The organism is Pseudoalteromonas sp. NZS127_1, from assembly GCF_015864295.1.
In the GTDB taxonomy this organism is placed as follows: domain Bacteria; phylum Pseudomonadota; class Gammaproteobacteria; order Enterobacterales; family Alteromonadaceae; genus Pseudoalteromonas; species Pseudoalteromonas arctica.
The window spans coordinates 1-57,671 of record NZ_JADYXO010000024.1 but is presented as its reverse complement, the minus strand read 5'-3'; the positions used below and the strand labels follow the sequence as shown (position 1 = coordinate 57,671).

General features: G+C 37.9%; 49 protein-coding genes and 1 pseudogene (1 of these 50 running past the window's edge). 30 read left to right on the top strand and 20 right to left on the bottom strand.

Going from position 1 to position 57,671, the window contains the following annotated elements; all coding sequences use genetic code 11:
• Positions 1–1,114: the 5' portion of an FMN-binding glutamate synthase family protein gene (locus I6F50_RS17510; protein ID WP_007579865.1), read on the bottom strand. Its footprint begins 353 nt before the window's first position; only the first 1,114 of its 1,467 coding nucleotides appear in the window; it begins with the start codon at positions 1,112–1,114; its stop codon lies off the left edge, out of view.
• Positions 1,115–1,226: 112 nt separating this feature from the next.
• Positions 1,227–3,005, bottom strand: coding sequence for a DUF885 family protein (locus I6F50_RS17505; RefSeq protein WP_197176881.1), 1,779 nt, complete (start codon positions 3,003–3,005; stop codon positions 1,227–1,229).
• 358 nt (positions 3,006–3,363) lie between these two features.
• On the opposite strand from I6F50_RS17505, the gene I6F50_RS17500 reads away from it, so the two are divergent.
• The 14 genes from I6F50_RS17500 to mdoH all read left to right on the top strand — a co-directional run bounded on the left by I6F50_RS17500 (position 3,364) and on the right by mdoH (position 19,875).
• A complete protein-coding gene (locus tag I6F50_RS17500) occupies positions 3,364–4,350 on the top strand; it encodes a GGDEF domain-containing protein (RefSeq protein WP_007579862.1) in 987 nt (328 codons plus the stop codon).
• A gap of 83 nt (positions 4,351–4,433) precedes the next feature.
• On the top strand, positions 4,434–5,189 hold the full coding sequence (ubiE, locus tag I6F50_RS17495; protein ID WP_024589468.1) for a bifunctional demethylmenaquinone methyltransferase/2-methoxy-6-polyprenyl-1,4-benzoquinol methylase UbiE: 756 nt from the start codon (positions 4,434–4,436) through the stop codon (positions 5,187–5,189).
• Positions 5,190–5,200: 11 nt separating this feature from the next.
• Positions 5,201–5,884 carry an SCP2 domain-containing protein gene (locus tag I6F50_RS17490; RefSeq protein ID WP_197176879.1) on the top strand — a complete coding sequence of 228 codons (684 nt, stop codon included), beginning with the start codon at positions 5,201–5,203 and terminating at the stop codon, positions 5,882–5,884.
• A 9-nt stretch (positions 5,885–5,893) separates the two neighbouring features.
• Entirely contained in the window at positions 5,894–7,498 is a 1,605-nt protein-coding gene (gene ubiB / locus I6F50_RS17485) for a ubiquinone biosynthesis regulatory protein kinase UbiB (protein WP_197176875.1), read from the top strand.
• Between the two features lie 80 nt (positions 7,499–7,578).
• On the top strand, positions 7,579–7,827 hold the full coding sequence (gene tatA / locus I6F50_RS17480) for a Sec-independent protein translocase subunit TatA (protein ID WP_165729103.1): 249 nt from the start codon (positions 7,579–7,581) through the stop codon (positions 7,825–7,827).
• A 5-nt stretch (positions 7,828–7,832) separates the two neighbouring features.
• Entirely contained in the window at positions 7,833–8,165 is a 333-nt protein-coding gene (gene tatB / locus I6F50_RS17475) for a Sec-independent protein translocase protein TatB (RefSeq protein ID WP_197176869.1), read from the top strand.
• A 48-nt stretch (positions 8,166–8,213) separates the two neighbouring features.
• Complete coding sequence (tatC, locus tag I6F50_RS17470; protein ID WP_165729105.1) at positions 8,214–8,954, top strand: twin-arginine translocase subunit TatC; 741 nt, start codon at positions 8,214–8,216, stop codon at positions 8,952–8,954.
• A 1-nt stretch (position 8,955) separates the two neighbouring features.
• The gene (locus I6F50_RS17465) at positions 8,956–9,471 is read left to right on the top strand and encodes a hypothetical protein (protein WP_197176867.1); all 516 of its coding nucleotides are present in this window, start codon (positions 8,956–8,958) and stop codon (positions 9,469–9,471) included.
• A complete protein-coding gene (locus tag I6F50_RS17460; RefSeq protein ID WP_165740311.1) occupies positions 9,471–10,256 on the top strand; it encodes a TatD family hydrolase in 786 nt (261 codons plus the stop codon). The genes I6F50_RS17465 and I6F50_RS17460 overlap by 1 nt, the downstream gene beginning before the upstream one ends.
• Positions 10,256–12,109 carry a diguanylate cyclase gene (locus I6F50_RS17455; protein WP_165740309.1) on the top strand — a complete coding sequence of 618 codons (1,854 nt, stop codon included), beginning with the start codon at positions 10,256–10,258 and terminating at the stop codon, positions 12,107–12,109. The genes I6F50_RS17460 and I6F50_RS17455 overlap by 1 nt, the downstream gene beginning before the upstream one ends.
• A gap of 12 nt (positions 12,110–12,121) precedes the next feature.
• Positions 12,122–13,132: a porphobilinogen synthase gene (gene hemB, locus I6F50_RS17450; RefSeq protein ID WP_197176866.1), complete on the top strand. Its 1,011-nt coding sequence runs from the start codon at positions 12,122–12,124 to the stop codon at positions 13,130–13,132.
• A 128-nt stretch (positions 13,133–13,260) separates the two neighbouring features.
• Entirely contained in the window at positions 13,261–15,993 is a 2,733-nt protein-coding gene (locus I6F50_RS17445; RefSeq protein WP_197176865.1) for an ExeM/NucH family extracellular endonuclease, read from the top strand.
• A gap of 329 nt (positions 15,994–16,322) precedes the next feature.
• Positions 16,323–17,942, top strand: coding sequence for a glucan biosynthesis protein G (locus I6F50_RS17440; protein ID WP_165726630.1), 1,620 nt, complete (start codon positions 16,323–16,325; stop codon positions 17,940–17,942).
• Positions 17,914–19,875 carry a glucans biosynthesis glucosyltransferase MdoH gene (mdoH, locus tag I6F50_RS17435; protein WP_197176862.1) on the top strand — a complete coding sequence of 654 codons (1,962 nt, stop codon included), beginning with the start codon at positions 17,914–17,916 and terminating at the stop codon, positions 19,873–19,875. The genes I6F50_RS17440 and mdoH overlap by 29 nt, the downstream gene beginning before the upstream one ends.
• A gap of 854 nt (positions 19,876–20,729) precedes the next feature.
• Here mdoH and fusA read toward each other — a convergent pair.
• From fusA to I6F50_RS17400, 7 genes are all read right to left on the bottom strand, one after another.
• Positions 20,730–22,814 carry an elongation factor G gene (fusA, locus tag I6F50_RS17430; protein ID WP_024593825.1) on the bottom strand — a complete coding sequence of 695 codons (2,085 nt, stop codon included), beginning with the start codon at positions 22,812–22,814 and terminating at the stop codon, positions 20,730–20,732.
• A gap of 206 nt (positions 22,815–23,020) precedes the next feature.
• Entirely contained in the window at positions 23,021–23,746 is a 726-nt protein-coding gene (locus I6F50_RS17425; RefSeq protein WP_024589479.1) for a response regulator, read from the bottom strand.
• 14 nt (positions 23,747–23,760) lie between these two features.
• On the bottom strand, positions 23,761–25,383 hold the full coding sequence (locus tag I6F50_RS17420) for a sensor histidine kinase (protein ID WP_121953979.1): 1,623 nt from the start codon (positions 25,381–25,383) through the stop codon (positions 23,761–23,763).
• A gap of 11 nt (positions 25,384–25,394) precedes the next feature.
• On the bottom strand, positions 25,395–26,915 hold the full coding sequence (locus I6F50_RS17415) for a tripartite tricarboxylate transporter permease (RefSeq protein WP_008136529.1): 1,521 nt from the start codon (positions 26,913–26,915) through the stop codon (positions 25,395–25,397).
• A gap of 3 nt (positions 26,916–26,918) precedes the next feature.
• A complete protein-coding gene (locus I6F50_RS17410; protein ID WP_008136528.1) occupies positions 26,919–27,386 on the bottom strand; it encodes a tripartite tricarboxylate transporter TctB family protein in 468 nt (155 codons plus the stop codon).
• 13 nt (positions 27,387–27,399) lie between these two features.
• Complete coding sequence (locus I6F50_RS17405; RefSeq protein ID WP_197176861.1) at positions 27,400–28,371, bottom strand: tripartite tricarboxylate transporter substrate binding protein; 972 nt, start codon at positions 28,369–28,371, stop codon at positions 27,400–27,402.
• Between the two features lie 11 nt (positions 28,372–28,382).
• Positions 28,383–29,624, bottom strand: a complete 1,242-nt coding sequence (locus I6F50_RS17400) for an OprO/OprP family phosphate-selective porin (protein ID WP_197176860.1) — start codon at positions 29,622–29,624, stop codon at positions 28,383–28,385.
• Positions 29,625–30,123: 499 nt separating this feature from the next.
• Between I6F50_RS17400 and I6F50_RS17395 the strand changes: the two genes are divergently transcribed.
• The gene (locus I6F50_RS17395; protein WP_231613033.1) at positions 30,124–30,810 is read left to right on the top strand and encodes a DUF3857 domain-containing protein; all 687 of its coding nucleotides are present in this window, start codon (positions 30,124–30,126) and stop codon (positions 30,808–30,810) included.
• 508 nt (positions 30,811–31,318) lie between these two features.
• Here I6F50_RS17395 and ylqF read toward each other — a convergent pair.
• Positions 31,319–32,272 carry a ribosome biogenesis GTPase YlqF gene (ylqF, locus tag I6F50_RS17390; protein WP_149613480.1) on the bottom strand — a complete coding sequence of 318 codons (954 nt, stop codon included), beginning with the start codon at positions 32,270–32,272 and terminating at the stop codon, positions 31,319–31,321.
• Between the two features lie 435 nt (positions 32,273–32,707).
• On the opposite strand from ylqF, the gene I6F50_RS20510 reads away from it, so the two are divergent.
• From I6F50_RS20510 to I6F50_RS17380, 3 genes are all read left to right on the top strand, one after another.
• On the top strand, positions 32,708–33,304 hold the full coding sequence (locus I6F50_RS20510; protein ID WP_331458732.1) for a transposase: 597 nt from the start codon (positions 32,708–32,710) through the stop codon (positions 33,302–33,304).
• A 26-nt stretch (positions 33,305–33,330) separates the two neighbouring features.
• Positions 33,331–33,690, top strand: a complete 360-nt coding sequence (locus tag I6F50_RS20505; protein WP_331458733.1) for a transposase — start codon at positions 33,331–33,333, stop codon at positions 33,688–33,690.
• Positions 33,691–33,994: 304 nt separating this feature from the next.
• Positions 33,995–34,414, top strand: coding sequence for a hypothetical protein (locus I6F50_RS17380; protein ID WP_197176859.1), 420 nt, complete (start codon positions 33,995–33,997; stop codon positions 34,412–34,414).
• Between the two features lie 59 nt (positions 34,415–34,473).
• Here the strand turns inward: I6F50_RS17380 and I6F50_RS17375 are convergent, their stop codons facing one another.
• Positions 34,474–34,854 (bottom strand): hypothetical protein, encoded by a 381-nt coding sequence (locus tag I6F50_RS17375; protein ID WP_197176858.1) that lies wholly within the window; start codon positions 34,852–34,854, stop codon positions 34,474–34,476.
• A 1,012-nt stretch (positions 34,855–35,866) separates the two neighbouring features.
• Here I6F50_RS17375 and I6F50_RS17370 point away from each other — a divergent pair.
• Positions 35,867–36,184, top strand: coding sequence for a hypothetical protein (locus I6F50_RS17370; protein ID WP_197176857.1), 318 nt, complete (start codon positions 35,867–35,869; stop codon positions 36,182–36,184).
• 113 nt (positions 36,185–36,297) lie between these two features.
• Positions 36,298–37,505, top strand: a pseudogene (locus I6F50_RS17365) (IS256 family transposase).
• 49 nt (positions 37,506–37,554) lie between these two features.
• On the opposite strand, the gene rfaH reads toward I6F50_RS17365, so the two are convergent.
• From rfaH to I6F50_RS17350, 3 genes are read right to left on the bottom strand one after another with little or no spacing between them, the layout of a single operon-like run.
• Positions 37,555–38,043 (bottom strand): transcription/translation regulatory transformer protein RfaH, encoded by a 489-nt coding sequence (rfaH, locus tag I6F50_RS17360; protein ID WP_197176855.1) that lies wholly within the window; start codon positions 38,041–38,043, stop codon positions 37,555–37,557.
• A 36-nt stretch (positions 38,044–38,079) separates the two neighbouring features.
• A complete protein-coding gene (locus tag I6F50_RS17355; RefSeq protein WP_197176851.1) occupies positions 38,080–39,600 on the bottom strand; it encodes a nuclease domain-containing protein in 1,521 nt (506 codons plus the stop codon).
• 2 nt (positions 39,601–39,602) lie between these two features.
• Entirely contained in the window at positions 39,603–41,105 is a 1,503-nt protein-coding gene (locus I6F50_RS17350; protein WP_197176849.1) for an McrB family protein, read from the bottom strand.
• 126 nt (positions 41,106–41,231) lie between these two features.
• Between I6F50_RS17350 and dcm the strand changes: the two genes are divergently transcribed.
• Entirely contained in the window at positions 41,232–44,135 is a 2,904-nt protein-coding gene (dcm, locus tag I6F50_RS17345) for a DNA (cytosine-5-)-methyltransferase (protein ID WP_197176847.1), read from the top strand.
• 17 nt (positions 44,136–44,152) lie between these two features.
• On the opposite strand, the gene nadC is transcribed toward dcm, so the two are convergent.
• Together nadC and I6F50_RS17335 are read right to left on the bottom strand one after the other, a co-directional pair.
• Entirely contained in the window at positions 44,153–44,998 is an 846-nt protein-coding gene (gene nadC, locus I6F50_RS17340; RefSeq protein WP_197176845.1) for a carboxylating nicotinate-nucleotide diphosphorylase, read from the bottom strand.
• A 214-nt stretch (positions 44,999–45,212) separates the two neighbouring features.
• Entirely contained in the window at positions 45,213–45,398 is a 186-nt protein-coding gene (locus I6F50_RS17335; RefSeq protein ID WP_197176843.1) for an AlpA family transcriptional regulator, read from the bottom strand.
• A gap of 125 nt (positions 45,399–45,523) precedes the next feature.
• On the opposite strand from I6F50_RS17335, the gene radC reads away from it, so the two are divergent.
• From radC to I6F50_RS17315, 4 genes are read left to right on the top strand one after another with little or no spacing between them, the layout of a single operon-like run.
• A complete protein-coding gene (gene radC / locus I6F50_RS17330) occupies positions 45,524–45,997 on the top strand; it encodes a DNA repair protein RadC (RefSeq protein ID WP_024595466.1) in 474 nt (157 codons plus the stop codon).
• Positions 45,998–46,009: 12 nt separating this feature from the next.
• Positions 46,010–46,429, top strand: coding sequence for a DUF2787 domain-containing protein (locus tag I6F50_RS17325; RefSeq protein WP_197176841.1), 420 nt, complete (start codon positions 46,010–46,012; stop codon positions 46,427–46,429).
• 11 nt (positions 46,430–46,440) lie between these two features.
• Positions 46,441–47,001: a tyrosine-type recombinase/integrase gene (locus tag I6F50_RS17320; RefSeq protein ID WP_197176839.1), complete on the top strand. Its 561-nt coding sequence runs from the start codon at positions 46,441–46,443 to the stop codon at positions 46,999–47,001.
• 53 nt (positions 47,002–47,054) lie between these two features.
• Entirely contained in the window at positions 47,055–47,294 is a 240-nt protein-coding gene (locus tag I6F50_RS17315; RefSeq protein WP_197176835.1) for a hypothetical protein, read from the top strand.
• Positions 47,295–47,484: 190 nt separating this feature from the next.
• Here I6F50_RS17315 and I6F50_RS17310 read toward each other — a convergent pair whose 3' ends face one another.
• Positions 47,485–48,141 (bottom strand): inovirus Gp2 family protein, encoded by a 657-nt coding sequence (locus I6F50_RS17310; protein ID WP_197176833.1) that lies wholly within the window; start codon positions 48,139–48,141, stop codon positions 47,485–47,487.
• A gap of 387 nt (positions 48,142–48,528) precedes the next feature.
• On the opposite strand from I6F50_RS17310, the gene I6F50_RS17305 reads away from it, so the two are divergent.
• The gene (locus I6F50_RS17305; protein WP_197176831.1) at positions 48,529–49,509 is read left to right on the top strand and encodes a hypothetical protein; all 981 of its coding nucleotides are present in this window, start codon (positions 48,529–48,531) and stop codon (positions 49,507–49,509) included.
• Between the two features lie 6 nt (positions 49,510–49,515).
• Here I6F50_RS17305 and I6F50_RS17300 read toward each other — a convergent pair whose 3' ends face one another.
• Positions 49,516–50,724 carry a tyrosine-type recombinase/integrase gene (locus tag I6F50_RS17300; protein ID WP_197176829.1) on the bottom strand — a complete coding sequence of 403 codons (1,209 nt, stop codon included), beginning with the start codon at positions 50,722–50,724 and terminating at the stop codon, positions 49,516–49,518.
• A gap of 304 nt (positions 50,725–51,028) precedes the next feature.
• Here I6F50_RS17300 and I6F50_RS17295 point away from each other — a divergent pair, with 304 nt between their 5' ends.
• Positions 51,029–51,565, top strand: coding sequence for a YaeQ family protein (locus I6F50_RS17295; protein ID WP_165729128.1), 537 nt, complete (start codon positions 51,029–51,031; stop codon positions 51,563–51,565).
• Positions 51,566–51,749: 184 nt separating this feature from the next.
• Positions 51,750–52,355 (top strand): alpha/beta fold hydrolase, encoded by a 606-nt coding sequence (locus tag I6F50_RS17290; RefSeq protein ID WP_197176821.1) that lies wholly within the window; start codon positions 51,750–51,752, stop codon positions 52,353–52,355.
• On the opposite strand, the gene I6F50_RS17285 is transcribed toward I6F50_RS17290, so the two are convergent.
• The gene (locus tag I6F50_RS17285; protein ID WP_197176820.1) at positions 52,352–52,561 is read right to left on the bottom strand and encodes a hypothetical protein; all 210 of its coding nucleotides are present in this window, start codon (positions 52,559–52,561) and stop codon (positions 52,352–52,354) included. The two genes, I6F50_RS17290 and I6F50_RS17285, sit on opposite strands and share 4 nt — an antisense overlap.
• 334 nt (positions 52,562–52,895) lie before the next feature.
• Here I6F50_RS17285 and I6F50_RS17280 point away from each other — a divergent pair, with 334 nt between their 5' ends.
• Positions 52,896–53,369, top strand: coding sequence for a Dps family protein (locus I6F50_RS17280; protein WP_004334993.1), 474 nt, complete (start codon positions 52,896–52,898; stop codon positions 53,367–53,369).
• Positions 53,370–53,665: 296 nt separating this feature from the next.
• Here I6F50_RS17280 and I6F50_RS17275 read toward each other — a convergent pair whose 3' ends face one another.
• Positions 53,666–56,608: a TonB-dependent siderophore receptor gene (locus I6F50_RS17275; RefSeq protein ID WP_197176819.1), complete on the bottom strand. Its 2,943-nt coding sequence runs from the start codon at positions 56,606–56,608 to the stop codon at positions 53,666–53,668.
• 238 nt (positions 56,609–56,846) lie between these two features.
• On the opposite strand from I6F50_RS17275, the gene I6F50_RS17270 reads away from it, so the two are divergent.
• Complete coding sequence (locus I6F50_RS17270; RefSeq protein ID WP_197176814.1) at positions 56,847–57,599, top strand: LytTR family DNA-binding domain-containing protein; 753 nt, start codon at positions 56,847–56,849, stop codon at positions 57,597–57,599.
• Positions 57,600–57,671: the final 72 nt, after the last annotated feature.

Sequence of the window (57,671 nt, the reverse complement as noted above, 5' to 3'; positions counted from 1 at the left end):
TACCAGACGCGATTATTTTAATACGATCTCGCAGTCCATGTTTTTCAAGCATATTAACTACAAGCGGTAAACTTTCGCGCAGTGGTAAACCCACTGAATCCATAAGCGGTTGTGGTGCTGCGCCCGTACCACCATCAGCACTATCTATGGTAATAAAGTCAGGCGCGGACTCTATACCACGGTGGTTTATTTCAGCGAACAACGTTTCTAACCATCCGTAAGCACCAATAACGGCTTTAAACCCTGTAGGTTTACCTGTCGCGTTACGCACAGTGGCAATCATATCGAGAATATCGGCTGGGTTTTTAATTTCAGGATGACCATTGGGGCTAATAGAATCTTGCCCTTCTGGTATGCCCCTAATTTTAGCTATTTCGGCGTTAACTTTGCGCCCTGGTAACATACCGCCTTTACCTGGTTTTGCACCTTGGCTCATTTTAAGTTCAAACATTTTTACTTGTTCATGAGCCGCTATTTCTTTTAGCTTTTCGGTACTTAAATTTCCATGCTCGTCTCGTGCACCATATTTAGCTGTACCAATCTGAAACACTAAATCGGCACCACCTTCTAAGTGATAAGGACTTAACCCCCCTTCACCGGTGTTCATCCAACAACCCGCTAGTTTTGCCCCTTTTGATAAGGCTCGTACAGCTGGCTTTGAAAGCGCACCAAAACTCATACCAGACACATTGAATAACGAGTTGGTCGTGTAAGGTGTTTTACAGTATGGACCCAAAGTAACATTACTCGGGTCGAGCGCTTCTTCGTCTAAAGTAGGAAATGCACAGTTCATAAACATAACCGTACCTGTTACTTCTAAGCTTTGCGTGGAGCCAAATGCAGCCGTACGGTCAACATCTTTTGCTGCACGATAAACCCAACTACGCTCTGCGCGGTTAAACGGCATTTCTTCTCGATCTTGAGCAAAAAAGTACTGTCTAAAAAACTCACCTTGGCGTTCAAAAAAATATCGAAAGCGACCAATAACAGGGTAATTACGTCTAATTGCATGCTTGGTTTGTGTTACATCTCGAATATAAAAAACGACAACGATTAAAACCAATAACCCTAAAACAACAATAAACATACTTGCAAATACATCAATACTAAACATTATAAAATTACTCACCCAAGGCCCCTTGATGACTGTTTTTAAAATAAAAAAGTGCTATATCACCAAAATGACATAACACTTTTATTTGTTCAAGGCTTTAACTGCCTTATATCTAATTCTGTTGTTTAGCTAACTCTGCTTTTATATATAAACGCACTTGCGTTTCAAGTACCGATAAAGGCACTGAACCATGGCGTAATATTTGATGATGAAATTCACGAATATCAAAGCTTTTTCCTAGCGCTTGCTCTGCTTCAATGCGTAAACGCTTAATAGTAAGCTCACCTATTTTGTACGAAAGCGCCTGTGCAGGCCATGTAATATAACGATCGGTTTCGGTTTTAACGTTATGCAACGAAAGCGCTGTATTTTCGCTCATAAAGTTCATGGCACGCTCGCGACTCCAGCCATACATATGCATACCTGTATCAACAACTAAACGCGCTGCTCGCCACATTTCATACGTTAAACGACCAAAACGGCTATATGGGTCTTGATAAAAGCCGGCTTCTAAACCTAAATATTCAGAGTAAAGCCCCCAACCTTCGCCAAATGCCGAGAGGTAAGCATCACGACGATAACTAGGCAGATTTTCAAGCTCTGCATTAAGTGATATTTGTAAATGATGGCCAGGCACGGCTTCGTGCAGCGTTAATGCTTCTAAAACATACAAAGGGCGCTTATCTAAAGCGTAAGTATTTACCCAATAATACCCTGCTTCATCATCTCGATTAGAGCCTGAATAGCGACCGGTTGTGTATTTAGGTGCAATACTAGCAGGTACAGGTGCTACACCATAAGGTTTGCGCGGTAAGGTATGAAATAATTTAGGCAGTTGTGCATCCATTTTTTTAGCAATATAAGATGCTTCTTTTAAAAGTTGCTCTGGTGTTGTGGCGTAAAATTGTGGATCAGTGCGTAAAAAGTGAATAAATTCGGCAAACGTGCCTTTAAAACCTACTTCTGCTATTACGTTTTCCATTTCACTACGAATTCGCTCAACTTCTTTTAAGCCAAGTTCGTGAATCTCTTTAGGTGTCATATCGGTAGTGGTGTAGTACTTAGCTCTATTTTTATAAAACGCTTCGCCATTAGGTGTATCTGATATACCAATACTTGTACGTGCACCAGGTCGATATTGCTGCGTAAAAAACGCTAAATAATCTTTATAAGATTTTATAACCTCTTCTTTTATAATATTTTTAGCTTTTTGTTGTAGTGCTTTAAATTCACTGTCGCTCAAACCCGCTGTATTAGTTAAAAATGGTTTATAAAATTCAGACGTAGTTACATCGTCAACAATGTAAGCATTAATTGAATCTTCATAACCTTCTAATACAGCTCTAGGTTGAGTAAGCCCTGCCTCAAGCCCTTTTTTCATCCAATACATGTTTTGCTCAAAAAAGCGTGGAACTTGCGCCAATCGTGCAAGATACACTTGGTAATCTTCCGGGTTTTTATATTTAGAGCTATTTATTATGTACGACAAACCAGAATGAAACCCATATTCAGAGGTGAGCGGCATATAGTACGCATTAAATACATATTCATCGACACTGTTTTGTACTTGAGCTCGAATAATATCGAAGTTAATTTGATTTTCATCGCTTAGCTTTTCAATATTAATAGTGTCTAATTCAGCAAGTAATCGCGTTTTATTTTTATATTCTTGCGCTAAAAATTCAGGGGATAAATTTGGTAATAAATAACCTTCAACACCACCTACACTATCGTAAGGGTTAATACTTTCTCTATAATCAACAATACTTTGCGCTACTTGAGTAAATTGTTGATCTGAATTTTGCATGGTCATTTGGCATGCACTTAATGAGCACAAAACCGTGATACCAAATAAAGATTGGCGAAGGGGCTTAATTAAAAAATGATTCATTATAATGTAACTTAGCAGTGTTATTAATTTCATAAAGCTATCGTAGGGTAAATAAATAGCAAGTAAATGAGACCAACCTCATAGTAATAATCCCTACTTATACCAAGTGTATTAATACGTTACATACATTAAATGAAGTAAAAACCAGCCTAATTGATGAGAAAAACAGCGATTAAGCTGCTAAAGCAAAATTTAAGTTCCCTAACTATCGTTTTTGCTTTTAAATAGCTCGGATAATGATTACTGTATAAAAAAATAATAAAAAGCTCGGACGCATAACCGCCTCATGGAATGAGATATTTTAAAATTTGCACTTATGCGTACTTAGTTGGTATTTAAAATGATGTTCCATGATTCCATGGCTATTGCACAAGAAAAAATGACCAAAGTGTGTGTTTTTTTAGAGCGCTATACGCTCCCACCTACGCCGCTGAATTATCAAGTTATTTATGCTTATACCAGTCAAACTAATCTCAAGCTAAATAAAGCTTTAGACCGTGCTATCGCTGTTGAAGACAATATAGATAGCGTTTTAATTGAACAACTACATTCTGAGTTTTTAAATACTGGCCACAAAGCGCAAGTCAACATGATTCAAAATGTTGATGGTGTTATAAACTCACTTTCTCAAAATTCTCAAGCTACTGAAAAGCAAATAATTCGCTTTGCGGGTCAAGTGAGCGAATGCGTACATTCGCTAGATGAGAACAACATAGAACAAAGCCGTCAAGCGCTTGAAGTTCTTCATAATCAAACCGCCGAATTACTCAACCAACATAAGCAATTTAAGCAAGAACTAAGCAAAGCCAAACAACTACACGAAAAAACACAAAAGCAGCTAACTCAACTTCGTAAACAGCATATTATTGATAGCCAAACAGGGCTTTATAAGCGCCATTATTTAACGCAACAAACCCAAGTGTGGACTAATCAACAAAAATCTATTTGCGCAATAGCGATTCAAATAGACAACCTTGATCACTTTACTAAAAATTATGGTGATATTATTGGTGAAGTCATTTTGAGTAAAGTCGCTAAGCAAGTGCAAAAATATGTTTTTCAAAGTGGCTTACCTGGTCGCACAGCAAAAGATCAATTTACTGTTCTCCTCGCCGACATAGACCCAGATACAGCTAATGTTATTGCCGAAAAAGTACGAAATGGGGTCGAAAAGCTACGCTTTGTTAGTTCAAAAACAGGTATCAAGCTACCAAGTATTGGCTTATCACTAGGAATTGCTCAGCATCAACAAGAAGATGATTTTAATCAGTTAGCAAAAAAAGCATCTCATGCGGCTTTTAAAGCACGTTCATTAGGTCAAAGTAGTTACACTGCAGGGCAATAAATTACCTGATAAATCATATTCAAATTGCACCTACTGTGTACAATAAAGTACACTAACCTCTATTGTCACGATAGAGATTAATCATGAACGAAACCGAACAAAAGACCACGCATTTTGGTTATAAAACAGTAGCCGAGAACGATAAAGCTTCTATGGTTGCTGATGTATTTCACTCAGTAGCTGCAAAATACGATGTAATGAATGATTTAATGTCTTTTGGGGTGCATCGTTTATGGAAACGTCAAACTATTGCAAGCTCAGGTGTTCGTAAAGGCCATCATGTACTCGATTTAGCCGGCGGCACTGGCGACTTAACGGCAAAGTTTAGCCAATTAGTGGGCGAAACGGGTCAAGTTGTTTTGGGTGATATAAACTCATCTATGCTTAAAGTTGGTCGTGAAAAACTGCATAATCTTGGATTAGTGGGCAATATCGACTACGTACAAATGAATGCAGAAATGCTACCGTTCCCAGATAATAGCTTTGATGTGATCACTATTGCCTTTGGCTTACGTAACGTCACCGATAAAGACAAAGCATTACGCTCTATGTACCGCATTTTAAAGCCAGGTGGTCGTTTACTTGTTTTAGAGTTTTCAAAACCAGAACATGACGTACTTAGTAAAGCTTACGATTTTTACTCATTTAATTTATTGCCTACAATGGGTAAGCTAGTTGCTAACGACAGTGAATCGTATAAGTATTTAGCTGAATCTATTCGTATGCATCCAGATCAAGACACGCTAAAAGCGATGATGGAAGATGCAGGCTTTGAGCAAACAACATACCAAAACCTCACAGGCGGAATTGTTGCGCTGCACCGTGGTTTTAAATATTAAGGCTAGCAGTTATGGCGCTTGAGAAAATAACAAAAAATAATAATGATGCAATACCATCTGAATTTTTTATGTTACCTAATTTTGTACTTTCGCTTATTGAGCGTGTACTAAATCAAGCGCTTAGCCTTGACCCACAATTATCTCAAAAGCTAAGCGCCGTTAAACATCAGCGCTTAGTGGTTGAAGTAAGAGATTGGCAACAAAGCATCCAACTTGTTTATAGCGCTGAGCAATTACACTTATACAGTGCTCAAAATAATGAAAACGCAGATTGTATGATCAGCGCAGACATAGACACGCTTTTAGCGCTTAAAAACCCAGCTATGCTTACCCAGTTAATTCGCCAAGATAAGCTCGACTTACAAGGCGATTTAAATATTGCGCAAACTTATAGCAATGCGTTTTCAGGCATTGATATTGATTGGCCTGAACAGCTCTCTAGATACATTGGTGATACCCCCGCTCAGCAGTTATATCTGCACTTAAAAAAACTAAAACAAAAGAGCAGCAAAACCAACACTAAAATAAGTACAATGCTTACAAGTTTATGCCAAGATGAGCTCGCAATTACTATTCACCCATTAGAACTTGAGCAATTTAAACAAAAAAATAGAGAACTCAAAGGCCAAGTCGCTGCTGTTGAGCAGCGTATAAATACCTTGTTAAACTCTTTTTCACCTTCAAACACCCGCTAAGGATTTTTTGTGTCGACTGCACGTTTGTATAACATCACCAAAACATTACTTAGCTATGGGTTAGACGAGCTAATTCCAAAACATAAGATCCCTTGGTTTGGTAAAGTAGCTCGTGGCAGTTTGTTTTGGCTGCGTAATCAGCACAAAGAAAAACCTGCAGGGCTACGCTTACGTTTGGCACTACAAGAGCTTGGTCCTGTTTGGATTAAGTTTGGCCAAATGCTCTCAACTCGTCGTGACTTACTCCCTCATGATATCGCTTTAGAGCTTGCGTTTTTACAAGATCAAGTTCAGCCATTTGAAGGCGCACTTGCACAAAAAATTATAGAAAAAGCGCTAGAAATTAACGACATAAGCGAATTGTTTAGTGAGTTTTCACAAACACCATTAGCGTCAGCATCAATAGCACAAGTACATACAGCAAAGCTGATTGATGAACACAGCATTGAGCAAGATGTCGTAATTAAAGTCATTCGACCAAATATTCACGAGCAAATTAATGCAGACTTGGCGTTAATGGAAAAACTTGCCAAAGTCCTCGCTAAGGTACACAACGAATCAAAACGTCTTCGTCCTGTCGAAGTTGTTAAGGACTATAAAAAAACACTTCTTGATGAACTTGATTTAATGCGTGAAGGTGCCAATGGCATTCAACTTAAACGTAATTTTGAAGGTTCTGAGTCATTGTATATACCTGCAGTGTATAGTGACTACAGCCGCAGTAATATCCTCGTAATGGAGCGTATTTACGGTATACCCGTATCTGATAAAGATGCGCTTATGGCGCAAAACACCAATATGAAGTTATTGGCTGAGCGTGGCGTAGAGGTATTTTTTACGCAGGTGTTTAGGGACAGCTTTTTTCATGCCGATATGCACCCTGGCAATATATTTGTTTCTCGCGAGCATCCTGAAAATCCAATGTATATCGGTATTGATTGCGGTATTGTTGGTACTTTAAGTAAAGAAGACAAACGCTACTTAGCCGAAAACTTCATTGCCTTTTTTAATCGCGATTACCGCCAAGTAGCACAGTTGCATGTTGATTCTGGCTGGGTACCACACGATACCAGTATTGAAGAGTTTGAATTTGCGATTCGCACTGTATGCGAGCCTATATTTAATAAGCCCCTTGCTGAAATTTCATTTGGTCACGTGCTCGTAAATTTATTTAATACCGCACGTCGTTTTAACATGCAGGTACAACCGCAATTAGTATTGCTACAAAAAACCTTATTATACGTTGAGGGATTAGGGCGTCAGCTGTATCCGCAACTCGACTTATGGAAAACAGCCAAACCCTTTTTAGAAGATTGGGTAAAGCAACAAGTCGGCCCGTTATCTATATTGAAACAAATGTATGCTAACTTACCATTTTGGGCTGAAAAAATGCCCGAGCTACCCGATCTAATTTACCAAAATTTAAAGCGTGCACCACACGCTCATCAACCTCAAGAACAAAAGGTATCTCATAAACCTTTAATTTTAGGTTTATTTGGTAGTGCTACAATGATCATGGCAACACTTTGTTATTTACAGTACGATTTAGTAGCTGCAAGTATTGCAATAGGCTTATCTGTTATTAGCTTTATAGCAGCATGGCGCAGCGCATAAACTGAGTGCTATTTACGCTATTTGGCGTATAATTAGTATTTAAAATAGACATTTAACCATTTTATATATTGGAGAAAACCATGGGTTTTGGTGGTATTAGTATTTGGCAATTATTAATTGTTTTGGCAATCATAGTTTTGCTTTTCGGCACAAAAAAGCTACGCGGTATGGGTGGAGACATTGGCGGCGCTGTTAAAGGCTTCAAAAAAGCAATGTCGGATGATCAAGCTAACGAGCAAGAAAAATCAGAGCAAATTCAACAATCAGAAAAAAGCACCGTTGGCGACTCAATCAATACTGAAAAAACCAAAGATAACAATAAGGTTTAATAAGTATGGGTATGTGGGAACTTGTTGTAGTTTTTATTGTTGGCTTAGTGGTACTCGGCCCTGAGCGCTTACCTGTTGCTATTAGAACAGTGAGTAAATGGGTTAAAACCGCTAAGTCGGTTGCCAACTCGGTAAAAGCAGAAGTAAGTGAAGAACTGCGCATTCATGAACTTCACGAAAACCTTAAAAAAGCAGAACAACAAGAACTAAAAGATTTAAGCCCTGAGCTACAAAGCTCATTAACAGAGCTACAAAAAGCGGCTGAGTCAGTTACTCACAGCTACAAAAAAACACAACCGGATACATCAAATAGCCAACAACTTGATGAAAAAAAGTGAAGTTTATCTCTCACTTTGTGGTCAACTTACTACATGGTATAAAAAATAATGGTTGAGGAAGTAAAATCGGGGTTTGTATCTCATTTAATTGAGTTACGTGATCGACTAATAAAAGCACTATTGAGCATTTTATTATTTTTTATCGCACTGTTTTATTTTAAAGATGATATTTACGAACTTATAGCTGCACCATTAGTGGTTCATTTACCTAATGGCGCGACCATGATAGCTATAAATGTGAGTGACCCTTTTATAGTCCCTATGATGCTTACTTTTTTTGTTGCAGCTTTATTATCTACTCCATGGATACTTCATCAAATTTGGGGGTTTATAGCTCCTGGCTTGTACCAAAATGAAAAAAAAATGCTAATACCTATACTAATCTCAAGCGTTGTCTTGTTTTATGGGGGTATCGCTTTTTGCTACTTTGCAGTACTACCAATTATATTAGGTTTTTTTACAAGTACAGGTCCCGAAATGATGACTCTAGCACCCGATATCGCTAGCTATTTAGGATTCGTATTAAAACTATTTTTTGCATTCGGTGTCGCTTTCGAAATTCCAGTAGCTATTATGCTGCTATGCTGGAGTGGCGCAACAACAACAAAAAGCTTAAAAGAAAAGCGCCCTTATATCGTGGTGGGTGTATTTGTAGTGGCAATGTTTTTAACACCGCCTGATGTTTTATCACAAACATTATTAGCATTTCCGATGCTTCTTTTGTTTGAACTAGGTTTAATTTTAGCAAAATTTTATACCGCCAAACCACAAAAAGAATCTGAGGAATAAAATGAAAAAACAACTACTCTCACTATTGGTTTTATTAAGTGCGCCTACTTTTGCTGCGCAAACTGAATTTAATACTCAGGCCCTGCAAGCATGTAGCTTTATTGAAAATGACTTTAACCGATTACTTTGCTATGACAATACAATTGCTGGTAAATCACTAACAAAGCCAACAATAACAAAAACACTCACTCCACCAACGGCTAACAATGTACCTCAAGCCGTAGCTGCTGCACCAATGCAAGCAAAGGCAAAAGCTGACGATTTTGGCTTAGAGCACAAAGAATCACAGGTAGAAAAAGAGACTGAAATTAAAGCTATGGTTACTTCAGTGAAAGAAGCAGCTTATGGCGAGTTAATTATTTCGCTAGATAACGGCCAACAATGGCGTCAAATTGGCTCTGACAGCATGCGTTTAAAAGAAAACGATACAATTGTAATCAGCCGTGGTGCATTCAACTCCTTTTTACTGAAACAAGACGGTAAAAACCGCTCTATTCGCGTTAAACGTACTAAGTAATGTCATATACGTTAATTGATGCTGGAGTTAACTTAACTAATCATCAATTTGATGACCAGCATTATGATGTAATTACCCGTGCAAGCGAAGCCGGTGTTACAAATATGCTTATTATAGGTTGTGATATTGCGAGTAGTCAGCAATCACTTGAACTTGCGATAAAACATCTCCAATATTCTACGGCGGGTGTCCACCCACATGATGCTAAATCGGCGACGAATGAATTAGAAGCACAATTAACTGCACTTGCAAACAATAAGCAAGTCATAGCGATTGGTGAATGCGGCCTTGATTATAACCGTGACTTTTCGCCTCGCGATGTACAGCGTAGTGTTTTTAGACGCCACCTAGCACTTGCCGAAAAATTAGATTTACCTGTTTACTTACATGAACGTGATGCAAGTGACGACATGCTAAGTATTTTAAAAGAGTTTAATATTCGCGGTGTACTCCACTGCTTTACGGGTAACTCAGCAGCTCTAAAGCAATATTTAGATTTAGGTCTGTATATTGGTATAACGGGTTGGGTATGTGATGAAAGGCGTGGTAAAGATTTACAACAACTAGTGCCTAGCATTCCTCTAGATCGATTATTAATAGAAACTGATGCACCATTTTTAATTCCACGAACAGTTAAGCCAAAACCTAAATCGCGTAAAAATGAACCCGCTCTGCTTCCTTATATCTGTCAAACGGTTGCACAACTTTATCAAATAGATGAAGAAGTTGTGGCCCACAAAACTACAGAAAACTTTTACAATGTTTTTGGTTTAAAGAGCTGCTAATGGCGTGCGCAAAAGCATTACTAAGTTTATTGATGCTTCTTTGCACTTTTTGCTCTTTCGCAAGCCCTGTAATAATAAAACATGATTTTAACTCCCAAGACATTAATAACCTGCATTACTCTTTTGAACCAACTTCGCTATTAGATGCACAACAAAGTAGCCATATACAGTGGCAAAAAAACACAGGTAAACCTCTTAACCTAGGTCTTGAGCAGCGTTCTGTATGGATGAAATTTAAAATAAAAAACACGCTTAGTTATGATACCGAACAACTGTTGTCACTAAACAACCCTCTGCTAAACGACGTTCAAGTATATCAGTTACATAACTCGCAATTAATTTCTCACACCCAAATTGGCGATGGATACCCCCTTAATAAACGTGCGATTAAGAGTGAATCTTTATTAGTTAAACTAATTAGCCCTGCAAATAGCGAAACCATTATTATTATGAGAGTGACGAATAGCTCCGGCTTGCGAGTCCCTTTAACGCTGTGGCAACCAGAAGCTTATTTGGCACATAAAGGTAAACTTAATTTACTCTATGGCTTATTGATTGGTTTTATATTTTCTTTAGGCGTGAGCTGCTTAGTTTTATATAGTTTTTCACGTAAACGTTATTTTGTTTATGCTGGTTTAATTACCCTCACATTAGGTAGCTTATTAGCCTACATTTGTGGCTTTGGCCTGAAATATATTCACCCTAATTTGCCAGTGTTACAGCAAGTTATGATCCCTATATTACTTATGCTTATTGCTTTAATGTTTTTGCCTTTACAAAAGCAAATTTGCCATCCAAAGCCCTCTTTTTTACTAACGGTTCAAAAAGTGATAGTTAATGCATTAGGTGTCTCGTTATTGTTTATTTGGCTATTTCCAACCCATATAGTGACACTATTTTGCTTAACTACTATCCCAATCGTTTTAGGCTTTTATATTGCAACTACACTTATGTGCATACGTTTATCACCTTCTAAACCTAATAAAGCGCTACTGCTCGTATTAGTTTTTTTCTTGGTGGTGATGCTTTATTTTATTGTTGCAGTAATAGGGTTATACGCCTTTGACAGAAGTACATTAGCATTTGTATTTACATGCTTTTTTAGCTGCACATTTTGTCTATGCTACAGTGTAATGAAGTTATTTATTTTGCAACGTGATGAAGAAGTAATTGCTCAGCAAACCTTGATTGCTGAAAATGCAGCTCAAGATACGCTACTTAAAGAACGCTTAAAGTTACAAGAAAAAACACGCCAAGAACTCGAATCACAAGTCGACGAACGCACCTTTGAATTACAAGTTACACTCAGAGAACTTGAAGAAAAAAACCGCTCACTTGAGTTACTCAATACCGAAGACGCTTTAACCGGAATAAAAAACAGACGCTTTTTTGATAAAAAGCTAATAATGGAGATTCGTCGGTCTCGCCGAGAACAAACGCCGCTTAGTATTGTTATGCTTGATATAGACCGATTCAAAAGCATTAACGATACATACGGACACATAATTGGCGATCAAGTTATTAAAGCTGTATCTGACCTTATAAAAGATCATTTAAAGCGACCACTCGATGAAGTTGCTCGTTATGGCGGTGAAGAGTTTGTGGTGCTATTACCTAATACCCCCAGCGAAGGTGCACAAGACATAGCTGAAAAAATACGAGCAGCTATCTCAGCCAGTACAGTAACGGTTGCCAATAATGATATTCAATTTACAATTAGCGCTGGTGTATACACCAGCATTGCTGATGATGTTAGCAGCCCTCAAATTTTTACTGAGTGCGCCGACAAAGCACTTTATTACGCAAAGCAACATGGCCGTAATCAAGTAATCACTTTTCCATTACCACAGTAGGAGCATATTAATATGGCCCAATCAGGATTAGACCTTTTCCCGTATACTCGCATGCGCAGAATGCGCCGCAGCGACTTTTCTCGCCGCTTAATGGCCGAAAACCAACTTAGCGTAAACGATTTAATTTACCCTGTATTTGTACTAGAAGGTAAAAATCGTCGCGAAGCAATTGAATCAATGCCTGGTATTGAACGTCTATCGATAGATTTACTATTACTTGAGGCAAAAGAACTTGTTGATCTTGGCGTACCTGCCGTTGCTATTTTTCCGGTAACCCCTGCGGACAAAAAATCACTATTTGCCGAAGAAGCATATAATGACGATGGCTTAGTGCAACGCACTGTTCGCGCTTTAAAAGAAGCCTTTCCTGAGTTGGGTGTAATTACTGATGGTGCACTTGATCCATTCACGACGCACGGTCAAGACGGCATTATTGATAACACAGGCTATGTAATAAACGACGTAACCACCGAAATTTTAGTTAAACAAGCACTCTCGCATGCAGAAGCGGGCGCTGATGTAATTGCCCCTTCGGACATGATGGATGGCCGTATTGCTGCAATTCGTGAAGCACTTGAAGCTGATGGGTTTGTACATACCCGTATTATGGCCTACTCAGCTAAATATGCATCTAGCTACTATGGCCCATTTAGAGACGCAATAGGTTCTGCTGGGAACTTAAAAGGTGCCGATAAAAAAACCTACCAAATGGACCCAGCAAACTCTGATGAAGCAATACGTGAAGTCGCATTAGACTTACAAGAAGGCGCTGATATGGTCATGGTTAAGCCTGGCATGCCTTATTTAGATATTGTACGTCGTGTTAAAGACGAGTTTGGTGTACCTACTTTCGCATATCAGGTAAGTGGCGAGTATGCAATGCACAAAGCAGCTATTGATAACGGTTGGTTAAGTGAGGAAGCTACTATAATGGAGTCTTTACTTGCATTTAAGCGTGCAGGCGCTGATGGAATATTGACCTATTTTGCTAAGCAAGCCGCACAATACCTAGCTAAAAAGTAAGGTTTTTATAAAAAGGCGGCTAAACCGCCTTTTATTTACATTTATTTACATTTTTGTATTATTTTCGTCATATTTATTCTCTAAACTGGTGTCCCATTTTGGGATTAATACACGGGAATAATAAAAAAATGTTTAAAACAAAAATAACACCACTCGCACTTGTTATAGCAAGTCTCAGTGCACCAGCCTCTGCAGATCTAATCATTTCAGAATACATAGAGGGAAGCAGTAATAATAAAGCAATTGAGCTTTATAATAATGCACCTACCTCAATAGTACTTGATGGATACACATTAGGACTGTATTCAAACGGTAGCGATACTGTAGGAAATTCTATTGCTTTAACAGGTGAATTAGCTGCAAATACAACATACGTAATTGCCAACTCCGGCGCAATTGAAGACATACTAAGTATTTCCGATACTACTAGCACTGTTACATTTTACAACGGTGACGATGCTCTTGTGTTAACAAAAGATGGTATTGTAGTCGATAGCTTTGGTCAAGTGGGTGTAGATCCAGGGTCATTTTGGTCTGATGCCTCAGCACAAACGCAAAACAAAACACTCCGTAGAAAAGACAGTATTACAACAGGCCGCACTGATTCAACATCAGCGTTTAGCCCTAGCGATGAATGGGTTCAATTTGATATAGATACATTCGATGGATTAGGTTCTCATTCTGGTTCTGAAGGCAGTGCTCCTGAACCAATTCCAGAACCAGAACCACTTGAACCACTTGTTTGTGGCGCAGAAAAAGTACTAATTAACGCTATACAAGGCGATAGCTCTGCAAGCCCGCTTGTTAATACTTTAGTAGAGTTTGAGGGTATTGTAACCGCAGACTTCCAAGATGATGATCAATTAAAAGGCTTTTTCGTTAGCTCACTTGCTGCTGACATAGATGCAAATCCTCTCACCTCTGAAGGTGTATTTGTTTATTTTGCAGATATTGACGTAAACGTAGGCGACCATGTACGTGTACAAGGTACTGTAGAAGAATATTTTGATGCAACACAAATCGGCAGTGTTAGCCAAGTTGCCGTATGTGGCACTGGTTTAGCTGCAGCAGCTACAAAAATCACTTTACCTTTAGCTGATACAACTGATTTAGAAGCTTTTGAAGGTATGTTAGTTACATTAGAACAACCATTAGTAGTAACTAATAACTTTGGCCTTGGTCGATATGGTGAAGTTGAATTAGCAACAGAACGCTTGTATCAAGGTACCCAAGTTGCATTACCTGGAGATGCAGCTAATGCAGTTGAAACTGAAAATCTACTTAAAAAGATTTTACTAGATGATGGCTCTACAGTACAAAACTTAGACCCTACAGCCTACCCAACTCCAGGCTTATCAGCAGAAAATACATTACGTACTGGCGATACAGTTAATACGGTTACGGGGGCACTTGCTTATAGCTTTAGCCTTTACAGAATCCACCCAACTGTAGCACCTTCGTTTATTGCAACAAATGCACGTGAAAATGCGCCTGAACTTAAAGCTGAAGCAGATTTACGTGTAGCTAGCTTTAACGTACTTAATTACTTTAATGGTGATGGCCAAGGCGGAGGGTTCCCGACAGCCCGAGGTGCAGATTCAGAAGCTGAATTTACTCGCCAAGAAGCTAAAATTGTAAGTGCCATTAGCGCTATCCAGGCCGATGTTGTTGGTTTAATGGAAATTGAAAATGATGGTTTTGGCGAATTTAGTGCAATTGCAAGCTTAGTAGATGCGTTAAATGACGCTGATAGTGCTAACAACTATGCATTTGTTGATTTTAACGTAGATCAAATTGGTACCGATGCAATTACTACCGCACTTATCTATCGTACTAACAAAGTAGAAGAAGTAGGTACTGCTGCTATTACGACTGAGGCTCCATTTGATTTTAGTAACCGTGCTCCAATTGCACAAAGCTTTAAATCATTAGAAACTGATGAAGTATTTACTGTTGCTGTGTCACACCTTAAATCTAAAAGCTGTGGTAGTGCTTCTGGAAACAATGCAGATTCAGGTGATGGACAAGGCTGTTGGAATGAAATACGCACAGAAGGTGCTAATGCATTCGCAAATTGGCTTGATAGCAAACCAACCGGTGTTGACGACGAAGATACTATTTTAGTCGGCGATATGAATGCTTACGCAATGGAAGATCCTATACGTGCATTTGCTGATAAAGGCTACAAAAATGTAGTTGCAGAAATTGATGGTGATACGCTTGGTTATTCTTACAGTTTTTCTGGTCGCGCAGGTAGTTTAGATCATGCAGTAGCTACCCAATCACTACTTAGCAAAATTGTCGCAGCAACAGATTGGCACATCAACGCAGATGAACCTATTTCTCTTGATTACAATGTAGAGTTTAAAAGCGAAGGTCAACAATCTAGTTTGTACTCTGAAAGTGCATACCGCGCATCAGATCACGACCCTGTAATTATTGATATTAAATCTGAAATCACTTTAACACCTGAAGAACAAACGCCAGTTATTAAAGCTGATCAAGTTTTTGCAGTCGATGAAAACAGCGCAATTGGAACAATTATCGGCACACTCGATTTTAGTGATCCAAATGCCGATGAATCACCAGTTGTTAAATTTATTACATCAGATAATGACAGCGTTTCTATTAACAATCAGGGGCAGCTAATTGTTGCTGGAGAGATTGATTACGAATTTGAAAATCGTATTACTTTAACAGTGCAAGCTCAGGATAGCGTGGGTAACTTATCTAACGTTGAAAAAGTAGCCGTGAAAGTAAATAACTTACGCTCAGATGATGATAATGATGCAGGTTCATTATTATGGTTATCACTTCTTTTAGCACCACTATCAATAGTGCGTCGATTTAAAAAGAAATAACTAAGTTAGATCTAAACATTTAAAAGCCGCTCTTGCGGCTTTTTTATTTTATACAAATGTAATTCAGACAAGCTTCATTAAACCCCCCGTAATATGTTCAGACGATCTGTGAATCTTCTAGTAATTAATCAGTAACAACTACATACATTTGAGTGAATTTTACACAACAAAACCTCAGTGAATTATGTATATAAATATTACCTATTGAAAAATATGAACTTTTATTTAGGTTTAAATTTTGCTCTAAGTTATTTAGAAGATACTTACAAAATAAAATCAATATTTACCCTAAACGTAAAAATAAGTCGTGTTTTTATAAAGGAATGAGAATGAAACAACTAACCCAAAATCTGCCTAAATGGCAAAAGAAGTCAGCACCACTACTGGGTCTACTTATTATTTTTTCGACTTGGGGCAATAGCAACCAAGCGATTGCTGCAACCGTTGATGTAGCAATCCCACAAAGTAGCTTATTTGACGTAATTAGCGCCCGCGCTAAAAAGTTAGCAAGCGAAGAATACGTGGCGCCTAAAAACATTGAGCTTGAAGCACTTAACAATATTGATTATCAAGATTACCGTTCAATTCGATTTAAAAAAGACAAAGCAGTATGGAAAGATGAAGGCCTGTACGAGCTGCAATTATTCCATCCTGGTTTTTTATATAAAACACCTGTGACAATAAATACCGTTGATAGCGACTCTAAACGCAGTCGCTTACCTTTCAGTACTGACTTTTACCAATACGATGGCACTGCTGCACCACTACAAGAAGAAATAGCTAAAAGTGTTGCGGATACTCAACTAGGCCATGCTGGATTTCGCTTACATTACCCGTTAAATACTAACGAGTATAAAGACGAAGTAATGGTATTTCAGGGAGCATCGTATTTTAGAGTTGTTGGCCCTCAGCAAGTTTATGGATTATCAGCTAGAGGCCTTGCCATTGATACTGCAGAAAATTCAGGTGAAGAATTTCCAATGTTCAAAGAGTTTTGGTTAGTTAAACCAAAGGCCGACCAAACACAAATTACCATTTTTGCATTATTAGATAGCCCATCTATATCGGGTGCATACAAGTTTAGTGTTGACCCTACAACTAATATGCTAGTTGATGTTGATATGCAGATATTTGCACGTAAAGACATTAAAAAGCTCGGCGTAGCTCCATTAACGAGTATGTTTTACCACGGTGAAAACAGTACCAAATTTTTTGATGACTATCGCCCTGAAGTTCATGACTCGGATGGCCTATTAACTCAATCTGCTGATGATAAATGGGTATGGCGCCCTCTTAACAACCCTTCACAGCTAAGTGTAACTTCGTTTTCATACAATAATCCAAAAGGTTTTGGGTTAGCTCAACGAGATCGAGATTTTAATAACTATCTGGACACAGAAGCACATTACCACAACCGCCCTAGTCTATGGATTGAACCACAAGGTGAATGGGGAAATGGCCGTGTAGAGCTTGTAGAGATACCTACTGACACAGAAACTAACGACAATATCGTCAGTTACTGGGTACCAGAAAAGCCAATGAAAGCCGGTGATTCGTTAAAGCTAAGCTACAAAATGACGACCTTTAATGCAGCTTTAACTCAGCACGAAAAAGCGAGAGTACTGCGCACAAGGATCGGTAGCGCCGCTTTACCAGGTGAAGACAATCCACCACCAAAAAGCCACCGCCAATTTACTGTTGATTTTACTGGGTCAGAAATAAATCAACTCTCTGAACAGTTAAAGCTAGATGCCGACATTCAACTTACAACAGGCGAAGTAACCGACGTGAATGTACAAAAACTGCCTGATTCACGCGGATGGCGTGTCGCCTTTAAAATTGCACCACAGGACGATCAACCCGTTGATATGCGTTTATCGTTAAAACTACGTGATAAAGAAATTAGCGAGGTATGGAGTTATGTTTGGTACCCAAATGACATCAAGTAATAAAGGTAAGGGCACTCCAATGCCATTCAAAACATTAAGAGTTTGGCTATTTTCTATTGCAGCGCTTGGCACATCTGGCTACGGCATATCTATTATGTTTGAGATTTTAAGCTCAAACGGTATGACATTACTTGAGTATGCTCTTTTAGTATTATTCTCAATCACTTTTGCCTGGATTGTAACGGCATTTTGTAGTGGAACAATCGGCTTTGTATTACAGCTGTTTCGAATTGACCCACTTACGCTAAAGCGTATTAAACCAATTGAGTTCAATAGTGAAGCAATTAACGCCCAAAAAACCGCCGTTGTAATGCCTATTTACAACGAAGACACCCACCGTGTTATCGCGGGCTTTGAAGTTAGTCTGCAATCGTTAAAAGAAACAGGTCAACTTGCAAACTTCGATTTTTATCTATTAAGCGACACGCAAGACCCAGAAATAGCTAAAAACGAGCTAAGTGCATGGCATGCATTGTGTGAACGTTTAGGTGATACGGCTAAAAACGTTTTTTATCGTCGTCGCGAAGATAACAAACACCGTAAAGTAGGTAACCTAACCGACTTTTGTGAGCGCTGGGGCAGCCAGTACGACCATATGATTGTGCTTGATGCAGATAGCGTAATGACCGGGAAATGTATGTTAGAGCTTACTACAAGTATGCTCAACAACCCACAAGCAGGCCTGATCCAAACTATTCCGATCCCTGTTCGTCAAGATACCTTTTTTGGCCGCTTTTTACAGTTTGCGTCAGTGCTATATAGCCCAATGCTCGCTACTGGCTCAGCTTTTTGGCAAACTGATAAAGCCAACTACTGGGGTCATAATGCAATCATTAGAGTTGAAGCATTTATAACGTGCTGTGGCTTGCCAACACTAAAAGGTAATGCACCTTTTGGCGGCGAAATTTTAAGTCATGACTTTGTAGAAGCTTCACTACTTCACAGTGCTGGTTGGGATGTATTGTTGCTATCAGATATTGAAGGTAGCTATGAAGAAGTACCAAGTAACATTCTAGACTACGCTGTACGCGATAGACGCTGGGTGCAAGGTAATATTCAGCACTTAGGTTTACTATCATCATCAAAATTAAAATTAATGAGTAAGCTACACTTTTTACTCGGTGCGACAGCCTATATTTCATCACTAATTTGGCTCTCAATGCTAGCGCTAAGTACTATTGATGCAGTAACGCGCGCATTAAATAGTGATGTGTACTTTAACCGTGTTTATCAATTATTCCCTACATGGCAAATAGCTAAAACCGATCTGATTGATTCACTCTTGTATTTAACTATTGTTATTTTATTAATGCCTAAACTAATGGGCATAATAGTAACCTTAATACATAGAAACAAACGCTTTGGTGGTTCATTTAAGCTCATACTAGGTTCAATCATTGAAACCGTATTCGCTATTATTGTTGCCCCATTAATGATGGTATTTCATGCTTACTTTGTACTTTGTGTGTTTTTAGGTAAAAAAGTGAAGTGGGATGCACAACCGCGCGAAGGTCGTATGGTTCCGTGGAAAGAGGCGTTTGGTTATACGTTATTCTCAACTATTGTGGCTATTGCATGGGGTTGTACGGCTTACTACTTCACGCCAGTATTCTTTTGGTGGTTATCACCTATATTGCTGGGCTTAGTATTAGGCGCTCCGATTATCCGTTATACCAGTAGCATTAAACTCGGTGTACAACTAAGAAAGTTAGGTATATTTATTTGCCCTAGTGAAGTTGATAACGACTCAACTCTAGAAGCACTTAAAATACATCTAAAAGAAATTTCGGTACCAAAGGAAGGTGCTTATCCACAAACAATACCGGCACTACCACAAGAGCAGTTGGTAACAATGCCTATCCAGTCTTTTAAGAAGCCACGCAGGCTAAAGATGAAAGCGCTAAAAGCTAAGGCTATAAAAAAGTTTAATTAGCGCGTTATAAAATACAAAAACAAAAAAGGAGCGATTAATCGCTCCTTTTTGCTATCTAAATTAAAGATCAAGCATTGCATTTATCGCTAATATTTTCAATTTTGTTAGCTAACTTATTGCAGTACATTTTAGAAATAGCTGATTGCGTTTCATCATCAAGTTGCCAGTTATAAAAATGGAACGTTTTACCATTATCTAACTCCACCTTAAAAATGGTGAAAAGAAAAAACGAACTAAATGATACGCAACTAATTTCCTCGCTATTGATATAACGCTTTGTGCATAAACGCGTATAACAAATGCCTGCTTTATAACAATGTAAAAAACGAAGATGAAGAATATTAAAAGTAGTAATAATCAGTAGAGCTGGCATTACAGTGAGAAAAACAATTTTTAGGTTCACAGAAAATATAATATGAATTAAAAATATTAAGCTGAATGCTAAAACGCATTTTGTAAATTGTAGCCACCAGTTTGGTGCTAATTTAATAGATTTCATGATTGTTACGTCTTATATAGAATTAATAGCAAACGTCTCTGCTGCGGAGACTTCCTTATCTGACTTTAGAGCTCTAGTCTAAAAGTACTAGTATTCTACATTACGTATATAGATGCATCAATAGAAGTTCTTAAAATTCATACAGTTACATTTACTTTACAATTAACCTCTTATAAACCAACCAATTAAGTAATTGAGGTAAATAAATTGCTTTCTAGTACCTTTTTATTAATTAGTAACATAGGACTAATTAATAATAAAAAGTAGTTATAAACAACTAAAAAAATAAAACCAAATTATAGGCAATAAAAAACCCGCAACATGTGCGGGTTTTTTTAAAGAGTTAAAGAGCTAATTACTTAGCAGCTTTTTTCTCTTTTTCTGCAGCGATTACTGTATCAGCAACGTTTTGCGGACATGCAGCGTAGTGTGAGAACTCCATAGAGAACTGACCACGACCAGATGTCATTGTACGTAGTGTACCGATGTAACCGAACATTTCTGATAACGGTACGTCAGCTTTAATACGGCTGCCTGTTAAACCAGCTTCTTGGTCTTTCATCATACCACGACGACGGTTAAGGTCACCGATTACGTCACCAACGTGATCTTCTGGAGTGAACACGTCAACATTCATGATTGGCTCAAGAAGTTGTGCGCCCGCTTTAGGGATCGATTGACGGAAAGCGCCTTTAGCAGCGATTTCGAACGCGATTGCAGATGAATCCACGGCATGGAAACCACCGTCGAAAAGTTCAATTTCAACGTCAAGTACAGGGAAGCCAGCTAGAACACCAGTACCCATCATTGACTTAAAGCCTTTCTCAACTGCAGGCCAGAATTCTTTAGGTACGTTACCACCAACAACTGATGATTTAAACGTGAAACCTGAAGCAACTTCGCCTGGCTTGATGCGGTAGTCGATTTTACCGAACTGACCAGAACCACCAGATTGTTTCTTATGCGTGTAGCTATCTTCAATTTCTTTAGTGATAGTTTCACGGTAAGCAACTTGTGGTTGACCAACAATAAGGTCTACGCCGTAAGTACGCTTAAGAATATCTACTTTGATATCTAAGTGAAGCTCACCCATACCTTTAAGGATAGTCTCGCCTGAATCTTCATCAGTCTCAACTTGGAAAGATGGATCTTCTGCAACCATTTTACCGATAGCAACACCCATTTTCTCATTACCGCCTTTATCTTTAGGCTGTACAGCAATCGAGATTACTGGAGTTGGGAATACCATTGGCTCAAGTGTTACTGGGTGCTTAGGATCACATAATGTGTGACCAGTTTGCACGTTTTTCATGCCTACGATAGCAATGATGTCACCAGCTTGTGCGCTAGTTAATTCGTTACGATCATCTGCTTGCATCTCAACCATACGGCCAACACGCTCAGTTTTACCAGTAAACGAGTTAAGGATAGTGTCACCCTTGTTTAGTTTACCTGAGTAAATACGTACGAATGTTAATGCACCAAAACGGTCATCCATTATTTTGAATGCTAACGCTTTGAAAGGCTCGTCAGTAGATACTACTGCGAACTCGCCATTTTCGTTACCTTCTTCATCCATAAGAGGTTGAGGATCAACTTCTGTAGGACATGGTAAGTAATCAACAACAGCGTCAAGAATAAGCTGCATACCTTTGTTCTTAAACGCAGAACCACAGTATGTTGGGAAGAAAGCAAGGTCACGAGTACCTTTACGGATACAACGTTTGATGTCTTCTAAAGAAGGTGCTTCACCTTCCATGTAAGCTTCAAGTAGTGCATCGTCTTGCTCAAGGGCAGTTTCAACAAGCATTTCATAATACTCGTCAGTTTTATCTACCATGTCTGCAGGAACGTCTGTGATTTCGTAGTTTTCAGGAAGACCAGTGTCATCCCAAACGTATGCTTTTTTAGTTAAAACATCTACAACACCAACAAACTCATCTTCAATACCAATTGGTAAAGTCATGATTAGTGGAGTTGCGCCAAGTACTTTACGTACTTGCTCAGTTACACGGTAAAAATCAGCACCCATACGGTCTAATTTATTTACGAAGATAATACGTGCAACTTCTGAATCATTAGCATAACGCCAGTTAGTTTCTGATTGTGGTTCAACACCACCAGAACCACAGAACACACCGATGCCGCCATCTAGTACTTTAAGTGAACGGTAAACTTCAACTGTGAAGTCAACGTGTCCAGGAGTATCGATAACGTTAAAGCGGTGATCTTTCCAGAAACAGCTTACAGCCGCAGACTGAATAGTAATACCGCGCTCAGCTTCTTGTTCCATGAAGTCAGTAGTAGATTCACCATCATGAACCTCACCAGTTTTATGGATTTGACCAGTAAGCTTTAGGATACGCTCAGTAGTCGTGGTCTTACCCGCATCAACGTGCGCGAAAATACCAATGTTTCTGTACTTCGATAAATCTGCCATTAATTTTGCTCTTAATAAAGTCGATAAATTATTCCGCAGGAGTATAACATCACTTAAAGCGAACATCACCATACAAGCCGCTTAAAATGCAATCAATTCAACATATTTTTTTTATCGTCAGTATCTATTAAATATCAAACATAACAAAAAAAACGTAAAGCATTGAAATAAATGAAATTTAACATTTAAGCCTTAGGTACAAAAAGTTACTTCGCTATTTTATAGCAACGTTCAGGGCGGCCAATACTGCCATAACTTTGATCCGCTGTTAACTTACCTGATTCAAGCAAATACTCCAAGTAACGGCGTGCTGTAGAGCGACTAACACCAACCAAATCGCCCATTTGCTGAGCGGTAAATGCAGTGGTTGCGTGCTCTACAAAAGCATCATGTATTTTTTGCAGGGTAAGTTGATCGACCCCTTTTGGTAAACGAACAGACGTGTTGGTTTGCTGCTTTGAACCAAATAACGTATCAACCATTGACTGCGTTACTTCACTTGCATCAGAAAAACATTGCTGACGTGATTCAAAACGTGCGAGTGCTTGATCAAGTCGGTTTAACATTAATGGTTTTACTAAAAAGTCGCATGCACCTAACTGCATTGCTTTTTCAAGGGTTTCGACCTCTTTTGCAGCAGTGAGCAGCATAACCTCACTTTTAATCGTTCGACGTCGTAAGTCGGTCAATAAATCAAGTCCGTTACCATCAGGTAAATGTATATCGAGTAAAATCAAATCGGGTTCAATTGCATGCAGTAAGGCTGTTGCCGTGCTTAAATTACCTGCAATGCCCACTACCTGATACTGTGCTTGCCTTAAACTTTGCTTTGGCGTTTGACTACCTGCGACACCATTTGGTAATAACAAGTACTGCGCTAATAGCTGTGCTACCTCTACTTCGTCTTCAATTATTACTACTGAATACGTCATGTTTAATGCTCTTATTATTTTGGAATGTAAACACTTAGTCTTGCACCAAGTAGGTCTGACTCACCAATTTCTAACGTGCCACCGCATGAGTCTAAATTTGTTTTTACTAAATATAAACCAATACCATGCTCTGCTCCTGATTTAGAGCTGTACTGAGGGGTAAAAATAACATCATGGTCAGAACCTAACCCAAAGCCTGTATCTTCTACATCAAATAAGAGAGTTTGGCTGGTTTCATCAACGGTTACCCGTACTTTTGCAGAGCGAGAGTTCGATGACCTAATAGCAGCCTCAATCGCATTATCTATAAGGTTACCTAAAATAGATACAACTCGCTCGAGCATATCTTTACGTGCAATAACACCAAGTAGGCTGTCGGGGTTAAGCTCAAGCGCAACATTTAATTCTCTTGCTTTATGATATTTACCCACCAACAAACCAGCAAGCACAGGGTCTTGTATGCGCTCTAACAAGTTATGAATTTGTGCCTGAGAGCCCTGGCTTTCTTGCCCTATTATTTCTATAGCTTGTTCGTTTTTGCCCATTTGCACTAACGCACCAATTAAGTTGAGCTTATTAGAATAGTCATGAGTTTGTACCCTTAAAAGCTCTGCAAAAGCCTGAACTTTAGTAAGTTGTTGGCTTAAATACTCAAGTTCATCAGAGGGGCGCATACTCAGTAAAATACCATCCGCCTGCCCTTGCACTTGCAAAGAAAATCTCGATAAAATAAGGCGTTTATCGGCAGCAAATAATTCAAAACCCACTATTTTGCGTCGCTGATTACGCAATAAAAATTCTGCATGTTCAGGTAATAAATCGTTTAAGCTGAGGTTCTGATTAATAATTGAAGTTGGTTTATCTAATATTTCGCAGGCGCGTTGATTGAGTTTTCGTACTTTTCCGTCCGGGTCGAGTGCAATAATACCGCTGCGTACCGTATTTAAAATTGCATCTTGTTCTGAAAACAAACGTGCAATTTCATCTGGCTGCAGGCCAAAAATAGCATTTCTGACACGCTGTCCAATATAAATAGCCGCCAGTATACTTAAACCTACAAGTATTAAGCCCCATATTAAAATTTCACTACTGCGAGAGAGAATAAGCGGATCGATTGATTGTACTAAAAAACCAACCGATACAACGCCTACTATTTCATTATTACCTGCGTACACCGGCACTTTGCCACGAATTGATTCACCTAAGCTACCATGGGCCACCGAAATATAGCGTTCACCTTTTAATGCAGCTTGGCTATCGCCTCCGACCATTTTTTTGCCAATTTTATCTTCATCTGGATGCACAATACGAAGCGCATTTTCATCGCCAACAACAATAAAATCAGCACCTACAAGCTGTCGTAAATCTTCAATTTGCATGTTAATAGCGGTTAAGTCACTAGGTATTTTCAGTGCATTAATTACATCAGCACGTGTGGCAATACTGCTTGCCACAGCTAATGCTTTATCACCAATATGGTTATGTAAGCTTTGCGCTGTAAGTTGATACACCAACGCGCCAAATAATAAAGCCTGCAATACACACAATCCTGTTACCCAAATAATTAATCGTGTTTCTAATCGCTTAGGTTTTGTGACCATGTTTTGCAATGGATTTAGCTTGTTGGTGTTTTTCATTTCATTCTCAATTATGCATTTACTTTGTCTGCACGGCGTTGCATTAAATAATCTTTTAACGGAAACAACAGCACTAAAATTGAAATTACAAATATGCTCAATGTTAGCGGACGATCCCATAAAAAGCTTAATGAGCCATCAGAAATCATCATTGAACGACGGAAGTTTCGCTCAATCATATCTCCTAATATAAAACCTAATAATAATGGTGCCATAGGAAATGACAGTAATCGCAATACTAGCGCAACCACCGCAAATCCTACCATCATAAATAAGTCGAAGGTATTGAAGGACACTAAGTAAACACCAATTAAGCTAAAGAACAATATCATCACGGTGAGTACCGACTTAGGCATTGCTAATACTTTTGCAAAGTAAGGAATAAGCGGCAAATTTAAAATAAGCAGTACAATATTACCAAAGTACATACTTACAATAACCGCCCAAAATACACTTGGGTTTTCTTGCATAAGCATTGGACCTGGTTGAATGCCGTAAGCAATCAAAGCACCTAGCATAATTGCCGTAGTACCTGAGCCCGGAATACCAAGCGTTAACAGTGGAACAAACGATCCTGTACACGCCGCATTATTTGCCGACTCTGGCGCAGCTAAACCACGTAATGAGCCTTTACCAAACTTTTCTTTCAAACCTTTTGGCGCTAAATTTCGCTCTGTTGCATAAGCCATAAAGCTTGCAATAGTTGCACCAGCACCCGGTAACACCCCCACTATAAAACCTAAAATAGACGAGCGACCAATCACTGGTGCTATCTCTTTAATCTCGGCTTTACTTAACTTGGTTGAACCTATTTGCGGTGTGTCTGAGTCATTAATGTTTTTAGCATCTTTTTTCTCTGGTTTTACAACATTTACAAGCGCCTCGGCTAATGCAAACGTTGCCATAGCAACCAGTAAAAAGCTTATTCCGTCGAGTAAATCAGGTTGCCCAAAGGTAAATCGGTCAGTCCCTGATGATGGATCAATACCAACCGTTGCTAGCATCAAGCCAAACACAGTCATCATCATTGCTTTTAAAAATTGCCCTTTATTTGAAAATGCTGCAATAGCTGTTAAGCCTAAAAACATCAACACAACATAATCAGGGGATTGAAAACTCAATGACACTTTTGCTAATAAAGGTGCAGCTACCATTAATAATATGGCGCCAATCGTTCCGCCTATAAAGGAGGAATAAGCAGCAATTGCCAATGCTTTACCTGCGTGCCCTTGTTTAGCAAGCGGGTAGCCATCAAAGGAGGAAGCTACCGTACCCGCCACGCCAGGCGCATTAATTAAAATAGATGACGTAGAGCCACCAAAAATAGCGCCGTAATAAACACCCGCCATTAAAATCATACCCGAATCGGCGCCAATGCTGTAAGTAATTGGGATCATCAAGGCAATTGCGGTAATTGGCCCCAACCCTGGTAACATACCTATAAAAGTACCTACCAAGCAGCCAGCTATAACGTACATTAAATTATTAAAGTCGAGCACGGTCGACAAACCAAGCATAATTCCATCAAACATAACTTAACTCCACAAATCGCCCGGAACCAAGTAAATACCTAATACTTGAGTCATCAAAAACCAAAAAACCACCGCAACCGGTATCGATGCAAATAGCAAAATTCCCTTACGCCTTTCGCCCATCACAAAAAAGCCCGCAAGCAAAAACGCACTAGTAGAAATTAAAAAACCAATTGGCTCCAGTGCCGCGCTATAAATTACCATTAATATTAATAAACCAAAGGTGCGCAGTACGTGTGACTTTTCAAGAACATCATCAGTATTAGTTTTTTCTCTTGGTTTAAGCAATGTTGAACCAATAGACAATAAGCACACCACAATACCAAACCCAGCATATACTTTAGGAAGAGTCGCTGAGGTAACTGTTTCGTATTCTTCAAACGGTAATAGTGGAATTTGCCATGCAACCACGGCATATAAAGTAAATAGTGCCAAGAATAAACTTGGCCCTATTAATTCTCGATTCGTCATTTTAAAACCTCGATTACGGCAATGTGCGGATAAAGCCAAGCTCTTCCATTACAGCTCTAAGCTGCACTTCTTGTGCTTCTAGTGACTTAATAAACTCATCTTTTTCTTGAAAAAGATTTAGCCAACCGTTACGAGCTCGTACAGCTTCCCACTCAGGTGTACTTTGCAACTTACGTAGTTTTTTTGTGTACTGTGCTAACTTTTCAGCGGGTAAATTAGGCGCAGCAAAAAGACCACGCCAATTAACAAATTCCATATCGTAACCTAGTGACTTAAGTGTGGGTATTTTTGGGTAATCAGGTAAGGGCTCACCCGATGTAACCGCTAAAATACGTGCTTGACCACCGTTAGCTACTTCAAGCGCTTCACTTAAGCCAGTAGAAAGTAAATTCACTTCGCCTGAAAGCAACCCAGCCTTAGCTTTACCGCCTGCATCGTAAGGAATATAACGTAGGCGTCGACCATCTATACCCGCAGCTTTAACTGCTTGAGCCGCCACTAAGTGATCCATACTGCCGCGAGCAGAACCGCCCGCTACTTTTACCGAACTTGGATCTTCTTTTATTGATTTAATAACATCCTCCCAAGTTTTAAATGGAGAATCGTTACGCACTACAAACGCGCCATAATCTGCAATCATACTGGCTACAGGTGTTAAATCGCGATAGCTATAAGGAATTCGGCCACTTAACGCGCGCAATACGATAGGCGTTGAGTTAACCATTAAAATATCGCCCTTTTTAGTGCCCGACTCAATTAAATACGCAATAGCACGACCGCCTCCACCACCAGACATATTTTGAAAAGATGCATTATTTTCAATACCCGACTTAACTAAACCTTCGCCTATACCACGGGCTGTTGTATCCCAACCACCACCAGGTCCGCCAGGGATTAAAAAGTGAGTGTCGGCCATTGCCATTGGGCTGCTAAGTACTAACGATGCTGCAAGTATGGTCGTTTGTAATGATTTAAATAATTTCATTGTGTGTCCCTTTAAAATAAATACTGCATACGTGCACTAAAGCCCATACCAGAGTCTTCGTCGCCAACCAGCGCAGTAGTACCGGCACCTTCTACATCGCTGTAAATTAGATTACCCATAAACTTAATATCACTACTTACGTAATAAGATGTACCTAATGTATAAGTTGTCGCTTTTGTGCCTTGTAAGCTACTTGTAGCATCTACTTCTGAAACACGTGCCACCAACTCCCATGCATCTTTAATATTTTTAGGTTGTACAAATAATGCAGAGCTCGCTTTGTATTGGCGCTGTTCTCCACCTAAAAAGTAACTTGCCGATACATGAAAACCATCAAAGCGCTCGCCATCTAAAAAATCAGCACTATTAGCGGCATCAAGTGAGCGGCTTGCATATTCAGCCTCAAGTGTTAAAGAATCCGCCTGATAAGCAAACTCAAGACCGGTTTGCGATAAACTATCAAGTGGGCTTGTTACACCACCAGCAGCATAATCAACAAGGCGAGTATTAGTCTCGCGCACTTCACCACGCGCAAAACGTGCGCCTAATTCATTGCCACCCATATCGCGATATGAATGCCACACGCCTAAATGAATTACATCGCCAGGTGATGTACTCGACCATGTAGCACGCCCAGTAATAGCAAGAGTAAGCTTATCGTTTTCATCGCTACCTGTTGCACCAAATGCATCATTTTTATAAACGCCTATCGCGTAACGAAAGCCAGAGTCTTTAAAATATTGATAGGCAGAAGCGCCCCAACGAAAAAATGGGGAGAAAGTATTGGCAAGCGAACTACGCTCAATTGTATTAATGTGCTTTGAACTGGTTAATGCATTTAGCGATATATCTTCGCGAATTTTACCTGCTTTAACTTTAAGTCCGTTATCAAACGCATAACGAACACGCGCCATCACTATTTCAGCAGTGCCTTCGGCAAACTCGAGTAACAACTTGTGATCCCAATTTCCGTGCTCACTTTCAACGTAAGTACGAATACGACGAGGGAAAAAATTGCTCCCGCCAGAGCCCTCGTTATCAGCATTGTAAGCACCATCAAAATAGTTGTAGTCGAGCTGACCCCGTCCACCAAACTCTAAATTAAAACCACTGGTTGTTTTTAATGCACTTACTTCTTTTTGTAACGCATCTAATTGCTCTTGTAGTTTTTGCGTATCGTTATCGGCTAAAACGGATGTACTTGCTAATGCTGCAGCAACTGCCAAAGCGAGTTGTGTGTTACTTGCTTTCATTATTTTCTCCACGCTTGTGTATGTATTTATTGTCAGGTAGATAAGCGACGACAAACTGCTATCTAACTCGCAGCTTATTGTTAACGTGAAATTAACTAAATATTTAGAAGGTAAGGTGCATTGATGATCGTTATATGCTTTTTTCTCATAAAGTTCATGAACAAAAAGAGCAAAAACAGTTACTGTTATATTTTGATTTATAAACACTTTTAAAGGTTTGAATGATTACCGTACGAATAAATAGATAGGATTTTTGCAGCTCTAATAAAGCCCACAATAAAGTAGGCTTAGCTAATTATGATTTAGCAATACAACTAAAAAATCATTTTAGGAACATTTGAGGGGGGTTAAGCGTTTCGCACTTACCATAGCAGTTTATTTATATACTATTAATTAACTGCTCAACAATGAATTTGTTAACATCACATTGTCAAAAAAGCCTGAATTTGGTACATTATTCCTTCAATAGTATTTATAAAAACAACTATAAGACCCTACAATGAAATGGAACTTCCTTCGACTCAGCTCTTGGCTAATTGCACTTACCTTATTAATTTCCTCTCATAGTATTTTTGCGCAGCAATATAAAATAGATAAACCAGCTAATTGGGTTAATACACATATTATTGAGCAACCCAAGCATTCCGACATAACCAAGGTACGTGACGGCACACTTTATTTGTTACTCGATAACCAATCCTATATACCGAGCAGACAAAAACAACAACGCTATACGCGGTTAGTTATGCAGGCGCAAAATCAAAGTGGTGTTGACTATATAAGCCAGCTTAATCTAGATTTCGATCCAAGTTATGAATCGCTAACACTAAACAGCTTAACTATTATCAGAAATGATAAGCGCATTGATAAGCTTGCCAGTGCAAGAATGACGGTGATACAAAGTGAATCTGAATTAGCTAATCGCATTTATAACGGCAGCCTCTCACTGAACATCATTATCGATGATATGCGCAGTGGCGACATACTCGATTACAGCTACACAGTGACAGGAAGTAATCCTGTATATGCAAACAAGTTTAGTGCAAGGCGCACGCTTAATTGGTCTGTCCCCGTGGTACAACAAAATATGCGCGTACTTTGGGGGCTAAGACTTTACAAGAGACTATTTGATTTTATATCAAAGCAGTCGCTGTCTTGGAAGGCGATAAAATCATTCCTAGCTTGAATTTATTTTAACTTTGAAAGGTCAATACTTTTATAATAAAAATTCATATCAAATTATTTAATAAGTATTAAAAATCTATTCTTAATTGCTTAACCAAGATAAGCATTTTTATGAAATGGCAGTGCTAACTAGCCGATTTATATATGAATAAAAAACAAGCACCACAATAATAAGAATTATTTGCATTTAGGTGTTGACAGATAGTTAGATCTAACTGATAATCAATATCAACAAGGCGGATTGCATACCACTTGTTAAGGAATGAATTGATTTGTTTCTCGACCCTGAAACAACGTGTGGCGCACGTAAACAGCTATGGTTACTTGTTATGAACCGCAACGCCCCTTGATGTTGATGATGAGTAACCGCCCTACTATTTTACTTGCTACATTGCTCATATCGGTGACGGTAGATATGAAACTAAAAAAGCCCTTACGGGCTTTTTTTATGTCTGTAATTTAGTAAAACTAAATCACTTTAATTAAATAACCTGAACTCAGGTTAAATATTAACGACGGTTTTTACGAGCTCGCGCTCGGCGTTGAAGCTTTTCTTCTTCTTTAGCTTGTTTTTTAGCTTCTGCAGCGGCGCGTAAACCAGCAACCATTACTTCTTCTTCCTCACGCATCTGCGGAGTTTCCATAGTAATACGGCCAATAATACCGTCTCGTAATTCGTTGATTAGTATTTCAGACATTTTGTACGTGTCTATTTGGTTGCCACCACGAATACAACCACGTTTTTTACCCGCCATCTCAACAAACTCCCAATCACTTTCAGGAAGTTCGGCAATCTTATAACGCGCTTTTAAAAGCTCTGGGTATGCACGTAATAAATATTCAGCGGTATAGCTAGCTACTTCTTCATACTCAAGCGCCGTATCACGAATGGCACCGGTAGCGCCTAAGCGATAACCAGAGTTTTCATTTTCTACTTTTGGCCAAAGCATACCTGGCGTATCGTAAAGCATAATACCGTCTTCAAGCTTAATGCGTTGCTGCGCTTTAGTTACCGCAGGTTCATTACCTGTTTTTGCAACTATACGCCCAGCTAGTACATTAATTAACGTAGATTTACCCACGTTAGGAATACCCATTATCATGGCTTTAATTTGCTTATCGGCACCCACTTTATGCGGCACTAACTTTTTACAAAGTTCGTTAATACGATGCACTTCAGCCGCTTTATCATGTCCAAAAGAAATAGCTTTAACGCCATTTTCTTGCTCAAAATAATCTTTCCAGATTTGAGTCATTTTAGGATCAGCTAAATCAGCTTTGTTCATAATTTTGATGACCGGCTTACCTTCACGCAAGGTTGCCACCATCGGGTTTTCACTACTGTAGGGAATGCGCGCATCAAGCACTTCAATGATCACATCCATTTGTGGCATTATTTCTTTAATTTCATTGCGGGCTTTATTCATATGCCCAGGGAACCACTGTATTCCTGCTCTACTCATTTGATTTATATGACCTTTAATTAAAGGCCGCAGCCTATGGGTACTAATGTGGGTACTAAAAGTAAAACTATGCTTTTGTACTTTTAAGTTCTGCACTTAGTTTACTATAAAGTAGAAAGTAATTTTCATTAATTTAGATAGTTAAATAATTTATAAGAAGAGCCTACTAGCAGGCTTTATGTTAGAGCTAGGGACTAGTAATTAAACTGAGCTTTAAAAAATTTTAACTAGAGGCCTTGAGTCTTGTATCTCTCATTGATAAATGATTAGCTATCATTTATCACATCGAAGTCAGTGAGCTTGCCTGTGCGTCTAGTATTTCATACTGCTCCGTAGATAAAGCCCTGACTTTCTATTCTCAGAAACTGAATGGTATGGTATCCAAGCACACTTTTATTTAATTAGATGCTGTATGTACAAGGGGAGTAAGTAGAGATGATGTTTATCGGCATTGATATTAGTAAAAAGAAGATTGATTTATCGTGGTTGAGAGACCAGCTTACAAATAAAATTAAAACAAAAGTCTTTAAAAACAAGCGCCAAGACTTTTTAGTAATAGAAAAATGGCTTTTAAATACAACAAAAAGCGCTGTTAGTGGGCTCGTTATCACTCTCGAACCAACGGGTGTTTATCATGAGGCCCTAATGTATTTTTTACACGAGCAAGGCTTTAATATTATTTTAGCGAATCCCGGTAAAGCTAAAAAGTATGCAGATGCTTTAAACATAATTCACAAAACAGACAAATCTGATGCAACGATGCTTGCTCATTACGGCTGTGCTAAGCACGCAGTCGTTAATTATTGGCAACCTGAAGCATTAGCAATTAGAGAGCTTAAAGCTCTTATTCGTCGTTTAGATGCGCTTGAGAGTAACCGACAACGAGAAGCGAACCGATTAGAGGCAAGCGAATTCAGCAACGTTTCTGCGCGTGTTTGCCAATCTATAGAAGTGACTATCGCGTTTTTAGATGACGAAATTAAACAGCTTAAATCTGACATTGATAACCACATAGATAATGAACTGATTTAAAAAGAAACAGGAAACTACTTGAGTCTATCTCTGGCATAGGGCCCGTATTATCGAGAGAGCTGACGTATTTATTTGCGGCTAAAAAATTTAATAAAGCCAAAGAAGCGGCGGCTTATTGTGGATTAATTCCACGGCACAATGAATCGGGTAAATTAAAAGGGCGAACATCAATCAGTAAACTTGGGCCAGCCAGAATTCGATGTAAACTTTATATGGCAGCTATTGTCGCTGGGCAATGGAATAAAACAATAAAGAGACACAAGTTAACGTTAATAAATAATGGTAAAACACCGATGCAAGCTGTGTGTGCAAATATGCGAAAGCTCATTCATATATGTTTTGGTGTAATAAAAAACCAAGAAGCGTTTAAGCTCCAAGAAAGTTAAATACGACCTTGAAGCTTAAAATGAGAGATGGTATCTACACCTTCTTCATAAACTCTTAAAAGTGGGCTTTTATAATGTAGTGGTCATTTAAAATCTCAATAACAATGTTCTTCTCACAATTGTCTTTAAACTTACTAAAAATTCCCGTTCATTTGTTGTCCTTCACATTTAGAATTAAAATAAGATGCTATCACGCCTTAATAAAATGAAAAATGATCTTATTATCATATATGAGGTACACTTTCGTTCAACATAGATGATAAGTATAATCTCTGTTAACTAACTAAATTATTAAAGGATTAACATGTTTGGATTATTTAATAAAAAGCCTAAATACTGGGCTCTAGAAGACTCTTATGAAGGAGGTAAAGAAGCTAACTTTATAGGCAGTACCAAAGGTTGTATAAATACTGTAAAGATCTCTCGAAACAAGTTTTCAGGTAACGCGATGGTACTAATAAGCTTTGATGAGCTCCAAGTGCAACCTGATGAAGTAGCAATTTCAATTACGTTATCTAAACGTGAGATTGGTCGAAATACAATATCTAAAAATCACTCCGGTAACTTTATTGTAGTATCTATCGACTCTAAGGATAGCGCAAAGCTCGCCGACAACAAGGGTATAACAGTCACGTTTATAAAGGAAAGTACTGTAATAACCAGTGACTGGGTGCCAACTAAAGGCCATCGAATTGATATCTGTAAAGCAGTTACTTATAGCTAATAATTGTTCTTATAATTATTAGCTATAAAGTTTAGTATCTTCATTTACTTTTTTGGCATTTATGGGGTTCCATGCTCCCGCATGTAGAGGTAACGTTGCTTAAGTTGGGTCAAATCAATACCTGCATCGTTCAAAATGCGGCTGACAACTAACCGTGACTCTTTCATGGCCAAATCACAATCCCTACCGCCAAAAGAACGCTTTTTTAATTCTGTGAGAACTTTTTTTACTTTACCAGTATCCCAATCCCCACTTAACTCTAATATCATACGAGCTTCATAACCAGCATCTCTAAAGCTCGTTTCTGCTTTACTACCATGTTTGACATCACACCAAGCCATTGTACCAGCACTTATATGTAGCGCTTTAATTCTAGATATTGAATCTTCAGCGTAACTAAAGTGTGAAAATAACAATAGAATGATAATTAAAGTTTTCATAATAAAACCTTACTGCCATTGAAAAATTGATTCTACTAGGCATTATAATTGGCTATAGAAATTAAATATAGTTTACCGTAAATTCAAAAATAACATAAACTTAAAATTGAAGTATTTCTACAAAGACTCACAGAGCAACCAGTTTTTCGAAGGGTAATCTAAGTAAGTTAATCTGATATTCAAATAAAAGGGAAGCTATACGCTTCCCTTTAAAATAGTTTTAAGCTGTTTGTGTTTCTAAATTTAACCAGTTTTCTTGTTTTAGCTTGTTCCAAACAACAAAGACATAGGCACCCTTCACTTACATGCGAATCAAAAATTGTGGCAACTTATTTATTAAGAAAATAAATTACTTTGCTGCACATGGTTATCTGACTTTTGAATGTATGAAAATATTTTTTAAACAGTCTTGATTCCTACGCCTTGTATCGATAGAAGCTGATATATACGGTCTTCCTCAATTACTTCTAAAATTCTTTCAATATAATAACTTTGTATAATTAACAAGCTAATACTTACCCTTAAACCAATTAATTAAAGTTTTCCTATCTCTAAAAAAACAATACACACAAAAAACTATGAAATAGCATAAAGTCATAACTAAAAACGCTTTCACAAAGTATTGAAGAGTTATAAGTACCAGATTTATTAGGCTTACGTACTCATTCTCATAAAATGCAAACAGAAAACATGAGAACCCCGTAAATGACATTAAGGTTGTAGTGGTACACCTACATCTAATTTGAGTTCAGGTAGCTACACTAGTGATGACGATGGTGTTGTCATTAATCCTGCGAGTGGCCTAGTAATGAATGGGGGATATGGAGGCTTTGATGCAGAGGGAAATACTTACGGTGCAGATAGCCACAATGATTATAGTTACTGATTAAAACAACCGAATAAATTATATTAGCTTAGGCTTGAGCTGACAGTCATCTAACTTTAAAAAATTACTGAAACCAGTTTAGTGCTAAAAACATACTTACTTTAGTATTTATAATTAGAGGTAAAAATGAAATTATACAAACAAGAATTTAACGAAAACTTTGATATAGGCTTCAACTTAGAAGATCACCCATATCTAGTAGATAAAAGCTGGCATAACGATCAATGTCCAAGCTTTTACTTCAGAGTGGGCGAGCAGTTTTATGTATTATGGATAGATTATGCTGACGTAAAGCAAAGACAGGAAGATACGCCTAGATATGTAATAGTTGAGGCTATTAATGAAGGAACTGACGAAGAACCAGAGATATATGCAAGTAGTGGTGACATAATTTTTGGGAGTCAAATATATAGTGAATTAAAACTATTCTTAAACTCGCTCTAAAAGAAAATATAAATTAGTTGACTAGACATTATGTGGGGCGAGGGTGTAACTAATTTTGTGTAACTGCCTATCATAATTTACTCTATCAAGAGTTTAAGGATTAGGCGATGAACATAAATAAAGAAGAACTCGAAGCGTTTGCTAAAGAAGCTGCTAAAAGTATTAATACACCTGACGATTTAAATCAATTTAGCCAAATTTTAAAAAAAACAACTGTTGAAGCGGCGCTTAATGCAGAAATGGATGAGCATTTAGGCTATCAAAAACACAGTAAATCCACGAACACCAACAGCTGAAATGGTAAAACAAGCAAGCGCATCAAAACGGAAGATGGTGAGTTTGAGCTTAATACGCCCCGTGACCGTGAAGGCTCTTTTGAGCCACAGCTAGTTAAAAAGCATCAAGCTCGATTTACTTCAATAGACGATAAGATTCTGTGGCTATATGCACAAGGTATGAGCACCCGTGATATCGTTAATGCATTTGATGAGTGGTATGGCGCTGATATTTCTCCTACATTGGTGTCACGTGTAACCAGTGCTGTGATGGAGCAGGTTACAGAATGGCAATCCCGGCCACTGGATGCCATTTATCCTATTGTTTATTTGGACTGCTTAGTTGTAAAAATACGCCAAGATAAGCGCGTTATCAAAAAGTCTATCTACCTTGCCTTAGGTATTAATATTGATGGTCATAAAGAACTGCTTGGCATGTGGATTTCTGAAAATGAAGGCGCTAAGTTCTGGCTAGGTGTGCTCACTGAATTAAGTCAACGGGGCGTTGAAGATATCTTAATCGCGTGCGTAGATGGCCTGAAAGGTTTTCCTGATGCGATAAATACAGCTTACCCGCAAACACATGTTCAGTTGTAGTGGTACAGTGATTTTGGCAACTCATTGAAATATGTTTCATGGAAAGATTATAAAGCCGTTACGGCAGATTTAAAGTTGATTTACCGTTCGTCGACAGAAGAAGAGGCGTTGCTAGAGTTGGAGCGATTTGCAGAGAAATGGGACAGTCAGTACCCTCAAATAGCCAAGTCATGGCGTGCGAATTGGGATAATCTAAATACGCTATTTAATTACCCTGAGGCAATACGGAAAGCCATTTATACAACGAATGCTATTGAATCGCTTAACAGCGTTATTCGTCGAGCGATTAAAAAACGTAAGCCTTTCCAAATGACGATTCTGCAAGAAAAATGATTTATTTGGCAATAAAAGAGGCATCGAAAAAATGGACGATGCCAATTCGAGACTGCCGTAATGCAATGAGTCGTTTTATCATTGAATTTGAGGAACGCCTCAGTAAGCATATTTAAAATCTAACAACGGGCAGTTACACAGAATCCGTTACAGCCTCTGTGGAGCTTAACCTTGTCCCCTAACAATAATGTCTTTATTTTCAATACTAACCTCAACTTTTTTGTTTAGCATATTTATTAATATAATACTCCTTACATCACCATCAGGTTCTTTATAAATTGCTTCAATATTTTTAAAGGATAGATTATTGACATGAACAACGTCTCCTAATTTAGGCACTAAATTCTCTACTGTACGGTCACGCATTAGACTATTAATTAACTCACTTGGTATTTTTTGATATCTAGAGCCATATGTTACGAAACCATTTACTCCACGAGTATTTTTAACTCCTGAAAAATTACCGTTTTCATCGTCTAGACAAACAAATAAATAGCCAGGGAATAAAGCGGACTCCTTAGTCGTTTTTCTTCCTCTTTGAAGTTTTTCTGTGGTTAGCTTTGGATAAAAGCACTCTATTTCCTGATTACATATATTAGTAACGGCCCTATCTTCCTGACGTGACTTACAAGTCACTAAGTACCACGTTTTCATAAAATCCCTCAAAAAAGTTAAACGATAACAAATTAGTTATGCAGTATTAAGAGATTTTATTTCAGTTAAGTAATCTTGAACTCCACTTTTCAAGTCTAGTGGCTCTAAAGGATTACAGTAAAGAGCCCCGACTAAAGAGTTTAAGCACTTATAGTAAGCTTTCTTTTTACCAGGAAATAAAACAATTGCGCCTACAGATTTCTTTATCGCATGCGTATATGTGTGCATCTTATCAATATCATCTTTCTTTACCCGATATTGGTGATGTCTATATTTTGCATCTAGATGTAAATAAGATACATTATTATCTCTATCTTTTAGCTCGATTGTATAGTCTGGATCATAGTTTTGTGAGTAAGTCTCGCTCCCACCTTTAAAGTTCTTTTTAAAGTAGAGAATAAGAGAGAAGTCGCAATGCACTCCAATTGGGATAGCTATGGATTTATCAATAACCCAACCTGCCTTCTCCTTTTTAATTAAATTTTTTATACTTTCGGTTGAAACATCAAAATCCTTTAATAACCGAATTAAGCAGTAGTATTCATAAAGGTTTTCTAGGGAATTGATATTCAAATAAACCAAATTATGGCTACTTAAAGTCTCAAAAGACTTTCGCATTTTAAGGTATAAATCAAGCAGGTATTTAAGATGAAATTGGTTGTGCAACTTTAATGATGTGAAGTCAATTTCTCCTGTAAACTTAACGTTATCCAAAACCTTATTTCTCAAAAAGATATTAAAATTCAACTTGATATTTTTAGTTTTTGCCTGTTTATTCTCTAAAGCTCGAAGTGTACTTTTTAATAATTGAAGTCTGTTGTTATTATCTTCAATCTTTGCATTTTGAGCCTTTCTTTCCAGTTCAGCTATTCCAAGGCTTTGGCTAATAATTCGTTTTTCTAATAAATTAAAACAAAATAATAAGAAAAACTTGATAAAGCGCATCTCGATAACATTATGCGTTTGTGCTCGAGTCACAGTATCAATAGTGGTCGGAATTACCTTTCCATTATGAGCTATAAATGAACTAGTGGATTTACTTAAATGCTGGAAGTCAGCGCTAGATAATACGTCACCTTTAGTTAAATTCTTTTTGATGCTTTTATTAAAATAACCAAACCTAGGATTTTCAAATAAAAAACGGAGTACACGATGAAGCTCACCATTATTCCATTCCTCTAATAAAAGAGAAATCGCCACATCTTCTAAGAAAGCTCCATGCGTCAACGCAAACGTTTCTTCTAAACCATTGGATGAAATTAGCAACTGCTTTTCAATCTCGGCTATTTCAGCTTTTACTTTATTAAAAAAGTCGTCACCAAGTTTAGATCTAACCCTAATATTAATATTCTTTAACCGAAATACTGCAACCTTATTCGTACTTGTGATCGTTGCAAAGTTCGGGGATACCCACTCACCAATAGACGTAAACTCTTCCTTTTTTAATAAGCCTGCTTCATCAATAATCCTATATTTTTTATTTTCCTCAATAACAAACTCGTTATTGAGAAAGCTAATCTCTTGATTATTTTTAAGGTCAAATATTTTGAAAGTCATGATCAGACGTTCGCAAAATTAACAAAGCCATTTTGAGTATAATACTTATACATCCTTTGTAATTTATTCAGTGTTTTTGGATATTTGTATTGAGTCATATCTGCGTTTAGAACGTGATCTGGATTATTTAATTCTCCTGTAGTAATAATTGATACAGTATGTAATATACTTAATTCAACTCTTTCATCTGCTCCCATTAATTTAGGTATTAATTTTTGACAAAATTGAAGGTCTAAAGCCTCTTCAGCTAAGCTTTCATCATTACATTCAGCGATATATTTATTAACGTAATGAGTTATTTCAAATATTGACCTATGCCCCATGTTTGTTCTGTACGGATTTAGCCCATCATTAATTGAATATATCAACTCAATAAGTTCAGGTTTATTTTGATTTAACTTTTTTGCACTGTTTATTGTTGGTATTGCTTTTATTGTAGAGAAATCATGGTTTAGATGGTCAACTTTTAGGCTCCCATCTTGTGCAGCCTGAGTAGTTAAAATATCTCTCGATACGTTATTCATCTCAATAGTATTTGCTCTATCAAGCACCTTACTACTAAGCGCATGTGTTGATTCATCCATGTTAATAGTACCGATAATATAAAGGTTTAACGGGATCTCCATATTTTGGGGGGCGCTATTAGGTTTTTTATAAATTTCGAGCTCATGTTGAGATATGAATGACTTTAGTTTTTCGAGCTTTTTTAAAATATCTTCCGTAAGCTCATTTAATCGATATTCTTGTTCTTTTTTAAACTTATAAACTCCACTGCTAACAGGTTCAAAAAATCTATGAGCAAGGCGATTATCTCCTTGATTGAACTCAGACCTAAATTGGGCTTTCCAGTTTTGCTCTGGCTGAACATTTTCTCCAGCTAATTTTTTTTTGCTATCTCTGTCTTCTCTCCATTTAGTTGTAATGTGATGATCTCTAATTATTTCCAAGCCAAAAGAGTCGCTTAAAGATAACGTACCATCCAATACTAATTCGAGAAAAGCGGATATTTGCACTTGACTTAACGATGTGTTTTCTTTGTTTAAATGCAAAGATTCCCAGTCACTAATATCATGGTCAATTAGTGAACTAAGTCGTCGACTCTCAATACAGGCTAAAAAATCAGAAAAATAATGCTCAACTACGGATAAATTCATTTCATCCAGTATTAAAAAGTATGGATTATTTTGGTCTGCCTCAGCTTTCACCATAAAATTATAAAAGTCTGATGGCACGAACCGATTATTCAAATAATCATAAAACCCCATTAAGTCCGATGGTGACGTCCAATTAGGTCTGACAGGAACAAAACATAAATGTTCATTCAAATCTAAGCCATTTTTATCACAAATAAAGGCCGCATATAGTTCTGCTATTTTAGACTTCCCTGTACCTGACGGCCCATAAAGAATTGTAAATGGCTTTGTTTGCAAGCAGCAATGAAAGTTATATAAAGTTTCGTCGTCAAAATAAAAGTTTTTATTTAAACAATATTCTTGGATATTCATAAAATAAATTCGTATATGCGTTAAGTAGTTGCGAATATTATTAAATAAATTCATATATTTATCTAGCCTTTATTAGGCTTCTAAGGTTAGAATTAAATGAGCGGAGTGAATTTTAAGAACTAAGTTATGAGTGATTCAAATTTTATTAAAACAACTGAGGCAGCTAAGATTCTAAGAAGATCTGAAGCGACTATTAAGAGGTGGGAGTCTGAGGATAAATTAACCTCGTATAGAAATGGCAATAACCATCGTTTATTTTGTAAAGATGAAGTTTTAGGATTAAAAAATATTTTGAGCGCAGAAAAGAAGACAGCATTCCATACCATACCAATCTCACGGGCCATATCTCCAAAGTCCCATCCTGCACATTATTTAATGCATAAGTATTGGGGTAGAAAACCACATAATGTAGTGTCTGAATATATTGCAGCCCATACCCAAAAGGGCGAACGAGTTTTAGATCCATTTATGGGTAGTGGTGTAACTGTTATCGAAGCTGCAAAACTAGAGAGAGAAGTTATAGGGGTAGATCTAAACCCTATGAGTAAATTCATTGTCGATAACACTATAGATAAAGTTAATATCCCAAAGTTTCAGCTTAGATTTGAGTCAATCTACGCAAAAGTTTTTGCACAATATCGACACTTCTATATCACAGAGTGCTCAAAGTGCGACGCTAATGTTGAGCTATCTTCTCTAGTATGGAGTGAAAAAGGTCCAGAAACTATAAGGCTAAACTGTCCATGCTGTAAAAAGGTTATAAAAACAGCCACGACAACAGATATTAAAATTTATGATGACATCATAAAAAACTTTGAGCGCTTAACTAAAGGTAACGCTTTTCCTATTGATAAAGTTCTTCAGTATGTCAAACGCAGTGGAAATGAAAGAATAGATGAGTTGTTTTCAAAGCGTGCCTTGGTTATTTTATCTTCTTTTCTTAAAGAAATTAATGAAGAAAAAGATGAAAAAATAAGAAATCTATTACTTTTTGTCTTTACTTCAGCTTTACCAAATTGTTCAAAAATGCTCCCTGGAGATGTAAAAACAGCATCTTATAAGTCTGGCTGGGTCATAAGCAAATTCTGGGTTCCCAAAGTTCATACTGAAAGAAACGTATTTGAGTGTATCCAATTAAGATATAAAGCTATTCTTAAAGGAAAAAGCGAAACAACGCAAATTGATTCTAAATTTGTTCAAACATATAATCAAGATTCGAGATTTCTCGGTCAAATAGATGACGAATCTATTGACTATATCTGGACTGACCCGCCATATGGAGAAAGCATAGCGTATTTAGGTCTCAGCCATTTATGGAACTCATGGCTTGGGTTTGAACCTGATTACTCTAACGAAATAATTATAGATCCCTTCCGTAAAAAACGAATAGATAGTTTCGAAGAGGGAATGAATAGTGTTTTCAAAGAATTAAACCGCGTTCTAAAAAAAGGTAAATATATTTCTTTTTCTTTTCATAATAGAGATCTAAAAGTTTGGAAAGCAATTATAGAGCCTTTATTAAGGAATGGCTTTCAATTGGTTAACGTCGTTATGCAGCCTCAAGCCGTATCCTCTGGCACTCAAGGGTTAAATAAAAACAATACCTTAAAAGGTGATTTTATTTATAACTTTATGAAAGTAGATGAACCATCTGATACAAAGTTTTCACATCATAATAATGCATATGAGCTTATCAGAAATATGGCATTTGATTATTTACAGACACATGAGCAATGTACCGCAGCTAAGTTATATGAATTTCTGATTCCTCAAATCATTTTAAATCATGCCTTTATTGATGAAAAAAATAAAGTTATTGATATTGAAGCTTTATTACAAAAAGAGTTTATTTATTTTGAAAAAAATAATGACTATTTCTGGAAAAACAAATCTAAACTAAGCAGTAAACCTTTAGCCGTTTTAGATCTTTTTGCGGGGGCTGGTGGTTTTTCAACTGGCTTTAAAAAAGCCAACTGTTCAATTGTAGCTGCTGTTGAATTCGATAGTGAAATAGCAAAAACATATAGTAAAAATCATCCTGAAACCATCTTGCATAATATCGATATAAGAAATTTAGCGACTGAGACAATAGTAAATAACTTCCGAGATAAAGGTGTTGAGTGTGACATTATTATAGGGGGTCCTCCTTGTCAGGGCTTTTCGATGTCAGGCAATAGAATTCGTAAAAGTTTCGAGGGTAAGTTTGATGAAAGAAATGAATTATTTATGGAGTTTTTTCGATTTGTGAAAGATCTCAACCCTTCTTATTTTATTATCGAAAATGTAGAGGGTATATTAAACTACAATGGTGGTGCAATTCGAGATGAGATATATAGCCTATTCGAAGGGATTGGCTACAAACTTGATTCTAAAGTACTTCTTGCCGCTGATTATGGAGTTCCTCAATTAAGAAAAAGAGCTTTCTTCTTTGGGACAAGGAAACAAATAGACCCAAGCTCACTTATTCCTTCGGCAACAAATAGCCCAGCAAACTACACTTCAACATGGGATGCTATTAGCGATCTCCCCCCTATAGAAAGTGGAGAAGGGGTTGACTTATTGGTTAAAGATAACCACGTGGAATACACTAGCTATCAATTAAAGCTTGGGGCTCAAACTCAAAATGTTATACATAATCATAAAGCGTCTTCCCATAGCAAAGAAACTATAGAGAAACTGAAACTAATTAATAGTGGGAAAAAGCAATCTGACCTACCAGAGCATATGCATACAAAATCAGTTCACAGTGGTTCTTGGGGGCGTATGGAAAAAAACAAACCAGCATTCACATTAACAACTAGGATAAATACACCGTCGGTAGGACGAATCGTTCATCCAGAAAAGAATAGGACAATCACCCCTAGAGAGGCAGCTAGAATTCAATCGTTCCCTGATGACTTTGTTTTTGTTGGTGGAATTACAACTATTGGAAAACAAATTGGCAATGCTGTGTCACCATTATTAGCTGAGGAATTAGCCAAACAGTTAAATATTATTGAGAAACAACTAAGCGATAATAAACTCTTGTAAGCATGATTCTATGCGCTTTATTTAAAGCGCATAGATAAATCGATAGATACTAAGTTCTTTGTTAATGCACCGCTCGAAATAAAGTCGACACCAACCTGCGAGTAAGTTCTAAGCGTTTCCAGCGTCATATTACCGGAAACTTCAAGTTTCGCTCGCTTATTCGTGATAATTACAGCTCTTTTAATTTGTTCAACACTGAAGTTATCTAGCATAATAATATCAGCACCGGCACAAATGGCTTGTTCTAATTCGTTTAATGATTCCACTTCTACTTCTACAGGCTTACCAGGATGGCTTTTTTTTGCTTGCACTATAGCTTTATTTATTCCACCACAGGCTGCAATGTGATTTTCTTTAATTAAAAATGCATCAAATAAACCTATACGATGGTTTACTCCTCCTCCACATTTTACTGCGTATTTTTGTAAAGCTCGTAGTCCTGGAATTGTTTTACGAGTATCAAGCAGCTGTGTAGTGGTTCCTCTTAGCTCTTTCACATAGCGTGCAGTAGTAGTTGCAGTCCCAGATAAAGTTTGCACAAAGTTAAGGGCACTGCGCTCTGCTGTTAGAATTGAGCGCGCTGAGCCTTTAGCAGTAAACACAGTACTATTTGCAGATATAAAGTCGCCATCATTTACAAGTATATTTACTTCTACTGATGGGTCTACCTGTTTAAATACTTCGAAAATAATATCTCTTCCACAAAAAATACAGTCTTCACGGGTAATTACATACGCACTTGCTTTTTCATCGTTTGGAATCAACTGAGCAGTAATATCACCTTCGTTTGCGGTTTGATTATTCAAATCTTCATTGAGTGCAAGAGTAACTAACTGGCTAATTAAAACAGTTGAAATAGGCATACAAACTCATTAATTTATTTAGTTAATTTAAATTTTAGTATATTTAAATTGAGAATGAAACTACTCTCAAACGTTTCTAAGTTGAATATTATAAGAGCTTATACGGAATCATTGATTTTTAATCAATACGAATAGCCAAACTGCTAGCTTAAGATACATTTCACAAAAAATAGCTGCGTGCACACCAATGTACCTAAAAACAATCAAACTACGTTTAACTATTATCCCTTTCCCCTAATCTATCCATTATCCAATCATCAACCTCTGACTCTAACCAAGCTACCGACTTAGCGCCTAACGATACTTGCTTTGGGAATGTGCCCTTAGTCATAAACTCATAAACTGTTGAACGGCCAAGTGATGTCTTTTCGATTACTTCTTTTAATTTGATTAAACGCATGGAATTTCTCCGGTTGGTTATTAGTTCATAACCTTTCCGGGGTCAGTATTTTTTTATGATCTTCAAACAAAAAACTTACACATATACATCACTAACTTGCATGAACCACTTAAGAGGAATTTACAATGCAAGGTCAACAGTCGTTATATGAATTTAAACACCCCGTAAATGATGAGCAGATACTAGAAGCCGCTGCATACATCATCGCTAAGAAGCAGTTTAGAGATGGTGTGCTAAACAGCCCTAATGATTGCGAAGAGTACTTAAAACATAAACTCGCTATACATGAGCATGAAGTATTTGCCGTACTGTTTTTAGATAGCCAGAACCGCATACTGGAGTTTAAAGAGCTATTTAGAGGCACTATTAACGCAGCTAGTGTTTACCCTAGAGAAGTCGTTAAAGAGGTGCTAGAGCTTAATGCTGCATCCGTTATCCTGGCGCATAACCACCCTTCTGGCGTCACTACCCCATCTCAAGCAGACAAGCTTATTACGACCAAACTTCAACAGGCACTTAACCTAATTGATGTATCAGTGCTTGATCACATCATCATTGGCGAGAGCACGTATTCATTTGCTGAACATGGATTAATTTAAAAGGAATTAGATATGGCGTTACAAATAGAGCAAGTATCAGGCTTAAAAGTGCCTGACTCTTTTATTTGTGTGATTACAAATGCAGTTATTGAGGGAGGTGATCCTGTAGGCAGAGCTAAGGCCGTTACGCTTAACTTTAAAGATCCAGATTACAGCCCTGAAACTGGGGGCTTTCACCCAGTAGAAGTTAGGTTAGAAAAGCAGGCCACCAGCTGGCAGCTTATTTATATTACTGACTTTTCGTATCAGGGCCGTCATACCCCTGAACTGATAAAAGAAATTGATGTGTGCTTTAGCATTAAGCAGGTTTATCACTTTTTAGCTGGTTGGTTGAATGCTCGAGAAGGTAAAGAGCTGTTAGCCTTGTTCATTTCAAACTTTGTTGAGTACTACAACATAGGTTGTTATCAGGTTACGGTTACAACTGAATAAAGGAGGTTTTTATGGCTGAAGTACAAGCAGTTAAAGATCTTGATACAGTAAGGCTCGTTAGCTATTTACTAGAAAAGCGCTGCTCAAGGCAAATGAGCCAAATATGGAACATTGGCTTAAATCTCGCGCTTAGAATATCTGACTTACTTGCAGTGAAATTTACTGACATAAATAACGATAGGTTGATTATTTACGAGTCGAAGACCTCGAAATTAGCTGAAATAAAGCTAAATGATAAGGCACTTACTTTAATCAACGAAATTAAACTTACTCATCCACACCACATCTACTTATTTCAATCATACCGAAATCAACAAGCAATTAACTCAAAGCCTAAACCGCTATCTCGTAGAGCGGTTACAAAAGCATTTGCGCTAGTTGGTGAAGAACTAAACATTCATTTAGGTACTCACTCAATGCGTAAAACACGCGGTTATCACTTGTATCAGAAAACCCATGACATCGCCCGAGTAATGAAAATGCTTCGCCATAGCTCCGAAGCAACAACACTTCGTTATATAGGCATAACACAGGAGGAAATAGACAAAGACTTTGAAGAACTAGAGCTATAACCCTTAGCAGCGTCATTCTGGCGCTTGTTTTACTTAACTAAAAGGAAGGTACTATGTCTTTAGATAAAGCTGTTTCGTGCGGCTTGGTTGGTAATGAGCTATCTAAACAGATAACTGGCAGTAATGATGCTAGCGTAAGCAGAACAGCTGTGGCTATAGGCTCCGGTGCAGCCGCTGGAGCGCTTACATCTGGTGCAATAGTGATTGGTGCAGGCGTTGCCTCTGCGCCTGTTGCAATCCCTTTGGCGGTAGCTGGTGGGATAGTTGCTGGCATTGCTAGTTTGTTTGATTAGTTAAATACGAGTGCTCATATAGAGCACTCTTTTAAAGTGTAATAACACCGTTTATTTTTTAGGTTCTCATAATGGTATTTTGGGAACTTGCCATCCTTTATATACTAAGGCTTTAAGCTTATTTGGCTAGTTGAAGTTCTCAAAAGCGCGTTAGAACAAGTTATGAGAAGCACAGGTCTTAATTAGAATATTACCTCTGACTATAACCAAAACAACGCTGCCCTAAACCATATTGTTTCGTATTAAGCTTTGCTAAATAGCTCGCTCGTTTATAAAGATCATTAAAGACTTGAGTGAAATTAGGGTTACTAGCGTCAAGGTAATAGTATGCATTTTTAGTTAAATGAACTAATTGCATCGTTTCACCAAACGGTAAGCTCAATGCACTCGCCCAGGCCTTAACTATTCTAGTAAACAGGTTGTCACTCCCTGCATTTATTTTACCCGTACAGTGATACCGGTCCTTATTGAATAACAGCACACAATGATAATGCTGGTGGTGAGCTGTGTTCTGCTCCCTAGCCCAAATATACCTAATATTGCATGGATGTGGCGTTTTACCCTCACGGACTTTACGTTTTGTATCGGCTTTAATCTGAGCTTCGAGAGAAGCAATAAATCGTGTAATCACTTTATTGCTATCTAAATCAATTGTATTTGAATAAGCAGGTAGCCTTAAATCAATTCTGACTGCAAACGTTCTTTTATGTTCAGCACATGCAGCAAGCATGACTTTCTCAATAGCATCTAAGTAGGGCATAACTAAAGGCTGACTGTCTCTAGCGAGTGTTTGATATTGCTTGTAGGTAGGGTTGGTTGTTACTGGGTATTGTGTTGGATTATTCATTTTATTTATCCTGATAAGTATTGGTTCATATCAGGTGTATGAGTCGTAGTTTTTTAATTTGTATTTGTTGTGATAATGACTTCGTTACTAATAACTCTAATTAATATTACCAAACCGAAATTCACACAAACAAAACCAGCTCAGTTTGTGATGGTTAATTTCATTAACGCATTACTGAGCAATTGCTTTGCAGATTTAAAATCACTCTGAAGTTAAAAATCAGGTAAAAATGCATTACAAGCCTTATAGGGCATAGCAAGCAATACATATCAATCACATGAAAATCACTATAAATCAACTTAAAAACCACTATAAAGCTATTATAAAACCGACAAGCAAACTACACTAAACAATACTTTAAATACTACTTAGTGATATAATCTTATTATGATCAAATTCAAGGGTGTAAGCCAAATAGAAGGAAAAGACAACCGTCTCATTGAGTCCTGCCTTCGGATACTTCTATCCAAAAACTTTCAGCTCAATGCAAGCTTTGAAAGTCCAGTCGAAGGTGCAAGAGTTATTAACGAATTTATTGCATCAAGAGAGATAGAACAAAAAGAAAAAGACCAAATGGCTTTATCTTTAATTGATGAAGCCAAGCAGGCTCTATTACCTTTAGATGAATTTAGCTGGTTTAAAGATGATGAGCGTGCATGTTACTTTGTCTGGGCTTCTATCTATCTTAATAGTTACTACTCAGCCCCGAATCACCCAGCGACTGCAACACAACTTCAATCACCCACATACAACCCTTATTACTATGATCCGAGCTCTCCAACTGCGACAGCGCCATCACCTACACCCCAGTACGCCCTCTCTTATTCTCAATTAGGATTAAAAAACAACCTTTCAAACTCAATGGAAAGGTTTAATGAAGTTGTAAAATACTTTGATCGAGTTAGGCAACTTAAAGAGTGGAAGTTAGGCTTAATAACGCATCTAAAAGGTATTTGGGGTCATATTTTTAGTAGCCGAAAACCTTTTCCTTGGTTAGAAAAAGATAACGACGAACAATGTCGTTGGGCGTGGGAATATATGAGAAAAACCGATAGTTATAGTAGCTCCAAGCCTATGACTTACCGGTTTACACCTACAAGTACTGCGGAAATATATTTAGCTATATATGCTGTATATGATACTTGGAACGTAGCACCTGATTCTAAGAGACTTTTTTCAATCGACTTTAATAAAGCATGGCAACAAAAGAAGCTCCGTGATGGACGTCAAGGTAAAAAAGCATGCAGCTTAGTGCTGCACAAAGACATTAAGTTAAAATTAGACGAGTTAGCCAAAACTAGAAAAGTAACACTCAGTCAGCTAGTTGAACAATTAATTGAGAAAGAACATCTGCTAAAAGACAGCTAGAATAACTTAGCTGTCTTTAGGTGGTTGCTCAATAAACTCACTCCACCAATTCATTATTGGTCTGCGTTGTTCTAGAAAGTCTGAGCGCATATATGCAGCTCTTGTTTTATTTTCATCATTATGAGCTAAGCAGGCCTCAATGAGTAATGAATCATATCCATGTTCATGAAGTGCTGTTGAAGCTACTGAACGCATTCCATGAGCCACCAGCTTATCTTTATAACCCAAGCTTTTCTTTATAGCATTATTGACCGTATAGGTGCTTGCATGGCTTTGTATATTACGTTTATTTGGAAATACATACTCATAGCCACCACTCAATGGTTTCATTTGCTCTAGTATTGCTAAAGTGGTTGAGGTTAAGGGGACTCGGTGAGTTCTCCTGCGTTTCATCTCTTTTGCCGGAATAACCCAAACGGCTTCTTCGATATTGATATCAGCCCACCTGGTTCTAGCTGCTTCTTTTGAGCGAGCTATAGTGTGTAGTTGCCACAAAATTAATAACTTAGTTTGATTTTGTATGTCTTTATGGCTATTTAAAGCTCTTAAAAAATCAGGAAGCTCTTCAGGTTTAATCGTCGCCATATGCTCCACTTTGTTTTTAGCAAACATATCTTTGATTTTTACTAATCTGTTGACATCAAGAACTTCAATACTTACATAGTGATCCATAATTTGATCTAAATTTTCGCAAATACGCTTTACAGTCGAGAGCTTTCCATCTATCTCTATAGGTCTTATTAAATCGTATGTATTACGTCTATTTATAGCTTCTAAGGGTAAATCACCCATCTTTGGAAATATATAAATCTCTAAAGTTCGCCATATTCTTTGTGCATGAGCTGCCATAACTTTAGTCTTCTTGATTTCGAGCCAATGTTGCGCAGCAACAATTAATGTATTTTCAGCCTTAAGTTTTTCAGCTTGTTTTTTATTCTGTTCTTGAGCTTTTGGATTAATGCCTTGCACCAGTTGCTCTTGGCATTCAAGTGCTCTAATACGGGCATTAGCAAGTGATAAAGCAGGGTATAAACCTAAAGGCATCCTATTAAATTTTCCGCTAACTGGGTTTTTAAACTTAAACTGCCAAGACTTAGTCCCACTAGGTAAAACCCGCAGTTGAAGACCGCCACCATCAGAAAGCGTTTGCTCTTTGCCTGTACTAGTAATTGATTTTATTTTTTTATCCGTTAGACGAACTACAGGCCTGGCCATAATAAGCTCCACAATGATGATTAAAGCTAGTATATATAAAATACAACCTCATGGGTACTAACGTGGGTACTAAAAATAGTAGAAGTAACAAGATAACACTGGATGAACCCGGAATGAAAACAGGTTAAAACCATGTTTTTACTAGGCTTTCAATATAACTACGGAGTACTGCGGAAGTTAATACAAGCGCCCAGGGAACCACTGGATAGCCATTTTTAACTCCTAACGTATAATTAACCGCTATTTTAACTGGCAATTCATTTAATTGCGCTATACTGACGCAAATTTTTTCAGATTAGTTGTTATGGCTCTTAAATCCACCATTATGAAAGTGCAGTTATCGCTTAGCGATATGGACCGCCACGTTTATCAAGATTTTAATTTAACCTTGGCTCAACACCCTTCAGAAACAGATCAACGGTTGATGATTCGCTTACTCGCTTTTGCGCTAAATAGCTGTGATGGTTTAGAATTTACTAAAGGATTAAGCGCTGATGATGAGCCTGAACTTTGGCATGTAAGCTATAGTGAAGAGATAGAGCTGTGGGTTGAGCTTGGCTTACCAGATGAAAAACGCCTTAAAAAAGCCTGTAATAAATCTAAAAAAGTGGTGCTATATACTTACGGTGAAAACAATCAAGCAATTTGGTGGCAAAAACACCAACCTAAATTGTATGAATTTAAAAATCTAAGTATTTTTAGCCTTGATTATGCAGCAACACAAGCACTTGCTGCTTTGGTTGATCGTGGAATTAAGCTCGCCATTACCATTCAAGATGGTGAAGTATGGGTAAATACAGATACAACCAATATTGAAATAAAACCACAGCAATTGATGTAACTAAGATAGGTTATACCAATTGCATTAAATTAGTTATCTATTATAGCGACAAGGAAATAAGTCGATAACAAGGCGAAAATTATGACATATAGTTGTTCTATATAAATAATTTTTAACGCAGGTAGCGGATTATTTAATACGCTAGAATGATCATGTTTTTAATAAAATTGGTATTAGGGAGCATATGAAAGTTAAACACGTTATTGTTTTACATGGCTTGTATATGTCTGGCTTTGTTATGCGCCCACTTTGTTCACGACTTGAAGAATCGGGGATGACGGTATTAAACATTACCTATAATACGCTCGACCCTCACCGCGACACCATATTTGCACAAATTGATGAGTGTATTTCTAACGAACCGGCAGCGCTTGTATGCCACTCAATGGGAGGGCTTATTGCACGTGCTTACCTAGAGGCAAACTCCCCTGCTAGCCAGAATGTTACGAAGGTAATTACACTGGGTACTCCACATAAAGGCAGCCATATAGCGCAAAAAATGAAGCAAAAAGGGTTTGAATCATTTTTAAAAAATAGTGTTGAATTTTTACTCACTAAAAATGGTAATTGGCCTTTTAAAGCTAAGCTTTACAGTATTGCGGGCGATTTACCTATTGGGCTTATGCCTTTAATAGTTAAGGGTAGTCAATCAGATGGCACTGTACTACTCGATGAAACCAAACTTAAAGGTATGGCAGAACATAAAGTATTTCACTTAAGCCATACCAGTATGATTTACTCGCGCCAAGTGCTCGACTACATTTTAAAATGCCTAAGTGAGGGCGATTAGTCCTCTGCATTGGCTGCTATTTTATAGCTAATTAAAAATACTACTCCCAATATAAGCGGAATGGGTGCTGCAATGTAGCCAAAAAAATTCGAATTCGCAAAGCTCGCACCTGCTAAGTGGGCTACTAACCCAAGTACAAATGCGATGACTGCAATCCCTACCACTATTAACTCTGCTTTATTTTGTTTTGCTGTTTTTGCATGCATGTTATCTCTCCTAATTATTTCGATAACATTATTATGCGCTGTTAGGGTGGGTGATTTTTGACCTGCATCAATAAAAAAACAGCTAGATTATCGCCTTGTATAAAGTTTGTTTTAGATCATAATTTATACTTATTTAGGATTTATTTACTTTTAAGGGGTGGTATTTTTATTAATCAGACCCATTTCTATTAATAGTTAAAGGTGTGTATTGGTATCAAAAAAAGTTAATAGGTTAAAACTATTAACTAGATATATTTAAACGATTTCACTAAACAATAAAAATCCGCGATACTTATCACAAGTTCACAAACAAACGGTTATTCAGGAGCAAGTTATGTCACATGTAAACGCAATTGGTCTAAACAGTGCAAAAAGCGAAGACATTATAAAGTCACTCAATACATTATTGAGTAGCTACCAGATTCAATACATGAACGCGCGTGGCTTTCACTGGAATATTAAAGGCCGTAACTTTTTTGAACTACACGTTAAGTTTGAAGAAATTTATAACTTACTACTTCTTAAAGTAGATGAAGTTGCAGAACGTATTTTAACGTTAGATGGCGCACCACTACATGCATTTTCTGATTACCTTGAAGTAAGTAAAATTAAAGAAGCTAAAGGTATTAGTGATGGCGTTACAGCCGTAGAGAACCTACTTGCTGGTTACAGCACATTAATTCACATGCAGCGTGATATTTTAAGCCAAGCGGGTGATGCAGACGATGAAGGTACTGCTTCACTAATGAGTGATTACATCTCGGAGCAAGAAAAACTTGTTTGGATGTTAAAAGCTTACTTAGACTAAAATTAAGCAAAAAAAAGCCCTCAACGAAGAGGGCCACAAATAGGGATAAATCGTTAAATAATCAAGCGATTCGGTTACTATATTAGTCTCCTCCCCATACTAAACAACGCCCCTGTTACCAGTGGCGTTTTTTTTGGTTTAAGTGGGCACAATGCTCATATATTGGGATAAACAATGTATAAGTATTACTGCTCTTATTATTTTTCCAATAAAAAAGCCCCAGCGATACTGAGGCTTTGTGAACGTAATTAATTGAGTAAGTAATTAAGTAACGATATTAATATCGCTACTATTGGTTAGAACTTACTTCTAAAACCGATGTAGAATGATTGACCAATTGGGTCGTACGTACCTGCATCTGTTTCAGTACCCGTGCTTGAACCACTTACACCCGATAAAATGCGCGGTGGCTCTTTATCAAATAAGTTACTTGCACCAGCATAAAGCTCTGTTGAATCGCTTATATGGTAACTTGCTTGAACATCATGATACGTTACCGAACCTATGCCTATTCCACCTGGAGCAATACCAAAGCCACTTAAGAATTGGTCATCAAAATCTGCAGCGCCAATGTAAGTTAAGCTCCAGTTAAAATCAAAGTCGTTAAGTTTATAACCAAAGTTCCAGTTAGCTTTATGCTCTGAGGCACCAATCTCTCCAGCAAACTCATCTTTATCAGCGCCTGGAAGTGGAATGCTATAACCATCGATTAGGTAAGTATAAGCAAGGCGAGTTCTAAACGCACCAGGGCCAATGTCAGTTGAGTACGTTAGTGTTAAATCAACACCTTCTGTACCTAAACCACCACTATTAGATACACCGCTGTCGATAAATTCTAGTGAACCAGCGCTGTTATTGCCTGATGGCGCACTACGACGAGTTACGAAGTCACAAAAACTTGTATCGCCGCCGCCATAACATTGGTCAAGAATAAACTGGCGAGGTGTTGATACGATTGCATCTGTAATTTCGATATCAAAGTAATCAAGCGTAATGTCTAGTCCTGATATTAGGTTTTCTGGTGTAAATACCAAGCCTACGGTTACAGAGTCACCAACCTCTTCTTTTAAGTCTTGGTTACCACGGTTAAAGCCACTAATGCCTTGTAAGTCAGACTGGTTAAGCGTGAACTCACCATTTGAAGCAATATTGGTTGTAACACCACCATCTGTACGACAAGCATCACCAGCAGCACCACCGCCACTATTAGTAACACCTAAACATGGATCGTTTAAACCACTTGGGAAAGTTTGCGAAGGTGGAGAAAACAATTCATCGATATTTGGAGCACGTGTTGAGCGAGCACGAGTGGCACGTAAACGTAAACTGTCCATGATTTCCCAATCGACACCCACATTCCAACTTTCGGTATTACCTACTGTTGAATAATCAGATAAACGAACTGCTGCATTCATTGTTACAGAATCAAGCACTGGAATATTTGCTTCAACATAAAACTCAGTTACATCAAATTCACCTTCAGTCGCTGGGATTGCGTTACCTGCGTTTAAGCCAGCTTGTTGTAAGGCATCAAACTCACTGCGTGAAAACTCTTCGCGGTATTCAAAACCAGCCGCAATACCAACAATACCCGCAGGCAATTCAAATATATCACCTGAAATATTACCACCTACAATTTTTTGCTCAACTGATGTAGCAAGTGAGCTAGGTGCACTTACAAAATCAATAGCGCCTTGTGATAACGAATTAAAACCGTAAATGTCCACTGGCGCACAGTTAAAGCCACGAGCTGTCGCATCTATACAAATAGCTTCATTAGTAATGCCATCGCCATCTAAATCTTGGCTATCAACAACGGCTTCTAAACCTTGGCGGAAACTTTGTACATTAACTAAACCACCTGAAACTTGCTGTTCTTTTGTTTTACCATAAACATAGTAAGTATCGTAAAACCAACCGTCGGCTATTTCACCTTGAAAACCAAGCGCTAAACGGAACGTATCACGCTCTGCACGTGCGCCACGGTTACCTACATCACTTAAACGCTTAGCAAAAAAGATATCTCGTGCGCCATCACCATCGGTATCAGTTGCTGCGTTATAAATGCCGTCAGGAACAAACGCGTTACGTAAAAGCTCACCGTTTACATTAAATTCTATTGGAACACGGCCATTGGCATAAATGTCGTCAGAGGCAAAAGGAAATGGCTCTAATTCAGAAACGGTTGTTGTTGCAGCGTAAGTACCTTCATAAAAAAAGCTGTGCTTGTCGCTTAACTCATAGCTACCATTTGAGGCAAATAAGTACCGCTCTGTAGGTATTGCTATTGTACGAACACCACTGCGGTTAAAGCCATCTGCAGCTACGCCGTCGCCGCCATTAGTACTAAATGAGTTTTGCAGGTTGTTTGCATCATTAAACGTAAATGTTTCATCCCCAGCGCTAAAACGACCTTGTGGTGGAAATGAAGATAAAAACGGGCTTACTGCATCAAATACAGAACCTGGATTTGCTACTGGATCATCTTCGAAGAAAATACCTGAAAATTGGTCTACTGCTGAGCGGTCACGATCACGTGAGAAAACAGCGCCTTGATCAGAGTAACCAAGGTGAAACATTGCATGCCCTTTACCATCTGAGCTTGATAAGCCTGAGGTAAAGTTAAATTGGCGTGACTCATCATCACCTTCACTCGATTCACCGTACTGACCATCAAATTCAACGCCTTCAAAGTCATCTTTTAGTACAAAGTTAACTACACCTGCAACAGCGTCAGAGCCGTAAACAGATGAAGCGCCACCAGTCATAATTTCAACACGTTCGATAAATTGACTCGGAATAGTATTTAAATCGACAGCAGAGCTACCAGGTACACCCGATACATAACGACGACCGTTAACTAATACCAATGTACGGTTAGAACCTAAATTACGTAAATCTACAGTCGCAACACCTGCACTAGCTGTACTAAAGTTTGAGTTAGTACGACTGATTGCCGGTGAACCAAATGCGGGATTATCTAGCAGTAAATCTTGAATATTTAATGAACCAGATGCATCAATAGCGGCGCTATCTACAACTTGAATAGGAGCCGATGACATTGCCTCAGCTGAACGAATACGAGAACCTGTAACTTGTACACGTTCTATTTTAGTAATTTCGTCATCTTCTGCAGCAACACCTTGAAATGAAAAGCTTGCAAGTATCGCGCTGCTTAGCGCAACTGTTAACGACGATTTTTTAAATAATCGCGCGCTACCTTTGTTAGTTAATGTCATATAATTCCCCTGAATTGTTATTTTTGTAACTAAATAGTTACTTCGCGGATTACAGTAAGGGGATTTATTTAAACCCTCTACGGGCATTATTTATTAGGCGTAATCTTTGGTATGAATAGCTAGTTTGATGGGATGAATTAGTACGTCACAATTATTTTATAAATATATTGTACTTTTCATAACAGTTTTTCCGCTAAGCACGGTCTTTATTATTATATACAGCAAGAGATATAAAATAATGGTCGCTTCTTTTCATGCATTAACTTTTGTTAGTAACACTAAGTTTGCAACATTTTTAACAAAGCGCGTGCAAGAGCACCGACACTTTGAATCTCAATCTTTTATTCAGGCAAACAGGTTAGATCAGATAGATACAGATCAATACAACGTACTGTTTTACGAACTAACTAATCTGGCTGACCCTATGCAAATAGTGCATTTAACGGAGCTCGCTAAAAAGCTTAAGTTAGTCATTATTGCCCAGTCGGGTCATTTTGCGAGTTTTGCTTTTGAAGTTGGCGCTGTTGATTTTTTAATAGTAGATTCAACTGCACCACGTATTGATAAATGCTTTGATAAACTGATTCACCTTTGCCCGATTGCAAGCGCGGCCGAGCGTAAATATCAACAAAGCACACAAACCGAAAAACCATCATCACATATCGTAGTTAAAGATGTAGGTAAGGTAAGGCTAATTGATATAAAAGATATTATTTGGATTAATGGTGCTGGCAATTATGTAGAGCTACATTTTACACAAGGTAGTACACCGGTATTACACCGCGAAACCATGAAAAATATTGAACAGCAGCTAGAGCCAGAAGGGTTTATTCGTATTCATCGCTCAACGCTGGTAAGAAAACAAGCTATCTGCGAACTGATGCCTACTGACAGTGGCGATTATAAAGTCAGACTTAAAAACGATATGTGCTTAAACCTTTCAAGGCGCTATAAAGGGTGTTTAGAGAGTATTATAAGCCCTCTTCGGTAGTGTTTAGAAATCTGTGTCATTTCAGTATTATTAAGAAAACAGGAGTGACACATGACTCAATCTTTCGATTTC

Coding starts and splice junctions, on each gene's coding strand:
- I6F50_RS17300 (WP_197176829.1), bottom strand. CDS start 50,724: ATGGCCAGGCCTGTAGTTCGTCTAACGGATAAAAAAATAAAATCAATT.
- I6F50_RS17375 (WP_197176858.1), bottom strand. CDS start 34,854: ATGAAAACTTTAATTATCATTCTATTGTTATTTTCACACTTTAGTTAC.
- ubiE (WP_024589468.1), top strand. CDS start 4,434: ATGAACGAAACCGAACAAAAGACCACGCATTTTGGTTATAAAACAGTA.
- dcm (WP_197176847.1), top strand. CDS start 41,232: ATGAGTGATTCAAATTTTATTAAAACAACTGAGGCAGCTAAGATTCTA.
- I6F50_RS17460 (WP_165740311.1), top strand. CDS start 9,471: ATGTCATATACGTTAATTGATGCTGGAGTTAACTTAACTAATCATCAA.
- fusA (WP_024593825.1), bottom strand. CDS start 22,814: ATGGCAGATTTATCGAAGTACAGAAACATTGGTATTTTCGCGCACGTT.
- I6F50_RS17490 (WP_197176879.1), top strand. CDS start 5,201: ATGGCGCTTGAGAAAATAACAAAAAATAATAATGATGCAATACCATCT.
- I6F50_RS17505 (WP_197176881.1), bottom strand. CDS start 3,005: ATGAATCATTTTTTAATTAAGCCCCTTCGCCAATCTTTATTTGGTATC.
- I6F50_RS17325 (WP_197176841.1), top strand. CDS start 46,010: ATGGCGTTACAAATAGAGCAAGTATCAGGCTTAAAAGTGCCTGACTCT.
- I6F50_RS17425 (WP_024589479.1), bottom strand. CDS start 23,746: ATGACGTATTCAGTAGTAATAATTGAAGACGAAGTAGAGGTAGCACAG.
- I6F50_RS17455 (WP_165740309.1), top strand. CDS start 10,256: ATGGCGTGCGCAAAAGCATTACTAAGTTTATTGATGCTTCTTTGCACT.
- I6F50_RS20510 (WP_331458732.1), top strand. CDS start 32,708: ATGATGTTTATCGGCATTGATATTAGTAAAAAGAAGATTGATTTATCG.
- I6F50_RS17420 (WP_121953979.1), bottom strand. CDS start 25,383: ATGAAAAACACCAACAAGCTAAATCCATTGCAAAACATGGTCACAAAA.
- I6F50_RS17275 (WP_197176819.1), bottom strand. CDS start 56,608: ATGACATTAACTAACAAAGGTAGCGCGCGATTATTTAAAAAATCGTCG.
- I6F50_RS17405 (WP_197176861.1), bottom strand. CDS start 28,371: ATGAAATTATTTAAATCATTACAAACGACCATACTTGCAGCATCGTTA.
- I6F50_RS17320 (WP_197176839.1), top strand. CDS start 46,441: ATGGCTGAAGTACAAGCAGTTAAAGATCTTGATACAGTAAGGCTCGTT.
- rfaH (WP_197176855.1), bottom strand. CDS start 38,043: ATGAAAACGTGGTACTTAGTGACTTGTAAGTCACGTCAGGAAGATAGG.
- I6F50_RS17285 (WP_197176820.1), bottom strand. CDS start 52,561: ATGCATGCAAAAACAGCAAAACAAAATAAAGCAGAGTTAATAGTGGTA.
- I6F50_RS17410 (WP_008136528.1), bottom strand. CDS start 27,386: ATGACGAATCGAGAATTAATAGGGCCAAGTTTATTCTTGGCACTATTT.
- ylqF (WP_149613480.1), bottom strand. CDS start 32,272: ATGAGTAGAGCAGGAATACAGTGGTTCCCTGGGCATATGAATAAAGCC.
- I6F50_RS17270 (WP_197176814.1), top strand. CDS start 56,847: ATGGTCGCTTCTTTTCATGCATTAACTTTTGTTAGTAACACTAAGTTT.
- I6F50_RS17465 (WP_197176867.1), top strand. CDS start 8,956: ATGAAAAAACAACTACTCTCACTATTGGTTTTATTAAGTGCGCCTACT.
- nadC (WP_197176845.1), bottom strand. CDS start 44,998: ATGCCTATTTCAACTGTTTTAATTAGCCAGTTAGTTACTCTTGCACTC.
- I6F50_RS17280 (WP_004334993.1), top strand. CDS start 52,896: ATGTCACATGTAAACGCAATTGGTCTAAACAGTGCAAAAAGCGAAGAC.
- I6F50_RS17400 (WP_197176860.1), bottom strand. CDS start 29,624: ATGAAAGCAAGTAACACACAACTCGCTTTGGCAGTTGCTGCAGCATTA.
- I6F50_RS17350 (WP_197176849.1), bottom strand. CDS start 41,105: ATGAATATCCAAGAATATTGTTTAAATAAAAACTTTTATTTTGACGAC.
- I6F50_RS17370 (WP_197176857.1), top strand. CDS start 35,867: ATGAAATTATACAAACAAGAATTTAACGAAAACTTTGATATAGGCTTC.
- I6F50_RS17395 (WP_231613033.1), top strand. CDS start 30,124: ATGAAATGGAACTTCCTTCGACTCAGCTCTTGGCTAATTGCACTTACC.
- I6F50_RS17380 (WP_197176859.1), top strand. CDS start 33,995: ATGTTTGGATTATTTAATAAAAAGCCTAAATACTGGGCTCTAGAAGAC.
- mdoH (WP_197176862.1), top strand. CDS start 17,914: ATGTTTGGTACCCAAATGACATCAAGTAATAAAGGTAAGGGCACTCCA.
- hemB (WP_197176866.1), top strand. CDS start 12,122: ATGGCCCAATCAGGATTAGACCTTTTCCCGTATACTCGCATGCGCAGA.
- I6F50_RS17310 (WP_197176833.1), bottom strand. CDS start 48,141: ATGAATAATCCAACACAATACCCAGTAACAACCAACCCTACCTACAAG.
- I6F50_RS17335 (WP_197176843.1), bottom strand. CDS start 45,398: ATGCGTTTAATCAAATTAAAAGAAGTAATCGAAAAGACATCACTTGGC.
- tatB (WP_197176869.1), top strand. CDS start 7,833: ATGGGTATGTGGGAACTTGTTGTAGTTTTTATTGTTGGCTTAGTGGTA.
- I6F50_RS17500 (WP_007579862.1), top strand. CDS start 3,364: ATGGCTATTGCACAAGAAAAAATGACCAAAGTGTGTGTTTTTTTAGAG.
- I6F50_RS17305 (WP_197176831.1), top strand. CDS start 48,529: ATGATCAAATTCAAGGGTGTAAGCCAAATAGAAGGAAAAGACAACCGT.
- radC (WP_024595466.1), top strand. CDS start 45,524: ATGCAAGGTCAACAGTCGTTATATGAATTTAAACACCCCGTAAATGAT.
- I6F50_RS17415 (WP_008136529.1), bottom strand. CDS start 26,915: ATGTTTGATGGAATTATGCTTGGTTTGTCGACCGTGCTCGACTTTAAT.
- I6F50_RS17440 (WP_165726630.1), top strand. CDS start 16,323: ATGAAACAACTAACCCAAAATCTGCCTAAATGGCAAAAGAAGTCAGCA.
- I6F50_RS17315 (WP_197176835.1), top strand. CDS start 47,055: ATGTCTTTAGATAAAGCTGTTTCGTGCGGCTTGGTTGGTAATGAGCTA.
- I6F50_RS17445 (WP_197176865.1), top strand. CDS start 13,261: ATGTTTAAAACAAAAATAACACCACTCGCACTTGTTATAGCAAGTCTC.
- I6F50_RS17355 (WP_197176851.1), bottom strand. CDS start 39,600: ATGACTTTCAAAATATTTGACCTTAAAAATAATCAAGAGATTAGCTTT.
- I6F50_RS17290 (WP_197176821.1), top strand. CDS start 51,750: ATGAAAGTTAAACACGTTATTGTTTTACATGGCTTGTATATGTCTGGC.
- tatA (WP_165729103.1), top strand. CDS start 7,579: ATGGGTTTTGGTGGTATTAGTATTTGGCAATTATTAATTGTTTTGGCA.
- I6F50_RS17295 (WP_165729128.1), top strand. CDS start 51,029: ATGGCTCTTAAATCCACCATTATGAAAGTGCAGTTATCGCTTAGCGAT.
- tatC (WP_165729105.1), top strand. CDS start 8,214: ATGGTTGAGGAAGTAAAATCGGGGTTTGTATCTCATTTAATTGAGTTA.